Source organism: Hyalangium ruber (assembly GCF_034259325.1).
GTDB classification, from domain to species: Bacteria; Myxococcota; Myxococcia; order Myxococcales; family Myxococcaceae; genus Hyalangium_A; species Hyalangium_A rubrum.
Window position 1 is genome coordinate 56767 of record NZ_JAXIVS010000018.1, and the last position, 57671, is coordinate 114437.

45 protein-coding genes (2 of these 45 only partly in view) are annotated in these 57671 nt (G+C 68.7%); 25 read left to right on the forward strand and 20 right to left on the reverse strand.

Annotated features, from left to right (window positions below):
- The 3 genes from SYV04_RS37580 to SYV04_RS37590 all read right to left on the reverse strand — a co-directional run.
- On the reverse strand, positions 1–668 hold the 5' end (the start) of the coding sequence (locus tag SYV04_RS37580; RefSeq protein WP_321550873.1) for a cytochrome P450. 769 nt of this gene lie to the left of the window's left edge; only the first 668 of its 1437 coding nucleotides appear in the window; the start codon lies at positions 666–668; its stop codon lies beyond the left edge, outside the window.
- An 88-nt stretch (positions 669–756) separates the two neighbouring features.
- The gene (locus SYV04_RS37585) at positions 757–1659 is read right to left on the reverse strand and encodes an alpha/beta fold hydrolase (RefSeq protein ID WP_321550874.1); all 903 of its coding nucleotides are present in this window, start codon (positions 1657–1659) and stop codon (positions 757–759) included.
- 93 nt (positions 1660–1752) lie between these two features.
- Positions 1753–3102: a hypothetical protein gene (locus tag SYV04_RS37590; protein ID WP_321550875.1), complete on the reverse strand. Its 1350-nt coding sequence runs from the start codon at positions 3100–3102 to the stop codon at positions 1753–1755.
- 173 nt (positions 3103–3275) lie between these two features.
- Between SYV04_RS37590 and SYV04_RS37595 the strand changes: the two genes are divergently transcribed.
- From SYV04_RS37595 to SYV04_RS37610, 4 genes are all read left to right on the forward strand, one after another.
- Positions 3276–6680, forward strand: a complete 3405-nt coding sequence (locus SYV04_RS37595) for a hypothetical protein (protein WP_321550876.1) — start codon at positions 3276–3278, stop codon at positions 6678–6680.
- A 27-nt stretch (positions 6681–6707) separates the two neighbouring features.
- Positions 6708–7178, forward strand: coding sequence for a DcrB-related protein (locus tag SYV04_RS37600; RefSeq protein WP_321550877.1), 471 nt, complete (start codon positions 6708–6710; stop codon positions 7176–7178).
- Between the two features lie 81 nt (positions 7179–7259).
- Positions 7260–8513 carry a type 2 periplasmic-binding domain-containing protein gene (locus SYV04_RS37605; RefSeq protein ID WP_321550878.1) on the forward strand — a complete coding sequence of 418 codons (1254 nt, stop codon included), beginning with the start codon at positions 7260–7262 and terminating at the stop codon, positions 8511–8513.
- An 84-nt stretch (positions 8514–8597) separates the two neighbouring features.
- Positions 8598–9362: an esterase family protein gene (locus tag SYV04_RS37610; RefSeq protein ID WP_321550879.1), complete on the forward strand. Its 765-nt coding sequence runs from the start codon at positions 8598–8600 to the stop codon at positions 9360–9362.
- Here the strand turns inward: SYV04_RS37610 and SYV04_RS37615 are convergent.
- The 5 genes from SYV04_RS37615 to SYV04_RS37635 all read right to left on the reverse strand — a co-directional run bounded on the left by SYV04_RS37615 (position 9356) and on the right by SYV04_RS37635 (position 16165).
- Positions 9356–11731 (reverse strand): ATP-binding protein, encoded by a 2376-nt coding sequence (locus SYV04_RS37615; protein ID WP_321550880.1) that lies wholly within the window; start codon positions 11729–11731, stop codon positions 9356–9358. The two genes, SYV04_RS37610 and SYV04_RS37615, sit on opposite strands and share 7 nt — an antisense overlap.
- A 186-nt stretch (positions 11732–11917) precedes the next feature.
- Complete coding sequence (locus SYV04_RS37620; RefSeq protein ID WP_321550881.1) at positions 11918–13471, reverse strand: Ig-like domain-containing protein; 1554 nt, start codon at positions 13469–13471, stop codon at positions 11918–11920.
- A 277-nt stretch (positions 13472–13748) separates the two neighbouring features.
- Positions 13749–14567 carry a peptidoglycan-binding domain-containing protein gene (locus SYV04_RS37625; protein WP_321550882.1) on the reverse strand — a complete coding sequence of 273 codons (819 nt, stop codon included), beginning with the start codon at positions 14565–14567 and terminating at the stop codon, positions 13749–13751.
- Positions 14568–14817: 250 nt separating this feature from the next.
- Complete coding sequence (locus tag SYV04_RS37630; RefSeq protein ID WP_321550883.1) at positions 14818–15102, reverse strand: hypothetical protein; 285 nt, start codon at positions 15100–15102, stop codon at positions 14818–14820.
- A gap of 127 nt (positions 15103–15229) precedes the next feature.
- The gene (locus SYV04_RS37635) at positions 15230–16165 is read right to left on the reverse strand and encodes a LysR family transcriptional regulator (protein ID WP_321550884.1); all 936 of its coding nucleotides are present in this window, start codon (positions 16163–16165) and stop codon (positions 15230–15232) included.
- A 146-nt stretch (positions 16166–16311) separates the two neighbouring features.
- Between SYV04_RS37635 and SYV04_RS37640 the strand changes: the two genes are divergently transcribed.
- Positions 16312–17127, forward strand: coding sequence for a type 1 glutamine amidotransferase domain-containing protein (locus SYV04_RS37640; RefSeq protein WP_321550885.1), 816 nt, complete (start codon positions 16312–16314; stop codon positions 17125–17127).
- Between the two features lie 128 nt (positions 17128–17255).
- Here the strand turns inward: SYV04_RS37640 and SYV04_RS37645 are convergent, their stop codons facing one another.
- Positions 17256–18170, reverse strand: coding sequence for an NmrA family NAD(P)-binding protein (locus tag SYV04_RS37645; protein ID WP_321550886.1), 915 nt, complete (start codon positions 18168–18170; stop codon positions 17256–17258).
- An 85-nt stretch (positions 18171–18255) separates the two neighbouring features.
- Between SYV04_RS37645 and SYV04_RS37650 the strand changes: the two genes are divergently transcribed.
- The 3 genes from SYV04_RS37650 (at position 18256) to SYV04_RS37660 (ending at position 21921) form a co-directional block, all read left to right on the forward strand.
- Positions 18256–18864 (forward strand): TetR/AcrR family transcriptional regulator, encoded by a 609-nt coding sequence (locus SYV04_RS37650; RefSeq protein WP_321550887.1) that lies wholly within the window; start codon positions 18256–18258, stop codon positions 18862–18864.
- A gap of 144 nt (positions 18865–19008) precedes the next feature.
- Positions 19009–19953, forward strand: coding sequence for a fatty acid desaturase (locus tag SYV04_RS37655; protein ID WP_321550888.1), 945 nt, complete (start codon positions 19009–19011; stop codon positions 19951–19953).
- Between the two features lie 483 nt (positions 19954–20436).
- Positions 20437–21921: an FAD-dependent monooxygenase gene (locus SYV04_RS37660; RefSeq protein ID WP_321550889.1), complete on the forward strand. Its 1485-nt coding sequence runs from the start codon at positions 20437–20439 to the stop codon at positions 21919–21921.
- Between the two features lie 30 nt (positions 21922–21951).
- Here SYV04_RS37660 and xth read toward each other — a convergent pair whose 3' ends face one another.
- Positions 21952–22914, reverse strand: a complete 963-nt coding sequence (gene xth / locus SYV04_RS37665) for an exodeoxyribonuclease III (RefSeq protein ID WP_321550890.1) — start codon at positions 22912–22914, stop codon at positions 21952–21954.
- 122 nt (positions 22915–23036) lie between these two features.
- Here xth and SYV04_RS37670 point away from each other — a divergent pair, with 122 nt between their 5' ends.
- From SYV04_RS37670 to SYV04_RS37690, 5 genes are all read left to right on the forward strand, one after another.
- The gene (locus SYV04_RS37670; protein WP_321550891.1) at positions 23037–24023 is read left to right on the forward strand and encodes a hypothetical protein; all 987 of its coding nucleotides are present in this window, start codon (positions 23037–23039) and stop codon (positions 24021–24023) included.
- Between the two features lie 572 nt (positions 24024–24595).
- Positions 24596–26398, forward strand: a complete 1803-nt coding sequence (locus SYV04_RS37675) for a CotH kinase family protein (RefSeq protein ID WP_321550892.1) — start codon at positions 24596–24598, stop codon at positions 26396–26398.
- 303 nt (positions 26399–26701) lie between these two features.
- Entirely contained in the window at positions 26702–27373 is a 672-nt protein-coding gene (locus SYV04_RS37680) for a dihydrofolate reductase family protein (protein WP_321550893.1), read from the forward strand.
- A gap of 266 nt (positions 27374–27639) precedes the next feature.
- Positions 27640–28518 carry an alpha/beta fold hydrolase gene (locus tag SYV04_RS37685; protein ID WP_321550894.1) on the forward strand — a complete coding sequence of 293 codons (879 nt, stop codon included), beginning with the start codon at positions 27640–27642 and terminating at the stop codon, positions 28516–28518.
- 71 nt (positions 28519–28589) lie between these two features.
- Entirely contained in the window at positions 28590–29483 is an 894-nt protein-coding gene (locus SYV04_RS37690) for a putative adhesin (RefSeq protein WP_321550895.1), read from the forward strand.
- A gap of 32 nt (positions 29484–29515) precedes the next feature.
- Here the strand turns inward: SYV04_RS37690 and SYV04_RS37695 are convergent, their stop codons facing one another.
- Both SYV04_RS37695 and SYV04_RS37700 read right to left on the reverse strand, forming a co-directional pair.
- A complete protein-coding gene (locus SYV04_RS37695) occupies positions 29516–30826 on the reverse strand; it encodes a serine/threonine protein kinase (protein WP_321550896.1) in 1311 nt (436 codons plus the stop codon).
- Positions 30827–30894: 68 nt separating this feature from the next.
- The gene (locus tag SYV04_RS37700) at positions 30895–31386 is read right to left on the reverse strand and encodes a hypothetical protein (RefSeq protein WP_321550897.1); all 492 of its coding nucleotides are present in this window, start codon (positions 31384–31386) and stop codon (positions 30895–30897) included.
- A 101-nt stretch (positions 31387–31487) separates the two neighbouring features.
- Between SYV04_RS37700 and SYV04_RS37705 the strand changes: the two genes are divergently transcribed.
- The 8 genes from SYV04_RS37705 (at position 31488) to SYV04_RS37740 (ending at position 43502) form a co-directional block, all read left to right on the forward strand.
- Positions 31488–32495 carry an alpha/beta fold hydrolase gene (locus tag SYV04_RS37705; protein ID WP_321550898.1) on the forward strand — a complete coding sequence of 336 codons (1008 nt, stop codon included), beginning with the start codon at positions 31488–31490 and terminating at the stop codon, positions 32493–32495.
- Positions 32496–32652: 157 nt separating this feature from the next.
- Positions 32653–36318: a two-component regulator propeller domain-containing protein gene (locus SYV04_RS37710; protein WP_321550899.1), complete on the forward strand. Its 3666-nt coding sequence runs from the start codon at positions 32653–32655 to the stop codon at positions 36316–36318.
- Positions 36319–36348: 30 nt separating this feature from the next.
- Positions 36349–38433 (forward strand): HEAT repeat domain-containing protein, encoded by a 2085-nt coding sequence (locus SYV04_RS37715; RefSeq protein ID WP_321550900.1) that lies wholly within the window; start codon positions 36349–36351, stop codon positions 38431–38433.
- A gap of 70 nt (positions 38434–38503) precedes the next feature.
- Complete coding sequence (locus tag SYV04_RS37720; RefSeq protein ID WP_321550901.1) at positions 38504–39718, forward strand: metallophosphoesterase; 1215 nt, start codon at positions 38504–38506, stop codon at positions 39716–39718.
- A 17-nt stretch (positions 39719–39735) separates the two neighbouring features.
- Entirely contained in the window at positions 39736–40374 is a 639-nt protein-coding gene (locus tag SYV04_RS37725) for a TetR/AcrR family transcriptional regulator (protein WP_321550902.1), read from the forward strand.
- 14 nt (positions 40375–40388) lie between these two features.
- On the forward strand, positions 40389–42005 hold the full coding sequence (locus SYV04_RS37730; RefSeq protein WP_321550903.1) for a serine/threonine-protein kinase: 1617 nt from the start codon (positions 40389–40391) through the stop codon (positions 42003–42005).
- A 5-nt stretch (positions 42006–42010) separates the two neighbouring features.
- Positions 42011–42859, forward strand: a complete 849-nt coding sequence (locus SYV04_RS37735; RefSeq protein WP_321550904.1) for an ATP-grasp domain-containing protein — start codon at positions 42011–42013, stop codon at positions 42857–42859.
- An 88-nt stretch (positions 42860–42947) separates the two neighbouring features.
- Positions 42948–43502, forward strand: a complete 555-nt coding sequence (locus SYV04_RS37740; protein ID WP_321550905.1) for an FHA domain-containing protein — start codon at positions 42948–42950, stop codon at positions 43500–43502.
- Positions 43503–43529: 27 nt separating this feature from the next.
- Here SYV04_RS37740 and SYV04_RS37745 read toward each other — a convergent pair whose 3' ends face one another.
- The 5 genes from SYV04_RS37745 to SYV04_RS37765 all read right to left on the reverse strand — a co-directional run bounded on the left by SYV04_RS37745 (position 43530) and on the right by SYV04_RS37765 (position 50006).
- A complete protein-coding gene (locus SYV04_RS37745; RefSeq protein ID WP_321550906.1) occupies positions 43530–44261 on the reverse strand; it encodes a tetratricopeptide repeat protein in 732 nt (243 codons plus the stop codon).
- Positions 44233–45696, reverse strand: coding sequence for a serine/threonine-protein kinase (locus tag SYV04_RS37750; protein ID WP_321550907.1), 1464 nt, complete (start codon positions 45694–45696; stop codon positions 44233–44235). The genes SYV04_RS37745 and SYV04_RS37750 overlap by 29 nt, the downstream gene beginning before the upstream one ends.
- A 121-nt stretch (positions 45697–45817) precedes the next feature.
- Positions 45818–47536: a MopE-related protein gene (locus tag SYV04_RS37755; protein ID WP_321550908.1), complete on the reverse strand. Its 1719-nt coding sequence runs from the start codon at positions 47534–47536 to the stop codon at positions 45818–45820.
- 2 nt (positions 47537–47538) lie between these two features.
- Positions 47539–48789: a PEGA domain-containing protein gene (locus tag SYV04_RS37760; RefSeq protein ID WP_321550909.1), complete on the reverse strand. Its 1251-nt coding sequence runs from the start codon at positions 48787–48789 to the stop codon at positions 47539–47541.
- A gap of 41 nt (positions 48790–48830) precedes the next feature.
- Positions 48831–50006 (reverse strand): M20 family metallopeptidase, encoded by a 1176-nt coding sequence (locus SYV04_RS37765; protein WP_321550910.1) that lies wholly within the window; start codon positions 50004–50006, stop codon positions 48831–48833.
- Between the two features lie 178 nt (positions 50007–50184).
- Between SYV04_RS37765 and SYV04_RS37770 the strand changes: the two genes are divergently transcribed.
- The 3 genes from SYV04_RS37770 to SYV04_RS37780 all read left to right on the forward strand — a co-directional run bounded on the left by SYV04_RS37770 (position 50185) and on the right by SYV04_RS37780 (position 53236).
- On the forward strand, positions 50185–50619 hold the full coding sequence (locus tag SYV04_RS37770) for a host attachment protein (protein ID WP_321550911.1): 435 nt from the start codon (positions 50185–50187) through the stop codon (positions 50617–50619).
- A gap of 111 nt (positions 50620–50730) precedes the next feature.
- Complete coding sequence (locus SYV04_RS37775; protein ID WP_321550912.1) at positions 50731–52635, forward strand: methyl-accepting chemotaxis protein; 1905 nt, start codon at positions 50731–50733, stop codon at positions 52633–52635.
- 1 nt (position 52636) lies between these two features.
- Complete coding sequence (locus SYV04_RS37780; protein ID WP_321550913.1) at positions 52637–53236, forward strand: HAD family hydrolase; 600 nt, start codon at positions 52637–52639, stop codon at positions 53234–53236.
- Between the two features lie 10 nt (positions 53237–53246).
- On the opposite strand, the gene SYV04_RS37785 is transcribed toward SYV04_RS37780, so the two are convergent.
- From SYV04_RS37785 to SYV04_RS37795, 3 genes are all read right to left on the reverse strand, one after another.
- Entirely contained in the window at positions 53247–53894 is a 648-nt protein-coding gene (locus SYV04_RS37785) for a glutathione S-transferase family protein (RefSeq protein WP_321550914.1), read from the reverse strand.
- Positions 53895–53925: 31 nt separating this feature from the next.
- Positions 53926–54519: an adenylate/guanylate cyclase domain-containing protein gene (locus SYV04_RS37790; RefSeq protein WP_321550915.1), complete on the reverse strand. Its 594-nt coding sequence runs from the start codon at positions 54517–54519 to the stop codon at positions 53926–53928.
- 273 nt (positions 54520–54792) lie between these two features.
- Positions 54793–56853 carry a S46 family peptidase gene (locus tag SYV04_RS37795; protein WP_321550916.1) on the reverse strand — a complete coding sequence of 687 codons (2061 nt, stop codon included), beginning with the start codon at positions 56851–56853 and terminating at the stop codon, positions 54793–54795.
- A 129-nt stretch (positions 56854–56982) separates the two neighbouring features.
- Here SYV04_RS37795 and SYV04_RS37800 point away from each other — a divergent pair, with 129 nt between their 5' ends.
- Positions 56983–57671 carry the 5' portion of an esterase/lipase family protein gene (locus SYV04_RS37800; protein ID WP_321550917.1) on the forward strand. The gene runs 454 nt beyond the window's last position, so the window shows 689 of its 1143 coding nt (coding positions 1–689); it begins with the start codon at positions 56983–56985; its stop codon lies beyond the right edge, outside the window.

Sequence of the window (57671 nt, forward strand, 5' to 3'; positions counted from 1 at the left end):
AACTCCTGCTCCACAGCCTCCGCCCTGCGCAGGAGCGTCCGGTACGGCGAGCCAGGGAGGTCATGGGGCAGCAACATCGCCACGGGCGAGAACAGCCCCTGGACGATCTGCTTGATGCGCAGTCCCAGGCCCAGGTTCGCGTCGGTGGGTGACACGCCGTAGACCGTGTGACTCACCACCCACAGCGCCAGTTGCTGCATCTCCCGCTCGACGTCAATCACCTCGCCCAGGCGCCAGCGCTCGAACAGCTTGTCCGCCAGCGCCGCCATGTCCTCCCGGTAGGCCTCGACGCGGGGGCGGGTGAAGGCACTGCTGACCAGGCGCCGCGCCTTGCGGTGGTCATCGCCGTTCAGCCCGAGCAGGTGCGTGCGCAAGCGGTAGAGCGCCGAGGTCTTCGGTGCGTTCTCCGCGAGGGAGCGCACGCAGAAGCGGTCCGTGCTGGCGAGCACCTCGCGATTGAGTTCGGGGGAGAAGGCGAACACCATGCGCGCGTCCCCCTGCTGAATGGCCGAGAGCTTCCCGTAGCGCTCACGGATGCGCAGCAAGGAGCGCACGGGGTCACTGAAGAAGCCGGCCAGCCGCAGCGGCCGGCCCACGAGAGGAATTTTGAGCGGTCCGCTCAAGGGGCCAACCGGCTCGGCTGCCGGTGTCGTCTCTTCCGTACGCATCACGCCCTCCCTCGGTGAGTCGAGGTTCGCCGAGGAATGATGGGGCCCCTGCTCTTCCCGCGTCCAGGGAGGCGTACCCCTGGGAGCCTTAGGTGCCTTCCTGCAGGAACGGCAGGGCGACGGACACCATGAGCGGATCCGCGAAGATGTTGTAGTGCGTCAGCCCCGGCAGAATGGCGAGCCGAGACTTCGGCCGCCCCGAGCCGTCCCAGCCACCGTCCTTCTTGCCGCCGCCGAGCAGTCCGAAGAACTCCACGGCGTGCGAGGGGGGGAACAGGTCCGCATCCGCGGCCATGACCAGCGTGGGCGCCTGAAGCGACGAGATCTGCTTCGAGAAGTCGAAGTCCTGCTTCATGGCCTCCCCGATCTTCTTCAGGAGCCTGGGGAAGTCCTCGGGACGGGGCGCGATGGCGACGTAGCCCTGGTACATGGGCGTCTGCTTCATCATCTCGACGGCCCCCTCATTGACCTGCCCCTGCTGGGCGAGGATCTCCGGGTAGTAGGCGTTGCGGCGAAACACCGCGGAGACGATGACCAGCTTGTTCACGACGTCCGGATGACGAGCGCCCACCTGCAGCGCGACGCCACCGCCCAGGGAGTAGCCGAACACGTCGACACGCCCCAGCTTGAGGTGCTGGATGAGGGCCGCGATGTCATCCGCCATCAGCTCGACACTGAGCGGCCGGTCGATGTCGGCCGTCCGCCCGTGCCCCTGCAGGTCCACCGCGATGACCTTGCGGTGCTTCGCGAGTGTCTTGAGGTTGTCGCCGAACATGGACGTCGACCCGAGCCCTCCGTGGAGGAGGACCAGGGGCCGGCCCTTGCCGTGAGTCTCGTAGTAGAGCTCGAGTCCGTTGATTTTCGCGTAGTTACCGGGCGCCTTCTGCTTGGGCTGAGCGAAGGCCGGCGTCCCCAGGGCAACGAGCACGAGGACGAAGAACGAGAAATTCCAGCGCAGCAGGGTCATGGTGTCTCCGAACGAGAAGGTCATCGCGTCTATTGACCCCACGAGCCTCCAAAAATCATCGGTCCCCTGCGATTTCCGAATGAAATGGGACACACGCCCGCGGCGAGGTGGCTCGTCCTACCTGGCCTGGGAATCGATGGTGATCAGGCGCCGCAGCGTGTACGAGACGGCAACGGGGCTCTCCGCGCGGGTCTCCAGCGTGCCGCGGGCAGAGAAGAGGAGCTGGTCGGTCCTGTTCAGCCCGCTGAGCTCGACGCCGTGCTGCCCTGGCGACAGGGGGAACGTGGTCACCCGGTTGCCGTCAGCGCCCTCCGCGCAGTTGAACCGCAAATCGAGCCACCCGTCGATGAGGACCACCACCGAGCTCACGCCCGCCTCGGCGCAGGTGGGGTTCGGAGTCGAGGGGCCGTTCGAAAGGGTCCAGGAGACGTAGGCGAAGGAACTCTGGCCGCTGATCAAGGCGACCTTCACCAGCGTGTCCCCGTTCACCGTGAAGGCGCCCTTGCCCGAGTAGAGGACCGAGTTCGAGGCGTTCACGGCCTCGAGGGTGTACTCATAATGACCGGGGGCGAAGTCATGCACGGCGATGCCGTCCACGCCCTGGTTCGTACACGGGAAGGAGCCTCCATTGGGGAGGTTCTCGCCGGGGATGGTGATGCGCACCCCCACCACGTCTGGCACGTCCGCGCACCAGGTGCGGGGTGAGCCGGGGAACGACCAGAGGAAGGTCACGTCCCCAGGGACCGGGGGAGGCGGCGGAATCCGCTCGAGCGAGACGTTCACCTGCGTGTCTCCGTCCACCGTGAAGGAGCCGGTGCCGCGATAGAGGGCCTCGCCCGAGGCGCCGAGCGCCTCGACGGTGTAGCTGTACGCACCGGGAGCGAAGTCCAGCAAGGTCGTGCCGTCCAGTCCCGAGGTGCTGCACGGAAAGAGGCCGTCGTTGGGGAGCACGTGGTCGGGAATGCGGATGCGCACGCTCCTCACGTCCGGCATGCTCACGCACCGGAGCGGCGGCGAAACGAAGGACCAGCGGAACGACACATCCCCAGGGCTGGGCGGACGGCTGACCGGGGAGAGCTGTGAACTCACCACCGTGTTCCCATCCACCGTGAACGAGCCCGTGCCCGAGTAGAGGACCTCGTCCGAGGAGCCGAGCGCCTCGACGGTATAGGTGTAGAGGCCCGGCGCGATGTTGCGCAGAGTGAAGCCGTCCACACCCTCGGAGTTGCAGGCCTGTACGCCCCCGTTGGGAAGCGTCTGGCCGGGGATGGAGATGCGCACCTTCGTCACGTCCGGCACGTCCGCGCACCGGCCCGAGGCGGCGCCGGAGAACGCCCAGAGGAAGGCCACGTCTCCGGGCTTCGCGCTCGGAGCGTCGGGAACGTCGGGCTCGTGGGGGGTGCCGTCATTGCATCCCGCGAGCGTGGCGACGAGGCAGAGGAGTCCAGCGAGGAGTCGGAGGTTCATAGGTGGGCCGTGCCAGTAGATGCCAGGCCGGGCGGTCCCCGAGCGAGAAAGCTCACTGTGATGTGTAGGCATTTGTGATCCCTAGGGAATCTCGGTGGGGGGAGGGAACTCGGGGCGAACTCCGGCGATAATTTCTCGAAATCTGAATTGTCCTAATTCCGCTGGAGTCCCCCATGGCCCCCACCCCTGTAGGCTCAAACTCGTCCGACGCCGCCGCGGCACAACGCGCGGCGGAGATTGCCGCGGAGCGCGCACGCGCAGCCGCCGAGGCAGCCAAGGCCAAGGCCGCAGCGGAAGCCAAGGCCGCCGCGGAGGCCGCCGCCAAGGCCAAGGCCGACGCCGAGGCCAAGCGCCAGGAGGCCTCCTCCGCCCAGGTCAAGGCTCGCGAGGATGGGAAGACCGCGGACCAGGCCCAGGGCGCCAACAAGACCGCCCAGGAGAAGAAGACCACCGCCCAGCAGGAGCTGGACGCGGCCAAGAGCGCGTACGAGTCCAAGGGCCAGCAGGTCGACGAGCGGGGCCCTCGCCCGGGAGACGTGGAGCGCCTGGGTGAGCTCAAGCAGAAGGTGAACGACGCGCAGGCCAAGTTCGACCAGGCCAAGGCCGAGGCGGACAAGACCCAGAAGGCCGCCCAGGACGCTCGCACCACCGCCGACGCCTCGAAGAAGGACGCGGTCGCCAAGGGCAACGCCGCCATCGAGGCGCAGAAGGCGGCCAACACCGCCGCCAAGAAGGCCGGCGAGCCCGAGCCCTTCCGTGAGGCCAATGAGGTCCGGGATATCTACGACGCGGGCAGCCTGGATGCCGCGGCGCAGAAGAAGCTGCTGGGCGGAGAGACCTCCGTCGTCACCCCGCAGGAGGCCGCGCGCGCCGATGCCCAGCGCGTCTCCGAGGCCACCGCCCGCAGCCCGCGCGAGGGCGCCGCGGAGCTGGAGCGCCAGCTCAAGGCGAACACGGATCCGGCCTACCGCGAGGCGCTGCAGACCCAGACCGCCGAGTCGCGCCAGCAGATCGTCTCCTCGCTGGAGAAGTTGGACCTGAGCCCCACGGACGCCAACGCCATCGTGAAGAGCCTGGCGGGCAGCGCGGAGCTGGCGGGCCCCCAGGCGACCGAGGACCTGGCGCGTCAGCTCAACGACGTGGGCTCCGGCAGCCTCCTCGATGTGGGGGGCATGATGGCGCGCCAGCGCGTGCTGGACGGGCTCAAGACCAACGCGAGTGACCCCAAGTCGGTGGCGCTGGGCGCGGAGATGGCCAGCCAGCTGCGGGAGGCGAACCGCTACGAGTCCGCCGACGCCATCACCAACCTGAGCCCGGAGTTCAAGGAGAAGGCCGCTCAGAACGCGGGGGACGAGGCGCTGCGCGCCGAGGTGGACCTGCAGACGGTGGCCGAGGATCGCACCAACGTCGAGGACGTGACGAAGCAGGCCGACACCGACGCGCGCACGCAGGCCGACGAGGTGTTCAAGCTGGCCGGCACGAATCCCAAGGATTTGCCGCCCGGCGTCTCCATCGAGCCCGGCGCGACGGAGGACCAGGCCACCCTCGTGCTGAAGGACGAGCAGGGCAAGGTGCTCGAGCGCACCACCGCCCAGCGCGACGGCGACAAGATCACCCTGGACAGCACCCAGTACACGCCCGACGGCAACGCCCAGCGCAGCATCGTGTCCAGCGAGGGCGAAAGCGGCCCCACCACCGTCACCCAGGCGAAGTGGAAGGAGGCCGCCTCGGCCAGCCCCGGGACGCCGCCCTCCATCGACTCGCTGAAGAACAGCCGCGATCCGGATGTCTCCCTGTCGGAGACGACGGTGCGCAAGGACGGCGACAACCTGGTGCAGAGCTCCTACACCCAGGACGCTCAGAACGGCATCACCCAGACCGAGAAGACCTTCGGCCGCCAGGACGACAAGGACGGCATCACCGACCGGCTGGATGAGCGCTTCGAGGATGGCCCCATCGACACGGTGGACATCAAGACCACCAACATCCCGCCCGAGGGCGCCAAGGGCCCGGATGGCAAGCCGGCCAAGGCCACCGTCACCACGGGCACCTCGTACTCGCAGGGCGACGTGCGCCTGACGGGCACCACCAGCAAGGCGGTGGACTCGCCGGCCGATGGCAAGCCGCCGAGCGCCGAGGACCTGAGCGCCGCCGCCGACAAGGCCGAGGACGCCGACAGCTCGCCCAAGAGCTGGCAGCTCGAGGTGAGCAAGTCCAACGAGCTGGCCACGCAGACGTTCGTCGAGGGCCAGACGGACCTGTCCGTCGTCACCACCAAGAAGGTGGAGGGCAACACCGTCACCGAGACGACCGAGGGCAAGGTGCCCAACCCGGACGGCGAGGGCGACCCGGTGAGCATCAGCGGCACCTCCTCGCGCACCTACAATGACAAGGGGCAGATCACCGCCGCGAGCTCGGACCAGACGGATGCGACTGGCACGCGGCGCACCTCCGAGTACGCGCGCACCGAGCAGCGCAACGCGCAGGGCGAGCTGGAGGTGACCGAGAACACCACCTCCACCGAGCAGCCCAAGGACGGCGAGAAGCGCACCCTGGAGCAGCAGCAGGTGGCGGTGCAGACCGACCAGGGCCCGCAGCTGGTGCGCGCCTCGCAGACGATGACGGGCCCCGAGGGCACGGCCAAGGCGTCCATCACCCCCGAGGGCCAGGAGCTCACCGTCAACGGGCAGAAGATGGAGACGCTCGAGCAGCTCCAGGGGCTGCCGGCGGACCAGGCCTCGCTGGGCGCCACCACGATGGACGCGCTGTCGCAGCAGGTGCAGGACTTCAACCTGCTGGCGACGGACATCCACACCGCGTACCAGGCGCAGCAGGCGGCCAACGACAAGGGCGAGCGGAAGGCGGCCGCGAGCGCCAACAACTACGGCCTGTTCCGGCTGAAGCAGGCGCTGACGACCGCCAACTCCGTGGCCACAGGCGCGCCGGATCCGACCGGTGGCCCCGCGCGCAGCAACACGCCGGTCCCCGAGTGGAAGAAGGCGCCCAGCATCAGCCTGTCGCCCACGCAGCGGCTGGCCGGTGGCAGCACGGGCGGCATCCAGCTGCTGGCCGGCGCGGCGGGGCTCTACTCGTCGGGCCGCTCGCTCATCAACAACGTCAGCCAGGGCAACTACCTGGCCGCGGCGAAGGATGCGTTGGGGGTGGTGGGCAGCGGCGTCTCCATCTATGGCGGCGCCAACGCCCTCATCACCGCGGCGAAGGGCAGCGGCAGCGGTCTGACGCTGGGCGGCGCGGTCGGCACGGCGGGCGGCCGCATCAACCCGTCGGTGGCGGGCCAGGTGGCCGGCAAGTTCGCGGCGGGCCTGGGCGTGGTGGCCGGCGGCATCGAGGTGTTCCAGGGCATCCAGAACGGCAACGGCTGGCAGATCGCCAGCGGCGCGGTCACCGCGGGCGCGGCGATTGGCGGCTACCTGGCGGTGGGCGCGGCGGCGGGCGCCTGGGGTGGCCCGGCGGGCGCGGCGGTGGGTCTGGCCATCGGCCTGGCGGCGTTCGGCGTGACGAAGCTGTTCGACTGGTTCGACGACAGCGAGCACGACATCGCCGCGCAGCAGATCTGAGCCAGTCGAGGGTAGACTGCGCGGCCCATGGCAAACCCCACGACGATTCGACACGGCCCCCTGACGATTCCCCTGCCCGAGGGGTGGTTCGACGCCAGTCAGGTGGTGGCCATGGGCCCGGAGGAGGCTGGCTTCCGCTCCAGCCTCGTTGTCTCCGTGGAGCCCGCGCTGGCCGAGGAGACGTCGCAGCAGTTCGCCGCGCGGTTGTTGCCGGCGATACGCAAGGTGGCCCCCGGCTTCAACCTGGTGGAGGAGAAGGCGGCCAACTTCGGCGGCAAGGACGGCGTGCTGCGCGAATGCACCTTCAATGTGGAGGGTGCGCTCGTCTCGCAGCTGCAGTTCTACCTGGTTCGCAGCGGGGTGGGGTTGACCTTCACGTACACCCAGCTGGCCTCCCGGCTGAAGGACACTCGCGCGGTGGCCGAGAAGTTCTTCACCGGCTCGCAGGTGAGCGGGGGCGTGGAGACGCTGCTGCGCCCCGGCACCATCCGCGGCTGAGCGACCGGTCCATCTCTGGGAGCGCAAGAGCGTGACAGGGGCGCTACCCTGGGCGGTGTGAACCGTTCACGAGGTGGCGCGATGCGAAGGAACATCCGGTGGCTTGGCATTCTGGGCGCGGCCCTGCTGTGGGGCTGTGGACCGGGGGAAGAAACGCCCTCGGGAGGTGAGAAGGTCACCCTGCGCGTCCCGCTCTACCCGTGGATCCCCGACGCTGCGGGGGACAAGTTCCAGTCGTTGGTGGCTCGCATCGAGGCCGACTTCGAGGCCAGCCACCCGAACATCGACCTGGTCCCCAACCCGGCGTGCGTCACCGATGACTTCTACGAGCCGGAGCAGCTCGCCCGCTCCCTGAAGGGCGAGAACCCGTGCGGCTACGACGTCATCGAGACGGACACCGCCATCCTCGGCGATCTGGTGGCCCTGGGTGCTGTCCGCCCGTGGCCCCGGTTGCCCGAAGGCATCGCCTGGCACCCGGCGGCGCTCTCCGCGTCCACGCACCCCACGGAGCAGGTCCTCTATGGCGTGCCCCACTGGCTGTGCAACCACTTCATCATGTCCCGCGACGCGAGCGTGCGGCAGGCGCGCACCACCAGCGCGCTCGTTCAGGCCCTGGCGAACCTGGGCACGCCGGCCCCCGACACCGCCACCAACATGCTCGGCAGTTGGAACCTGCCCTCGCTGTACCTGGACGCCTGGGTGGACACCCGCGGCGAGAATGGCCTGCGCTCCGCCGTGACGGCCGACAGCTATGACGCGACGGTGCTCGACTCCCTGCGGCGCTACGCGCGCACCTGCGAGTCCAGCGGCCAGAACCCCTGCATCGATGGGACGTATGACCTGGAGGAGAACTTCGACCTGCCCGCGAAGCTCTTCGCCGAGGGGCGGGCCGACTCCACCATGGGCTACTCCGAGCGCCTGCACGCCATCCTCCGCGCCCTGCCAGCGGGTGTCAGCGCGTCCGCCATCCAGATCTCCTCGGCGCCGCTGGGAGAAGGCAGCAACCCCATCCTGTTCACCGACTCCTACTTCCTGGGCGCTGGCTGCACGGGCGGCTGCGAACAGGCGGCGCTCGAGTTCGTCACGTACATGAGCCAGCCGAGCACCTTCGAGTGGATCGTCATGAGCGAAGACGCGCCGGCGGCCACGCGTGTGCCCCGCTATCTGCTGCCCGCCACGCTCGATGCGTATGAGGCGCCGAAGCTCCGCGCCGACCCGTTCTATCCGGTGCTCGCCTCCGAGACGCGGACCGGCGTGCCCTTCCCGAACACGGGCCTGTTCAGCATCCGCAAGAAGATGCGAGACGACATCCTGAGCGCGCTCAGCGCCCCGTGAAGAGCGGGAGCTTCAGGAGATAGACAGGGCAAAGGCCCGGTGTGCTATCTGCGCCAGGTCCGCTTCACGCCAGGTACCCTACCCATGCCCCACGTCGATCCGAATCTGCGCCGCGAACTCTTCGGCTGGTACAGCCCCCACCTGGGCATGGACATGCCCATCGTCCGCTACGGCCACTGGGGCCCGGCGCTGCTGCTCTTCCCCACCGCGGGCGGAGACTTCCTGGAGGCCGAGCGCATGGGCCTCATCCAGGCGGTGGCCCACCACCTCTTCTCGGGCCGCGTGCAGATCTTCGGCATCAGCAGCATCAACAACCACGCCTGGCTCAACCGCGGCCTGCCCCTGCACGAGAAGGCGCGCCGCCAGGTGCTCTTCTCCGCGTACGTCGAGAACGAGGTCGTCCCGCACATTCGGGGCGTGCTGCAGAACGGCTCGGCGCGCATTGGCGCCACGGGGGCGAGCTTCGGCGCCTTCCACGCGGCCAACGCCTTCTTCCGCAGGCCGGACCTCTTCGAGGTGCTGCTGGCGATGGGCGGCATCTACGACCTGCAGCCGGACTTCCTGCACGGCTTCTGGAACGACGACGTCTACTTCAACAACCCGGCCTCCTACGTGCCCAACCTGTCGGAGGGGCACGCCATGGACCTGCTGCGCCACCACAGCCGCATCAACCTGGTGTCCAGCCGGGGCCAGTGGGAGCACCCGCACCTCACCGAGCACTTCAGCCACCAGCTGAACCAGCGCGGCATCCCCCACAACATCGACATCTGGGGGCACGACATGCCGCACGACTGGCACACCTGGCACAAGCAGCTCGACCACTACATCTCCGAGCGCCTGGGCTACTGACCGGAGCTCGCGACGGGCCTATCGCCAGCGGGAAGGCTCACGGTGAACCGAGTGTATCTGCCCAACTCGCTCTCCACCGTCAGGCTTCCCGCGTGTAGCTTGACGATGTCATAGCTCAGCGACAGGCCCAGTCCGGTATTGCCACCTCCCGGTGGTTTTGTGGTGAAGAACGGCTCGAAGATGCGGCCCTGGATGTCCTTCGGGATGCCGGGCCCGTTGTCCTCCACCTGGAGGCTGACGTGGCCTCCCTCTCGACGCGTGCGCAGGGTAATGGTGGGAACGTAGCCGCTGGTGGATTCGCGCTGCTTCAGCGACACGGCCTCGAGGGCATTGAGAATCAGGTTCTGAAGCACGCGGCCCAGCTCCTGAGGCATCCCCTGTACCTGCCCCACCGTGGGGTCGAACTCGCGTACGAACGCCACTGCGAACTCCGGATTGCGGACACGCACCCCGTGGTAGGTCAGCTTCAGGTACTGCTCCACGAGCGATTCCAAGTCCGTTGGCTCGAGTGCCCCGGAGCGGCTCCGGGCATGCTCCATCATGCTCCGGATGATGTGGTCCGCCCGCACACCGTGCTGGTGGACAACGGTCGCGTTCTGTTTGAAATCCGTGATGATGTCACGGACCTCGCGGAGGGAGACATCGGGCCGCTCCTGCAGCATTCGCTCCAGCTCCTGAGCAAGCTCGATATTGGCCTCGGACATGTTGTTGATGAAATTGAGCGGATTCTTGAGCTCGTGCGCGATGCCCGAGGTGAGCTGGGCCAGGGACGCCAGCTTCTCTGACTGGATGAGCTGATTTTGCGTGTGCTGAAGCTCCTTGATGAGGACCTGCTTGGCTGTGTTCTCCTGGTTGAGGGCTGCATTGACCGTTTCCAGCTCGCGGGTGCGGTGTTGGATGCGCTCCTCCAGCTTGATGTTGAGCTGCTCCAGGTCCGTGCGCGCCTGCTGCAAGGATGCGTTGCTCTGCCCCAAGGATTGCCCCATCTGGAACAGCCCCTCACCGGTGCGCTGCAACTCGATGATGGAATAGGCTGGCCGCGACTGTGCGTACTCGCCTTGGCTCATCCGCTGCATCATGCTCTCGAGGTCCAGCAGCGGTTCTGCCAGCAAGGTGCTCATCCGGCGCACCTTCCTGTAGAGCCATACGAAGAAGAGCGCGTAGAAGAGAATCAAACCGGCGATCATGCCCAGGCCGACACGGGCGACACGCCTGTTGAGTTCATAGGCCTCCGCGAAGATGTCCGCCTCGTCCACGACGACCAGGAGCTTCCAGTCCGTCCCCTTCACGGTGGACCAGGCCACCTGCTTGCTGCGCCCCGTCAGTGACACTGTCTGGAGCCCGTGGCGCGCGGATGCCATGTGCTGACCGAGCTCGTGACTGTCCTCGCGCTTGAACAGGTTGAAAGTGTCTGGCTTGAAGATGTCGTTCCGGATGGGCTCCTGGTAGGCGTACTGGGTGAGCTCTTTCAGTCCCCAGTCGCGCTCCCCCTGGGAGGGCAGCGCGAGGATGGTGCCGCTCCTCCCCACCAGCATCCCATAACCATTCCACGGCAAGTCCAGGTGGAGCACTTGCTTGGTGATGCTGTCGATGCTGATGTCCAGACCGACCACCCCCTCCATGCGAGCCCCGCTCCCTGGGTAGAGCGGGGCAGCGGCCGATGTCATCCACCCGTGGCCAGCTGTATCGACGTACACGTCGGTCCAGACAACCTTCCGCTCCGGGTTGTGCGTCGCGTCTGCCTCGTAATAGTAGCTGTAGGTGGAAGGGTCGTAGTCCGCACCTACCAGCCCAAGCACTTCCCCATACTCTTTATAGGGGTAGAACCGGTCCATGTGGTCCGCGGTGATGACATAGACCTGGGAGACCAGCGGGTGAGTGTCCACGAGGCTCTTGAGCAGTGGATCAAGCTGAGCGAACTGCAACGCCTTGGTGCGCTCGGGCTCGCCGATGCGCGTGAGCCTGGAATAAACAAGACCGGCCCGGCCGGGTAGATCACGCGTCGTATAGAGCGTGCCATCCTGGGAAAAGGCATAGCGTGAGCGCTCCTCGGCATCAGGGATGAACGGCGTCACGAAGGCCTGCTCGGCATGGCGGCGGAGCAACTCCGCATTATAGGTCACAGAGGCAAGCTGTGAGCCGATGTGTTCGGCTTGATGCTGAGCGATGTATTGGAGTTGCTCGGTCGCGAGACGTTGCAGGGTGGTGATGTTCTGATCGCGAATGACGCTGTTGGTGATGAGGTAGGCGGCAATGAGTGCCAGTTCGATCAAGAAGACGGGGACGAGCGCACTCGTGAGATAGGAGCGCCAGATGAGTCTCAGCAGTGACACGGGCTTGGCGGCGCTTTTGTCCAGCGGCGAGCTCATGGTGGTCCCCGGCTCTCGAGGAGCCCCCTCCGGTGAGGTGCTCGCTGAGGTCGGAGCGGCTGCCCAATCGCCCCGTCGGGGTTGGTCATCGCCCGCCGGATGCGCGCACGACGGGCGACACGCTACACGGTGCGCCCATCTTGCACCAAGTCCTCAAGCGGAGCGCTCAGGGACGCTCATGGGCGCTCACTTCCTGCACTGCGCCTCGCCGTCGTTGTTTGTGAAGACGTTCCCGATGGCCGGCGCGGTGAAGTCCGCGATGATCCCCGAGGAGACGTCCACGGCGACGCCACACCCGGCCGAGTCGCTGAGCGTGCTGTTGCTCACGAAGAAGCCCAGGTCGGCGAACACGTTGATGTTGCCCCCGCCCAGGGTGTCGAAGAGCGGCAGGCCGGCGTGGGTGACGGTGGCGTACTCCAGCGTGGACCCGTAGGGGCCATGGAAGAACAGGCCCGACCAGAAGCCCTTGGTGGGCGAGGCGGAGGCGGGGACGAAGCGGATGGGAGCCTGCGCCGTGCCCTGGGCCTTGAGCTTGCCGTGTACGAGGTTCCCACTCTCATCCCGGGTGCCAACGGAGATGTAGCTCTTGGCGGGCATCTGGAGTTCTGTCCCGGGACTCAGGGTGAGCGTGGGCGAGGACGTGGAGGCCACCAGGAGCCCGATGGACAGGCCAATGTCGAGGGTCGTGGTGAGCTGATAGGGAACACCGAGGTTCGGCCACGTCTGGGTGGTCTCGACAGCGCCCTCGAGGACCTGCACCGCGTTGGGGGTGTTGCCGCTGAGGGTGCTGTCCTCGGGGAGCGTGCCCACCTCGTTGGCGGACGCCCGCACGGCTACGCCCGCGGTGTCGCGCACGGTCAGGCGGGACGAGTCGCTCTTGAACCCCGCGCCCATCAGGAGCACGCCGTGGTTCTGGCTCTTCTGGATGATGACGTCCTCGACGGTGACGGGACGCAGGTTGTCTGGCGCATCACTGCCTCCCGTCACACGCAGGCCCGCCGCCAGGGACTTGAAGAGGTCCTCCAGCTCCCCTGAGTTCGCGGGGATACCGCCCGCGTATTCAATGGTGACGTTGGAGAGGACGGTGCCCTGGGCGGACTGCCCCGTCACGCTGATGCCCTGCCAGTACCCGGGCTGGGGATTGGCGGAGGCGGCCGTGAGGAGGATGGGAGCCGAAGGGGAACCCTCCGCGCGCAGCACACCTGGTCCGTCCGTGTCGTCACCGATGATCAACTGGGCGCCATCCTCGAAGCGGACCTCGGTGCCCTCCTCGAGGGTCAGCACGGGATTGGCCGAGCCCATCACGAACACCGCGCCCTTCACCAGGTGCGGGTTGTCCGAGGCGCGCCAGGTCTGGTTGCTGGAGATGATGCCCTGGTGGACGGTGGCTTGCGGCGCGCCGATGGTGAGGGAGAACGTGCCCTCCTGGGTCGAATCGCCCTCGGTGGCGCTCGCCTTGATGCTCACCGCGCCCTGCTTGAAGGCCGAGGCCAGTCCCTCTGCGTCCACCTTCGCGATCGTCTCGTCGCTGGAGCTCCACTGGTAGCGGGAGACCGTGAAGGGCTTGCCGTCCTGATCCTGGGCGCTGGCAGTGCAGTTCGCGGTGCGACCCGCGGAGACGGGAGCAGGACCGCAGGTCACCGTGACCTTGGCGAGGCGGGGAGCTTCATCGTCACCACACCCGATGAGCGACACCGTTGCGACAAGCAAGACACCCTTCCACGCGTTGTGGAGTCTCATGAACGACGTTCCTTGGTTGGAGTGTGCGAATTCTGGGGATCAGGCCCCTATCGTTGGGGCCTGCCGCGCTCCAGAGCACCTCCCATGCCAACGGCTCGTCCCCCTCTACCGGCCCTCCCCCCGGCAAGAAGTTGCCCGGGAGGACCTGCCCGCGAGTAAGAACTTGCCGGCGAGACTCAACCTCCCAATGACAAAGAAGGACACGGCGACAGGACCCGCGGGGTAGGCAGGTCGAGGCCGTGTCCTTCGTTCAGTTCTTCGACTCGATGTCGAAAACCTAGATGGGCATGAAGACCTTGAAGCCGCTGCGGCCGCTCGCGCCCAGGGTGTTGCTCTCCACGAAGTCGCTGTAGGAGCTGCGGCCATCGCCCGAGGTGATCGCGGTGTGGCCGTAGATGCTGCCAAGGCGGGTGGAGGTCTTCTCCCAGGTGAGCACGAGGCCGGGGATCTTCAGCGCCTCGGCGAGCGTCAGATTCACCTGCTTGAACTTGTCGCGCGGCAGGTTGTTGTCGATCTGGTTGCCGTTGCCCCACACCTTGATGCCGTAAGTGCGCTGAATGGCGCGGCTCACGCCCGTGGCGCAGAGGCCCTGGCTGTTGTAGCCCCCCATGCTCAACGCCACCGAGCGGGCGTTGTTGGCGAGCGCGGAGTTGCCGTGCGCGCCACCGGAGCCGGGGGTGGTGGTGGGCGTGCCGCCCACCGTGATGCCGAGCTGGTTCCAGGTCTTCGGGCCGACGATGCCATCGGCGACCAGGCCCTTCGAGCTCTGGAAGGCCTTCACCGCCGCGGTGGTCTTCGGACCGAACTGGCCATCCGCCGCGCCGGCATTGAAGCCGAGCTGATTGAGCCGGTTCTGAAGCGCGGTCACCGGAGCGCCACCGTGGCCCTGCTTGAGCGTGGGGCCGCTACCGCCCGTCGAGGGAGCGGCCGCGCTATTCAGCTTGGCCCAGGTCTTCGGCCCGACGATGCCGTCGGAGACCAGGCCCTTCGCGCTCTGGAAGGCCTTCACCGCCGCGGCCGTCTTCGGGCCGAACTGGCCGTCGACCGCGCCCGGCGAAAAGCCCGCCTTGGCCAGCGCCTGCTGAAGGGTCCTCACCGAAGCGCCGGACGCGCCGAGCTTCAGGGTGGGATTCGAACGTGAAGCGGCTGCGGAGAGGGTGGTGCGTGGGGCGGAGGCAGAGACCCGCATTTCGAGAACCTCGTGAAGTATGGACCGTGGAAAGGTTATCGAGCGCAGAGGGCTACAAGTTGCGGAGCCTCAGACGAAAAAGGGCTGTGGCTCGGGGTAGGTTCGGCGCGCGGCGTACGCGGCCGCTGAGGCCGCGACGCCCGAGCCAGCCGTGGGATCAAGGACAGCCGCAGTACCAGTACTCGGTGTAGGTGCTCGTCTGGCACCCACTCTGGGCCACGCGGCCGTCACAGAAGTAATACGCCAGGCCGCACTCCACACCGTTGGAGTAGAAGTACTGGGCGTAGTGGACCGACTTGTTGGTGCAGGCCAGGGCGGACACCTCGTCCTGGGACTCGGCCGGGGCGGCTTCGAGCGTGGCCTCTTCCGGGACGTCCTCCATCGCGCCCCCGCAGCCCGCGACCAGCCCTGCGAACATCAGCGCTCCGATCATTCCTCGCATGCATCCTCCTAGTGTGAAGCCTGGTGAGAGGCACATCGAGAATAGCCCGGATTCCATCTGAACCACGCGATAACCGCTGACGCATCACGTCATGGCCTGCTTCTCCGGGAGGGGGATGCCGTGGGCTTCAACCGCGCCGAGCGGACTCACGCTTCACAGTCGTGCTCAGCGCCTGCCGGACAGCGCGGAGCCGGGCGGACTCCTTCATGCCCTCGCGCCATGCCAGGAAGAGGGTATTTCCCGCGGCGCGCTGGCGCGCATGCTGCCCGGGGGCCGGTTCGAGCAGCAGCACCCGTCGCTCCGCGAGTGCAGCCGTGACGAGGTAGTCGGGCAGTACCACCAGCGCCACGCTTGCCTCCGCCAGCGCCAGCAGCTCCTCCAGGCTGGCCATTCGGCAGACGATGCGCTCGGGGAGCGCCGCCTTCGGGCCGAAGGAGGCGCGCCACCAGGGCAGGTGCATGGCCATGTCCTGGTCGAAGACGGCCCAGCGCTGCGCCTGGAAGTCCGTCAGCGTGCGCGGCTGGCCCCACCGCTTCACATACGCTGGCGCGCCCACGGCCACGAAAGTCTCACGAGCCAGGGGCACCGTCTTGATTCCAGGCAGCTGTGCGGGCCGGCCGAGGATGACCAGGTCCAGTGCGCCCTCGTGTAGCCGCCGCTCCAGCACACTGGGCACGTTGAACTCCACATCCACCTGGAGCCCGTCATGCGCGGCGAGCAAGGGGGGCAGGCGTGAGCGCAACCCATGGGCCCAGAAGGGGCGCGGTGCGCCCACGCACACCCGCCCACGCACCTGGGTGAAGTCCTCACGCAGGCTCGCCAGCGCATCGTCGATGCGGGCCAGCTCGGGCTTGAGCGTCTCCAGCAGGGTGGTGCCAGAGGGCAACAGGCGCACGCGCCGTCCCAACCGCTCGAAGAGGGGCTGGCCCAGCTGGGCTTCGAGCGCCCGCACTTTCTGGGAGATGGCCGAGACGCTGACGTGCTCACGACTGGCCGCGGCGGCGAAGGTGCCGGCTTCGGCCGCTGCCACGAAGGTGCGTAGCAGCTCATAGCGGATGCTCACGGGCTCCTCGCCTCCAGGGACGCTGTGAAGTAGCGCTTCACAAGCATTGAAGCGATGGGCTATTTCGTACGCAAGCCAGCGCGGGCATTTAGAGCGTGCGGTCCGGGCGAGCCCGCCGACCGGTCACTCACAGGAGCCTTGTTCGCATGTCTACCCCCTCGTGCCTTGCACTGCTCACGCTGTTGGTGAGCACCCCTGTTCTCGCGGCCAATGACGCCACCGCCGGTGGTGCCGAAAGGAAACACGCCATGAAGATGCTCATCGTCCTCACCAGCCACGACCAGCTGGGCAACACCGGCCGCAAGACCGGCTTCTACCTGTCGGAGCTCACCCACTCGCTCGACGTCTTCCAGCGCGCCGGCATCGAGGTGGACCTCGCCAGCCCCAAGGGAGGCCTGCCCCCGATGGATGGAGTGGACCGCGGCGATGCGATCAACAAGACGTTCCTGGAGGACAAGGGCTGGATGGCACGGCTGGAGAAGACAACGCGGTTGGAGGACGTGGACCCCTCGCGCTACGACGCGGTCTACGTGCCAGGCGGCCACGGCACCATGTACGATCTGCCGGACAACGCTCGCCTACAGGCGATCCTCGCGGCGGTGTACACGCGCGGTGGAGTGGTGGCGGCGGTGTGCCACGGTCCGGCGGCGTTGGTGAACGTGAAGCTCGAGGACGGCAGCTACCTGGTGGCGGGCAAGAGCGTGTCCTCCTTCACGGATGAGGAAGAGACCGCGATGAAGCTCACCCAGGCCATGCCTTTCCTGCTCGAGTCGAAGTTGCGTGAGCGCGGGGGCCGCTTCGGCAAGGCGCCCAACTTCAAGCCCCACGTGGCGACCGCCGAGCGGCTGGTGACCGGGCAGAACCCTGCCTCCGCCGCGGGCGTGGCCAGCGAGGTGGTGCGCTTGATGCGAGCGGTTCCCATCACCGCCCCGCGCGCGGCTGCCACGGTCGAGGCGCGCTGAGCGGTGACGAGTGCCTCGGCACGCTGGCCTGGGTCGCCATCCAAATTGTCCATGCGCTCCCAGGCTGCTCTGGAACGTGCCATCCACGCTCATGGAGAAGAGCATCTCGGGCAAGCGCTGACGCGCGGTCAGGCCATCCCGCGCTGCTGGCGGGCCCACGTCTCGAAGCTCATGGGAGAGAGTCCGTAGGAGCGGGCGATCTCGGGCCGGGCCAACACCGGGGCGACGTTCATGTACGTCATGCCCTGCGCCACGCCGGGATGCAGTCCGGCGGCGACGGCCTCCTCGACCGTGCCCGCCTGCACGACGTACTCCTTGCCGTCGAGGCGCGAGAGGATCTCGGCGATCTGAGGAACCGTGAGCAGGTCGCCTGCGAGCTGCAGCGTCACACCTTTGAACCTGGCGGGATCGTTGATCGCCGCCGCGGCTGCCTTGCCGATGTCCTCCGGGGCGATGAGCCCGAGGGGTTGATCGGTCTTGATCACCGTCACCAGCCGGCGCCCGTCAGCGAAGCCGGCGGGATCGAGCATGGGGTGGTCCATGAAGGTGGCGGGCAGGATGATGGTCCAGCGGTCGAAGCCGGCGTTGCGCACGAGCTCGCAGGTAGCGAGCTTGTTCTCCCAATAGGTCTCGTGGGACTTCCAGCGACCCTCGGCCCAGCCCTCGACGTTGCGGTGGTCGCCGACACCTGACGTCGCGGTATGCACGAACGTGCCGACGCCTTCGGCCACCGCGGCCTCGACGAGGTTTTTCCCCTGCTCGCGCTCCTTGCTGTAGTCAATGCCGGTCGCGGAGACGATGGGCGACTGCATCGAGAACACCGCCCGTGCCCCGGCGCAGGCGGCGCGCAGCGACTGCGGCTCGTCTAGATCCCCGACGACCACTTCGGCGCCAGCCGCCGCGAGGGCCTTCGCGTTCGGCGCGTCCGGGTTGCGCACCATCACCCGCACCGAGGTGCTGCCTTCGGCCAGCAGCGCCCGGGCGGTGGCGCCGCCCTGTCGCCCTGTGGCGGCGGTTACGAGAACGAGATTGCGGCTGCTCATCCGGGCCTCCTGTAAGTGGGGTGCCCCACCGTTTAGACTTCGGTGGCAAGATACGGAGGCCCACCCCGTTTGTCGAGGAGAGGTCGTGGATCGTGTGAAGACGTTGCGAGCGGACGGCCAACGCAACCGGGAGCGGATCGTCGCCGCCGCCACGGAGCTGGTCGCCAGGGATGGCGCGCAGGCGTCGCTCGAGGAGATCGCGCGGCGAGCGGGGGTGGGCTCCGCGACCCTGCACCGGCACTTCCCGTCGCGGCGGGCGCTGTTGGAGGTGGTATTCCGCGCTGGCGTCGAGCAGCTCTGTGCGTGGGCAGCCGCGCAGCCGGGCGAGGACCCAGGCGCTGAGCTGGCTGCCTGGCTCGAGGAGCTGACGGTTTACACCGCGACCCACCGCGGGCTTGCCGCTGCGCTGCTGGCCGGCCCGGATGGCCTCTCGCCAGAAGAGATCTGCTGCACCGACATGTTGCTCGACGTGGTGAAGGTTCTGGTGGCACGGGCCTCGTCCGTGGGCGCGCTTCACGCCGGCGCCACTCCGGAGGACTTGATGCTCTTGGCGAACGCGATCGCCGTCGCCACCGAAAACGAGCCGACCACCGCGAGCCGGCTGCTGCGCCTCGCGCTCACCGGCATCCGGTCTGAAAACCGGAACGGTACCCCTTCTCGGCCGGGTCGGGCTCGGTCGCCGACGAAGAAGTAGGTGCTCGCGCTCTTCGCTGTCGACACCGAACCGATAATAGGGAAGGACGCCCCTGTACCCGCAAGGGGGGTGGCGGTAGCGCACCCGAGCGCCCAGCGCGGTATGTGTGCCCATCCCCTTGGGTGCTGAGGTACCGTTGGCGCCATGTCCAACGGCTTCATCTGGTCCAGCGGGGACGAACCGCACGTCGCGCGGCGGCGCGAGATGCTTCGCACGCATCCCGAAATCAAGGAACTCTACGGCCCGTGCTCGCGCACGAAGTACGTCTGCACGCTGCTCGTCGGGCTGCAGCTCTCGCTCGCCTTCCTGCTGCGTGACGCGCCCTGGTGGCTGATCGTTCTGGTCGCCTATACGGTGGGCGGAGTGATCAACCAGGCGCTCCTCCTGGCCATTCACGAGCTCTCTCACAATCTCGCGTTCCGCAAGCCCTGGCACAATCGCGTGTTCGGCGTCTTCATCAATCTGCCCGTGGGTGTGCCGGTCGCGGAAACGTTTCGCTACTACCACCTGCGCCATCACGCCCATCAGGGTGACGAGCGGCTCGACACGGATCTCCCCACGGAGTTCGAGGCACGCTTGCTGCGCCATCGCGCGATCAAACTGCTCTGGCTCTCTTGCCAAGGCTTTGCCTACGCGCTCCGCCCGCTGTTCGTGGATCCAAAGAAGCCGGGGGCCTCCGAGATCGCGAACCTCCTCGTGCAGGTCGCGTTCAACGTGGCCGTGTTCTATTTTTGGGGCGGCAAAGCGCTTGCCTATCTGCCGATCAGTTCATTGATCGTCATGGGGCTTCATCCGATTGCCGGACACTACATCTCGGAGCACTACGTCTTCCGCGAAGGGCAAGAGACGTACTCGTACTACGGGCCGCTCAACGTGCTCGCATTCAATGTCGGCTACCACAACGAGCACCACGACTTCCCCTACATTCCTGGCTCGCGCCTGCCGAAGCTACGAGCGATGGCGCCGGAATTCTACGACGGTCTCATGTCGCACAAATCGTGGACGGCGACGCTTTGGAACTTCGTCATGCGCCCCAGCCTGGGCGGTTACAGCCGCGTCAAGCGGCGCGTGGAGCGGCGGCGAGGCTAGCGCCCAGACTCCTGCCGCGCACCTGGTGGGAGCACGAACTGGCACGCGTGGAGCCTCCTCGCCATGGCGCCCGCGCGCCGGGAGCCATCACTTTCGCTCGACGGTGTGCCGGGTTCGCATAAAGGTTCTCCGTCACGTCCATGTCCCTATGTGCCGGGCCTCAAGCGCGATGATTGGCCACTGGAAGATCCCAAGGGCAAGCACTTCGTAGATGCGCGCCCTGCCCCATGGCGACGCGGGGTCCACCAATCAGGCGTCCCGGGAGTCGCATTCCGAGCAGCCCAGCAATCTTGAAGGGTCTTGCTCAGCTGCGTGGCATTGCGCTTTGGAGGGGGCGTTTCGCTTCGGGGAGGCGCATGCGAGACGCGACATCTCCCCTTGCTACTTCCGGTTGTATGCCACGACCCGGGGATTGCCACAAGCCCCCCTCTGTGAGGCACAGACGCCGGCCGCACGCGAAAACCCGCGGGCGCGGAGGACCCCATGCACAACGAATCCGGACGCAGTGTGGCCACGAACAACCATGCAGTGCTGATCGCCGGCGGAGGCCCGACGGGCCTGATGCTGGCAGCAGAGTTGGCGTTGGCGGGGATCGACGTCGCCGTCGTCGAGCGTCGCGTGGACCAGGAGCTCCCCGGGTCACGCGCTGGCGGCCTGCACGCCCGCACGATCGAGGTGTTCGATCAGCGGGGCGTCGCCGAGCGCTTCCTCTCGCAGGGGCAGATCATGCAGGTCGCGGGCTTCTCGTTCATCCCGCTCGACATCAGCGACTTCCCGACGCGCCACAACTACGGGCTCGCGCTCAGGCAGGCTCGCATCGAGCGCATCATGGCCGAGTGGGTCGCCGAGCTGCCGGTGACATTCTATCGAGGGCGTGAGGTGACGGGGTTCGCGCAGGACGACACCGGCGTCGACGTCGAGCTGTCGGACGGTGCCTCGCTCCGGGCGAAGTACCTCGTCGGGTGCGACGGAGGTCGGAGCCTGATTCGCAAGAAGGCCGGGATCGACTTCCCCGGCTGGGACGCGTCGACCAGCTTCCTCATCGCCGAGGTCGAGATGACCGAGGAGCCCGCGTGGGGCATCCGCCGTGGAGAGAAGGGCGTCAACGCCATCGGCAAGATCGACGACGGGAAGCGCGCCGGCGTCGTGCTGGTCGAGCCGCAGGTCGGCGACAGAATCGAGCCGACCCTGGAGGACCTGCGCGCGGCGCTGATTGCGGTCTACGGGACCGACTTCGGTGTTCGCAATCCGACCTGGCTCTCCCGATTCTCCGACATGGCTCGGCAGGCGGCGGCTTACCGGGAGCGACGGGTGCTCCTCGCCGGCGACGCGGCGCACGTGCATGCCCCCACGGGCGGACAGGGACTCAACATCGGCGTGCATGACGCCGTGAATCTCGGCTGGAAGCTCGCGCAGGTGGTGAAGGGCCTCTCGCCGGAGACCCTCCTCGACACCTACCACGCCGAGCGGCACCCCATCGGTGCCCGCGTGCTCCGACTGACGATGGCCCAGATCGCCCTCGGCCGCGGCGACGATCGCACCGAGGCCCTGCGCGAGAACATGGCCGAGCTGCTGAAGATGGAGCAGCCTCGCAAGCAGTACGCCGCGATGATGTCGGGCCTCGACGTCCACTACGACCTCGGTGCGGGGCACCCGCTGCTCGGGCGGCGCATGCCCGACCTCGAGCTGAGCACGGAGAGCGGTCCGAAGCGCGTGTTCTCGCTGCTGCACGAGGCCCGACCGGTCTTCCTCAACCTCGGCGCGCCGGGCGCCTTCGACATCACTCCGTGGGCGGAGCAGGTTCGGCGGGTCGATGCCCGATACACGGGCGCGTGGGAGCTCCCGGTGCTCGGTGCGGTCACTGCGCCCTCGGCCGTTCTGATTCGGCCCGATGGCCATGTCGCGTGGGTGGGAGACGGCACGGATTCGGGGCTGCGTGACGCGCTCACCAAGTGGTGCCGAGCATAAAAACGCCGTCCGGTACCATCGCGTGGAGATTCAGCCCTTCAGCCGGATCCAGACCGGCGCGTGGTCGCTGGGCTTCTCGCGGCCACGGTACTCGGCATCCACTTCCGCCGCGACCAGGCGTGGCACCAACGAGGGCGTGAGCAGCAGGAAGTCCATGCGGAAGCCTGCATTGCGGCGGAACGCTTCGTGGTTCACCCAGAAGGAGTACACGCGCTCCTTCGGGTGCAGCTGTCGCGTGGCATCGACCCAGCCTTGCGAAAGCAGGCGCGCGTACTTCTCGCGCGTCTCGGGCTGCAGCACCGCGTCGAATCGCCACGTCCCCGCGTTGTAGATGTCGTTGTTGGTCGGCACCACGTTGAAGTCGCCCGCCAGGACCACCGGGAGGCCCGAGTTCATCAGCGTTTGAGCGTGTGCGATCAGACGCTCCATCCAGCGCTGCTTGTAATCGAAGTTGGGGCTTGGCACCGGGTTGCCATTCGGCAGGTACACCGACGCGATGCGCAGGCCGTGAAGGTCGGCCTCGAGGTAACGCGCCGCCACGTCTCCGGGGTCACCGGGCAAGCCACGCCGCACTTCGACGGGCGTTTCGCTGCGCGCGAGGATCGCCACGCCATGGTGCGAACGCTGCCCGTGCCAGATGGCGCGGTAGCCGGCATCCTCGATCGCCTTGGCAGGGAAGGTCGCATCCCCCGTCTTGATCTCCTGCAAGCAGGCAACGTCGGGCCGCGTCTCCGCCAGCCACTCCAACAGGCGCGGCAGCCGACCCTTGACTCCATTGACGTTGAAGGTGGCGATCTTCAGTCCCTTGAGACCACGGCGCGCGCGAGCTCCTTCATCGCGCCGCCGCGGGCCTCGAGCACCGGGCTGCCCAGCACGCCGAGTCCGCCCAGCCTGTGCCACGGGTCCATCGGAACCGGGGCGCCGCGGTCGATGCCCACCTCGCGGCGCGTCGAGCTCCTTACCCAGCTGGAAGTTCAGGCCTGGCAGGTCCATGGAGTCTCCTTGGCTGCCGTAAGGATGCCCACGCAGTTTCGGCAGTGCCACCGCGCTCCCGCGTACACAAGAAATTCGCGGAGGAGCGACTACACTCCCCGAGAACTGGTCCAGGGGGCCTCTTGAGCAACGACATCTTGGCTGCACCCGAGCCAGCGCCCACCGAGACGCCGTGGGCGCTCGCACAACGCTTGGTGGAGCAGGGCCTCCCGGCCCCCACCGTGCGCGAGCGACTGCTGCAGGCGGGCCTGCCGGACGAGGATGTGACGACGCTGCTGCGCGCGCTGCGCCTGAAGTCCGTGGCGGGCCCTGGGGAGCGGCGCGGACCGGCCCAGGAGCCCAGTGAGCTGGGCGTCCTCGTGGGGGTGGTGAAGGCGGGGCTGGCCGCCAACACCTTCCTCGCCACGGGAGAGACCGGCGCGGGGAAGCAGGCGCTGCGCGACCTCATGCAGGTGACCCACGGCTTCATGGGCGCAGAGCTGGTCGATGCACCCGTGGTGCTCGAACCGATGAAGGGAGCGCCCTCGGCGCAGACTGCCCCGGAGGCGGCTGCCTTCGAGGTGGCGGACGGCACGCCGCGCTGTCGGGTACACCCACAGTTGCCCTCGATAGGCACCTGCCCACGCTGTGGCGCCCTGGCGTGTTACACCTGCGCGCCGAAGAAGGGCTTCAGCACCACCGGGTTCTGCGCCGCCTGCGAGCGGCACCCCGCGGTGCATGAGGACCGGGTGCGAAAGGCCGCTCGGCTCCTGGGGATGGCGGTGGGCCTGGAGGCCGCGCTGCTCCTGGCGCTCATGCTCTTCGCTCCGCTGCTCGATACGTTCCAGCGCTCCTGGGAGCTGCCCATGGCCTTCGAGGTGGCGCTGAGCCTGCCCTTCGTCGCGCTGGGCCTGGCACAGGGGCTCGTGCGTCACCCGTGGCCCGGAGCCGCGGGCGTCATCCTCTCGGGCGGGTTGATGCTCGCCACCCTCTTCACCGCCCAAGGAGAGGTGCCTGCTGAACTCCTTCTGCTCCTGATCGCCCCCATGGCCGTCATGCTCTTCGCGCTCGAGCGGCTGACCACGCGACGCAAGGACTGGCGCGAGGTGTCGGGCATGAAGGCGACCTGAGGCGGCGCGCGCCCCATGCGCCCGGCAGGTGGCTTGTACACGGCCATGGGGTGCCCCCAAGCCGCTCGGCCAGGGCCTGCATCGAGAGCTGTCGAAGCCCCTCGCCGCGGGCGAGCTCGACGCCGGCCGCCACCACGAGCGAGCGGGAGCGTCGTGGACGAGGCGCGCGAACTCGGCGTGGCTTGCGCTCCTGGGAAGGCATGCGCTCGAGCCTGGTCGCGCAGGAGGGCTGAAAGGGGCCCGCGCCTCCGCCCGGACGCATGGGAGGAGGCGTCAGGAGGGTTCAGACCCGTTGTCCGTCTGGCGTGATCCACCGGCTCGGCCGTTCTTCCCCCTCTTCTCGTCTCAGACGAGGCACGACGAGCAATTACGAATAATCTTCCTCCTTTGACACCAGCCGTGTCCCGAATGGGAACGCGAGCGGTCTACCCTTTGTCCACCTCTGGAGAGTGTCAGTGCCCTGGAAGGCAGGTGAGATGCTCGCCAGGCTGGGCATGCCCTTTGAACCCTCCCCGCTGTCAGGCGGAGCACAGAGCTTTGTCTTGGCGCCTGCTCTTCGGGGAGAGGAATCCATGCGTTCAATTCTGGTCGCTATCCTGGGAGCGCTGCTGCTCGCCTCCTGTGAGTCCACGGGAAACCACGCTCGCGAACCCGAGGAGCTCCCCGAGGTGGAGCCCGGACCGCAAGCGCCTGAGTCGCCCGCGCAGCCCGCTCCCCTCGAGCCGCCTTCCCCTCCCGAGTCGCCCACACCACCCGAGCCGCCGGCGCCGGAGCTCCCTTCGACTCCTCCTCCGCCGACTTGGCCCGCGTTGCAGTCGCAGGTGGAGCACTTCGAGATTTTCTTCGATCAAGCCACCTGGAAGCTCATCACCCAGCCCAGCACCGCGAAGGCCTACGCTCCCGGCCGCTTCAAGGCGCGCGGGGTGGAGTACGAAGTCGGGGTGCGTCTGCGCGGGGATCAGGCCCGTGAACACCCCAAGCTGAGCTGGAAGGTGGAGCTGCCCGACGGGATCAAGCTCGATGGCGCCAGGCGGTTCAACTTCATGGCCGAGTGGCTGGATGCGGGCCTGCTCGGCGATGTCTTCTCCTATGAGCTGATGACGGGCGCGGGAGCCCTCGCTCCCCGGGCGCGCTACGCCACCCTCTCGGTGAATGGCAAGTTCGAGGGGATCTTCACCATGGTGGAGCAGGTGGACAAACCATTCCTGAAGGTCCACGGCCTGTCCTCCGACGGGAGCATCTACCGGTGTGGCGCTCGCGACTGCGAGATGAAGATCACCCCGAAGGCGCACTACCAATATCCCTGGGACAAGAAGACCAACGAGGACCAGCCCTGGGATGACCTGAATACCTTCCTCAATAAGGTGTCGCGCACCCCCGAGCACGAGTTCGAGGATTTCCTCCGAGAGAGCCTCGAGCTGGATGAGTACCTGCGCTACATGGCCGCCGGAGTGCTCATCAGCATCAGCGGCATTGACGACTCAGGCAGCTATCTGGTGCGCGATCCGGAGCGGGGGAAGTGGCACTACGTGCCCTGGGATCTCAACAACAGCATGCTGATGTACTACCGCATGGAGCAGGTCGGCGCCGTTCCGATCACGACGATGCCCATTCCTGCCTTCACCGCCTACGACACGCGGATGGAGCGGATCTACCAACACAAGGAGAGCAAGTTCGGTGGGGCGCACCTGCCCTTCAGCGCGCTGAGCCAGCGCATCTGGGATCGTCCCGCCCTCCGCCATCGGGTGCTCGACTACGTAGAGGAGTTGCTGAACACCGTCTTCACCGAGGAGGCGGTGGCCCAGCGCGTCGACGGCCAGCACGCAATCATCCGGGAGCTGTTGCCGAAGGACCCCTATGTCCTGCTCCCGCAGGCCCATTACGCCCCCGAGTACCTCAAGCGGTACGTCGCGGGCCGGCGGGCCTTCCTCCTGGCGCAGATCCCGCTGGAGCGGCGCCGCGGCGAGGGAGGCGTGGTCATCAACAGCTTTGGCATCCTGCCGGGCACGGCCGTCAACGCCGAGGGGTCCGCAGAGGGCTATATCGACCTCTACAACCGCGAGGACACGCCCGTGAACGTGGGAGGGATGACCGTCACTGATCAGCTGAGCCGCCAGTTCAAGCACCGGCTGCCCCAGGGGTTGGTCGTGCCAGCCCACGGGACGCTGCGGCTCATCGCGGACGGAAGACCCAGCGCTGGTCCAACCCATCTGCCTTTCAAGCTCCAGACCCGAGGCGGCGAACTGGGGCTCTTCGACGGCAACCGGATGACCGGGGTGGTGGACCTCACCTTCCATGCGCCGCTGACTCCAGGCCAGGCCTATGGGCGCCTGCCGGACGGGGCGGAGAGCTGGGGCTGGCGTCCGGCGCAGTGAAGGGGATGCCCTCTGGTGCCCCATCGAACCCACGGCAAGGCGGAAGCAAAACCCCATGTTGATGGACAGGCCGCGCCGCCCCAAGATCATTCGCTACTCCATGCCGGTTTATCCCGGCGCACTAAATGTTCGCCGGGCCCCGTCGTGACCGGCGAGACCACTCGCTCAGTGAGGCGCTGGAAGGGGCCCGCGCCTCTGTCCGGACGCATGGGAGGCGGCCTCAGGAGGGTCTCAGACCCCTTGTCCATCTGACTGGATGAAAGCGGCTCGTTCGTCCTAGGGTCAGGGCAAGGAGAGTGACCCATGCGGAAAATCATCGTCGGCGCCATGGTTTCGATGGATGGCGTGATGCAGGCGCCGGGCGGACCGACCGAGGATCCGACCCAGGGGTTCAAGTTCGGCGGCTGGGTGATGCCTTATTTCGAGCAAGAATTCGGCGAGGAAGTCGACCGCCTCTTCAGCGAGAAATTCGATCTCCTGCTCGGTCGCAAGACCTACGAGATTTTCGCTGCGTATTGGCCGTACTACGACGAAGACGCTCGCGATGGCGGCATCGCGAAGCACTTCAACGAGGTCAAGAAGTACGCGGTTTCGCGCTCGGGCGCGGTGGATACGAGTTGGCAGGGCTCCGTGCTCCTGCGCGACGTCGCCGACGTGAAGCGTCTGAAGCAGGAAGACGGGCCCAACCTCGTCACGCAGGGCAGCACAGAACTCGTCCATGCGCTCCTAGCCAACGACCTCGTCGACGAGATGACCCTCTTCACCGTCCCGGTCGTTCTCGGCGGCGGCAAGAAGCTGTTCGCCGACGGCTCCGCGCCACACAGCTACAAGCTGACCCGATCGCGCATCTCGAGCAACGGCCTCGTGATCGCCCACTACGAGCGCGGCGGCGAGATCAAGATCGGCGACACCGCGCTCGATAAGCCGAGCAAGGCCGAGGAAGCACGCCGGGAGCGAATGAAGCGCGAGGGCTAAAGGTTGCCGACGCCGTCGATCCGGTGAGCACCCGAAGCGCGTCACAGCCGTGATGGTGCGCACGAGAGCGGCGTCGTGTGCCTAGGGAGTGGCCCCTCGGCCGGGGCTAGCCTCGGCTTCTGTCAGGGCAGGCCCAGTTCCGGCCAGATTGCCCCATCGGCGAGGGTATTTCCGGAATCGGACGCGCTCGGGTCGGACCACCGATGAGTTTTTCGGGCTCGCGGCGTCCAAGGGCCAAACGCGACCTCACCCCCTGGAGATGAATCATGACCGAGCCGACCACCCACACCCTGAAGGTTCCCGGTGCCGTGCTGACCTACGATGTGCGCAGGAACACCTCGAGCAAGGAGCCCGTCCTCCTCATGATCGGGTCTCCGATGGGCGCCGCGGGGTTTCGCACCCTGGCAGGGCACTTCACCGAGCGCACGGTTGTCACCTATGACCCCCGCGGAGTGGAGCGGAGCACGAAATCCGATGACAAAGCCGAGTCGACTCCCGACCAGCATGCGGATGACCTGCACCGGCTGATCGACGCGCTCGGCGCTGGGCCCGTCGACATCTTCGCCAGCAGCGGGGGCGCCGTGAATGCGCTCGCGCTGGTGGCCCTCCATCCCCAGCAGGTCCGGATGCTCATCGCGCACGAGCCGCCGTCCGCGCAGGTTCTGCCCGATCGCGAGGCGGCACTCGCGACCTGCCGCGCCATCCACGACACCTACCACCGCCGTGGATGGGGCGCGGGAATGGCGCACTTCATCGCCGTCGTCAGTCACAAGGGCCCGTTCGCGCGAGATTTTGCTCAGCAGCCGCCGCCGGAGCCCGCGATGTTCGGGCTGCCCCCCGAGGACAACGGCTCCCGAAATGATCCGATGTTCGCGCACAACCTGCTCTCCTGCACGCACTACCAGCACGACTTCGGCGCCCTGAAGAAGGCGTCGACCCACATCGTCATCGGCGCTGGCGTGGAGTCCGAGGGCGAGCTGGCGAGCCGCGCGGCACATGCCGTGGCCGAGCGGCTGGGCTCGAGTCCCGTCATGTTCCCGAGCAACCACGGCGGCTTCCTGGGCGGCGAGTACGGCCAGAGCGGCGCCCCGGATGCCTTCGCCGCCAAGCTGCGGGAGGTTCTCGTCCAGGTTGCGTACACCTGAGCCAGAACAAGAGCGCCGAGGGCCGGGCAGGGAAATTGCCCACGGGTGGGCGGGCCTCAAGAATCCGCGGCATGCCCACTGTGAAGGTGCCCGTCGGCGAACACCTCTATGTCTGGACGAACCGCGCCCAGAACGAGCCTCCGGACTCGTGCCTCATCTCCTCGCACGGTCTGAAGTACATGGTGAACATCGCCCGCAGTGCCTCCTTCGAGGTACCGCGGGGCACGCGGATCATCTTCTATGCCGACGAGAACCGCTTCCTCAAAGACCCCGGCATCCAGAGCATGCTCGAGCGCCGCTACGCGGAAGCCGAGACATTCGAAGCGGGCGAGGACTGCCCCAACTACGAGCTGACGAAGTTCCAGGGCTACCACACGGGCATGGTGGGCACGATGCTGCCCATCTTGAAGAAGCTCCATCTGAAGCTGGGTGGCATCTCCGCGCAGGAGCAGACGGGCTGGGAGACCTATGCCGCCATCATCGCGTCGATGGACACCCTACGAAACGACTCCCGCGTGGAGCGCACCACCCAGCGCCAGACCCTGAATCAGGTGACAGGCAGGATCCGTCAGCTCGACAGTCAGGCCACACATTATACCAACCTGGAGACCACGCTCTCCCAGGCCCCGTATGAGGATCTGCTCGAGCAGGCCGCGCTCCGCTGGACCCGGATCGCGAAGCAGACCGCCATCGATGATGGGCGGATGCTGAAGGTCAGCCGCGATGCCCTGAAGAAGGAACTGCAGCGGCTCAACGAGATTCTCTACAACCCGCCCATGGACATGGTCACGGTCCGCTACCGGCCCTTCAAGTTTGCCATCAGCCTGAAGCAGGCGGTGACGGCGCTCCGAGGTGCGGGGTACAACTATCGGGAGATCCACTGCTCCTTCTGCCGTGGCAGCTTCGCCGACGGCGTCGCCGAGGCGTTCGGCCAGGACCGCTCGATGAACGCTCGGCTCAAGTAGCTCACCTACCGGCACTTCTCCTTTGAACCTGGTTACCGAGGCTCCGAGGTCGCGGGCGGCTTCGGCACGAGGACCGGGTAGTAACAGACGCCTCTCCACTCGTAAGCCACGTCGCTGCACGGTGGCTTCGAGTCTTCCGGCCTTACCCAGCACCCGCCGTTGATCTCCACCTCGCGCTTGCACGGGGGACGCGCCTGTCCTGGCAGCGGCTTCTTCGGCATCTCGAGGCTGAGCGCCTTCGGTGTGGGCTCTGGCCTCTCCACGGGCGCACGGAGCGTGAGCGAATCCTTCGCAAGACCCGCGGTGCCAGCATCCTCCCCTTCCCTCCCAGGATTCTCCGCCCATCGCCAGCTCGTGGCCCACCACCCACAGAAGGCCAGCACGGCAATGACAGCTACTGCGGCGACAAGTCCCCTCCGCCACATGCGCACGGGACGAGGGGACCCCGTTGTTTCCCGAGCGGAGCGCTGGAGCATGGGCAGATCCGCCCGACGTCCTGCCGTCTCCGCCGCCTTCTCGAGCGCCGTGGCGACCCGTGCCGCGCTGCCTCGTGCCGAGGGCTCCTCCGCGAGCATCTGGCGGATGAGCCCCGCCAACTCCGGGTACATGAAGCTCCCTACCTCGGGCTCCACCCCAGGCGCTGGATAGCTCCCCGTCACCAAGCGGTAGGCCGTCACGCCCAGCGCGTACACGTCATCCGTGGGGCTCGGCTCATAGTGAGCCCCTTGTTTGCGCCAGTGAAGCCACTGGAAGCGCAGTGCCTCGGGGCTTCGGTACGGAGCCGTTCCCGGAGGCAGCACCTCCCGCGTCAGCGGACGCGCCCCGAGGATGTCGCCCGCCCCGAAGTCCAGGAGCATGGCCCGCCCATCCTCGGGCCGCACCCGCACGTTGGCTCCCTTTACGTCCCGGTGCAGTCCGCCCACTCCGTGCGTGGCTTCCAACGCCCGCGCCACTTGAGCCAGCACCCGCAGCACCTGCCGCGAGGTGCGGTCGCGCCCTTCCGCCCATTCGTACAGCGGCACGCCATGCACCCACTCCATGACGAGGAACGGGAAAGGACCGGCCGGATGGGCCCACAGCCCTCGGTCCCTCAGGCGTGGCACATGAGGATGCTCGTGGATGCGCGAGAGCAGCTCCACCTCTCGCTCGAAGCGGGGGTCCATCGGGTGGAGGGCCAACTTCAGCGCACAAGGCTCGGCACCTCCTTCGCCCACACGCTCGACACGGTAGACGGCCCCATATGCGCCCTTCCCGTGCCACTCCAGCACGCGCCAATCTCCTACCTCCGTCCCGCTGGGGAGGCAGGCAGGTTCCAGCTCGCCCATGGTGCCGTGTGGTGCCATCCGGGTCCTTATGCTCTCCTTACCCTACCTTGAAGGTAGGCAGGTGAGTACCCACTTCAATTCCGAATTCAGGGCAGCGGCGAGGTGACGTAGTCCCTGCCCGAGTCATGGCAGCCGTGACAGGTGCCGTGGCCACGACCGTAGTAGTTGTTGGAGTAGTCCGGCCCAAACCCCTCGTAGAAGATCCACGTGTCCTTGCCCGCTCCCTCGGAGATCTTCACGTCCAGGGCGTGCCCCCGCAGCGTCTTCCCGTCGTTTTCGTACAGCTCCTTCACCAGGATGCTGCCCATCGGATGGGTGGCATTGCCCGCGCGTAACGAGCCCGTGACGGTGTCGTTGAAGAAGACTCGCACCTTGCTGCCGTGCGGGGCCCGCGTCTCGTGGATGGAAGGCTCGGCGAGCCATTGCTTGTACCGCCCTTCGCGCACGAAGGCGGTGATGCCTGCCTCGGAGGTGTCGAGTTCCTGGACGACGCCCAGGCCCTCGTCCACCGTCGACGAAGGCCCACAGGCGCTGGCGAGCATGAACAGGACGGACAGAGCAGCGGCACGAAGGGGCATCGGACATTCCTCTCGGGAGTTGTCCTCATTACGGCGGCAGCCCTCAGCCGGTTACCAATGAGGCGAGCCCGCAGCGCTCTGGGGCGTTACTTTCGGGCCCCATGCGATACCTCCTTCCGATAGCAGCCCTTCTCCTGCTCGCCACGGGCTGTGCGACCACTCCCGCCGCTGCCGCGCGCGGGTTCGACCCCGAGCTGACCGGCTACACCTATCCCTTCCCCGTCCATGAGTTCGCCTTCGACTCGCAGCGGCAGCAGTTGCGCATGGCCTACATGGACGAGCGCCCGGCCGAGTGGAAGGGCCGTACCGTGCTCCTGCTCCACGGCAAGAACTTCTCTGGCTCCTCCTGGGAGCCGACGATGAAGGCGCTCGTCGCGCGGGGCTACCGCGTCGTCGTGCCCGACCAGATCGGCTTTGGCAAGTCGACCAAGCCCGCCACCTATCAGTTCTCGTTCGCCCAGCTCGCCACCAACACCCGCGCGCTGCTCGACTCCCTTGGCATCGAGCGCGTGAGCGTGGTGGGCCACTCCATGGGCGGAATGCTCGCGGTGCGCTTCGCGCTCCAACACCCCGAGCGGCTCGACCAGCTCCTGCTCGTCAACCCCATCGGGCTGGAGGACTACGAGGACCTCGTGGCCTACCGCCCCATCGATGAATGGTACCGCCAGGAGCTCGCCGCCACCCCGGAGAGTCTGCGCGAATACCAGCGCCAGAGCTACTACGCTGGCGAGTGGAAGCCCGAGTACGAGCGCCTGCTGGAGCCACAGGCCGGGTGGACCCAGCACCCGGACTACGCCCGGGTCGCGTGGTGCTCGGCGCTCACCTACGACATGATCTTCACCCAGCCGGTGGTGCATGACCTTCCGCGCTTGAGGGTCCCCACCCTCCTCATCATCGGCCAGCGCGACCGCACCGCGCTCGGACGGCCCTGGGCCAAGCCCGAGGTGGCTCCGACGATGGGCGACTACCCGAAGCTGGGCCGCCGCACGGCCGAGGCCATCCCCAACGCGAAGCTCGTCGAGTTCCCCGGCGTCGGACACCTGCCGCAGATCGAGGCCTTCGACCGCTACATCGAGGCGCTCGGTCAGTTCCTCGACACGGGGACCTGAGGCGAGAGCGGCACATGGACGTCCTGGGAGCTGAGCGCCGGTGTGTGGAAAGCGCTCCTCCACCACACCACGGAGCTTCCCTAAACCCCTTGAGGTGGGCTTCTTTGCCCAACCCTTGGCACCCCGGCTAGCGTGCGGACCCGTCAGGTCCCCGCGCATGCGCTCCGCCCCCCGCAGCACCCGCAGCGAGCCTTCCTTCCGCCGCGCCTCCCACCGGCGCGGCGGAGGGCTCGTCGTGGCGGGAGTGCTCGCGCTGCTGCTCGCCAGCGCCCCGAGCGCCTGGGCCCTGGACCCCAGCAAGTCGCTGCTCCAGTTCCCCCGCCGCGTCTGGCAGACGCCGGACGGGCTGCCGCAGAACGCCATCCAGGCCCTGGCGCAGACGCCGGACGGCTACCTCTGGGGCGGCACCTGGGAGGGCCTGGTGCGCTTCGACGGGGTGCGCTTCACCACCTTCGACCGCATCAACACGCCCGAGCTCCAGGGTCGCTCCATCCAATGTCTGGCCACCGCCCCGGATGGGACGCTGTGGATCGGCACCGAGGTGGGCCTCACCGGCATGCGCGAGGGGCGCTTCTTCCCCGTCGTCGCTCCACCCGACATTCCCCTGCGCAACATCCACACGCTGCGGGCCACCCGGGATGGCAGCCTGTGGATCGCCACCACCGGCCAGGGGCTCCTGCGCTTCTTCCAGGGCCGCTTCCAGGTGTGGAACAGCGACAACGGGCTGTCCAGCGACCGCGTCCAGGCCTTCGTCGAGGATGCTCGGGGCACCCTCTGGGTGGGCACCACCGCGGGCCTGCACCGCTGGGATGGCACCGCGCTGCACCCGGCGCCCCTCTTCGATGGGCCCCAGCCCCCCGTGCATTCGCTCGTGGTGGACAAGGACGACACGCTCTGGGCTGGCACCGAGCAGGGCATCGTGTACCGGCTCGAGGCGGGACGCATGCGGCCGGTGCCCGAGGCGAGCCTGCCCGGCGCTCCCATCGAGGCCATGCTCGCGGACCGGCCCGGCACCCTCTGGGTGGGCAGCACGGGCCGCGGGCTCTTGCGCCTGGCCTATGGTCAGCGCTCCACGCTGGATGCCTCGCAGGGGTTGTTGAGCAACACCGTCGCCTCCCTGTTGGAGGACTCCGAGGGCAACATCTGGATCGGCGCCGCGGAGGGGGGGCTGCACCGCCTCAAGGATGCGCTCTTCACCTCCCTGGGTCCGCCCGAGGGGCTGCCTCAGCGGGTGGTGTCCTCCATCCACGAGGCCCCGGACGGCAGCCTCTGGTTCGCCAGCCTCGGCAACGGTGTCACCCGCTGGTTCGGCGGGAAGATGACCACCTATACGACGCGCGAGGGGCTCATCCACGATCGGGTCCGCTCCATGGCTCCGGCGCGCGAAGGGGGCGTGTGGTTCAGCGCGCAGACGGGCGTCAGCCTCTGGCGCGCGGGTGCCTTCACCCTCTCGATCGGCACGGAGCAGGGCATGCCTCCGGGGCCGATCCGCGCGGTCTACGAGGACGCCGAGGGCATCCTGTGGGCCGGCACTCCGGAGGGGCTCGCCCGGTGGAATGGGGAGCGCCTCGAAGTCCTCACGCGGAAGGACGGGCTGCCCGGCGACAACATCACCCTGCTGCACCCGCGCCCCGCCGGGGGCTTCTGGGTGGGCACCGCGGGCGGCGGGCTGGCCTACTTCGTCCACGGGCGCCCCACCACCGTGGCGTTCGAGGGCCAGCCGATGTTCAGCGAGCTCCAGGCGCTGCACGAGGAGTCCAACGGCACGCTCTGGCTCGGCACCGACGAGGGGCTCTATCGCTGGAAGGCCGGGCACTTCTCGCGCTTCTCCCGCGCCGAGGGCCTGTTCGATGACCGCATCTTCCAGATCCTCCCGGATGGGCGCGGCTACCTGTGGATGAGCTGCAACAAGGGCATCTTCCGCGTGGCCCACGGAGAGCTCGAGGCGGTGGCCGAGGGCACGCTCGCGCGCGTCACCTCGCACACCTACGGGCAGGATGACGGGATGCGGGCCGAGGAGTGCAACGGGGTGGGTGCCCCGGCGGGCATCCGCGCCCGGGATGGGCGGCTGTGGTTCCCCACCATCCGGGGCGCCGTCGTCCATGACCCTCGCCAGCCCGAGGCCGCCGTGCCCTCGCCTCCGCCGGTGCTCATCGAGGAGCTCCGGGTGGACGGGCAGCCGGTGGCCTCCACCGAGTGGGGACGGATTCCACCGGGCGAGGGCCACGTGGAGATTCACTACACCTCGCCCAGCCTGCGCGCTCCGCAGCGGCTGGACTTCCGCTACCAGTTGGAGGGCATCGACAAGGAGTGGCTGCAGGCTGGCACGCGGCGCGTGGCGTACTACACGCGCCTGCCACCGGGGGACTATCGGTTCCGGGTGCTGGTGGCCTCCACGGACGGCAGCACGTCAGCGCCCGAGACGATGGTGGCCTTCCGCCTGGAGCCGCGCCTCTACCAGACGCTGGGCTTCCGCGTGGTGGCCGCGCTGGCGCTCGTGCTGGGGTTGGTGGGCGCGGTGTGGCTGCGCGTCCAGCGGCTGCGGGTGCGTGAGCGCAGGTTGCAGAAGCGCGTCGCTCAGCGCACCGCGGAGCTGGCCACCGTGAACGCGGACCTGCAGGCCCGGCTCCAGGAGCTCCAGGCCACGCGCGAGCGGCTCGTCCACGCCGAGAAGATGGCGGCGGTGGGCACGCTGGCGGCGGGCGTGGGGCATGAAATCAACAACCCGCTGGCCTTCATCATCTCCAACCTCCACTACGCGACGACGGAGGTGCGGAAGGAGGGGGAGCGCGGCGGTGTACGAACGCCCTGGCAGGACGTGGCGAAGGCGCTGGAGGAGGCGCTGGAGGGCGCCGACCGGGTGCGCCGCATCGTCCAGGACCTCAAGACGTTCTCCCGGGTTCAGCCCGAACAGCCCCAGCGGGTGGAGCTGCACACGGTGCTGGACCTGGCGCTGGCCATCTCGGAGGCGGAGACGCGCCACCGGGCCCGGGTGGTGCGCGACTACGGCGCGCCACCGGCCGTGTTCGGAGACGAGACACGGCTGGGGCAGGTGTTCCTCAACCTGCTGGTCAACGCAGCGCAGGCCATTCCCGAGGGCCACGCCGACACGAATGAGATTCGCGTCACCACGCGCGCGGATGCGCGGGGCCAGGCGGTGGTGGTGGTGAGCGACACTGGCTCGGGCATCTCCCCCGAGGTGCTGCCGCGCATCTTCGAGCCCTTCTTCACCACCAAGCCGGTGGGCGTGGGCACCGGGCTGGGCCTGTCCATCTGCCACTCGTATGTGGAGGCGATGGGTGGCGCCGTCCACGTGCGCAGCGAGCTGGGCCGCGGCACCACGTTCGAGGTGGTGCTGCCGGCCGCCGTGGAGGAGGCGGTGGCACCTCCCGTTCCCAGCGGCGTGCCGGTGAGCGCGGCCGTGCCCCGAGGCCGGCTGCTGATCATCGATGATGAGCCGCTGCTGACGGCGGCCCTGGCGCGCACCCTGGCGCCCGAGCACGAGGTGGAGACCTTCACCCGCGCGGGCCTGGCGCTCGAGCGGCTGCGCGGGGGGGAGCGGTACGCGCTCATCCTGTGTGACTTGATGATGCCGGAGATGACGGGCATGGAGCTCCACGAGACGCTGGCGCGCGAGCTGCCCTCCCAGGCCGAGCGCATGGTGTTCCTCACCGGCGGGGCCTTCACCGAGACGGCGCGCACGTTCCTGGAGCGCTCGCGCATGCCGTGTCTGGAGAAGCCCTTCGAGCCGGATCACCTGCGCGCACGGGTGCGCGAGCTGCTGTCGGGGCGTCCCCCGAGCGCCTCGGTGCCCGCGGCGTAGGTCCTCAGCCCTCCGTGGAGGTTCCTCTCCTTGCTGCCCCCCGATAAAGCGGTGCGCAGGTTGATCCACCACTTCGAAGAGGTGGGCCCCGCATATGAGGAGATGGAGACCATCCCCGTGCGGGAGGTGGCCACGGTGCGTGCGCTGGTGGAGGGGCTCTCCTCTCCGGAGTTCCGCGCGCGGCTGGCGTGTGCCCACGCGCTGGGCCGGGCCACGGTGGAGGAGGACGTGGCGGCCGAGGCCGTCGCACCGCTGCTCGTGGACGAGGAGGAGCTCGTCCAGGCCGCCGCGGGCAAGGCGCTGGGGCAGCTTGCCTCCCGCACCGAGGCGGCCGTGGCTCCACTGCAGCGGGCGCTCGCGTCCGCTGAACGGGATGTCGTGCGGGACACGCTCCAGGGGCTTCAGGCGGGAGGCGGCAGTGCCTCCCCGGAGGTCACCGCGCAGGTGCGGGCCCTGGCGCGGGGCGAGGGTCCCCTGCGGCCCCACGACGAGCGCTGGGGCCCCGAGCTCGAACGAGACGTGGCCCGGGAGGCCTGCCGGGTGCTCTCCCTCTTCCCGGGGGAAGCCACGCGCGAGGCCCTGGAGCGCGCGCTCGACCGCAACGAGGACCTGGACTGGCAGGTGCGCGAGGCCGCGCTGGACTCGCTGCTGAAGCTGGACCCGAGCGTCCGTCAGTCCCTGGGCGCCATCTTGAACATGGTGCGCCGGCGCAGCCGTGCCGCGGATGCGCACTCGGCGGCGCACGAGGTGAGCGCCCTGGTGCAGCGGCTGGACCCAACGCGGGTGGACGCGAGCGCGGTGGTGAAGGCGCTCGCGCGCTGGCCCCTGCCCTCCCATGCGTGGAACGACCCGGCGCCGCTGCTGAGAGACTTCATGCGCCAGCCGACGTTGTCCGCGGAGGCGCTGGCGGAGGTGGGCGCTGGGCTCGAGGACAAGAGCGCCTCCGTGCGAGCCACGTGCGTGGCGCTGCTGGGCTGGGCTGGGGCGAAGGCGCGGCCATGGCGCAACGACTTGCTGACCCGGCTGGATGCCGGTGAGCCCCGACTGCGCGCGGCGGCGGCCGAGGCGCTGGGGAGGTTGGGGGACGCCTCTCCTTCCGTGCTCTCCGCCCTGAAGAAGCACGCGCAGGCACACGCACAGGCAGAGGAGGGCCGTGCGGCACGCGAGGCCCTCGAGCGGCTCGACACGCCAGCCCCCCTGCCCGAGGGAGGAACGGACACGGAGGCGGTGATCCGTGCCTACCTGCCCCATGCCCTCTCGGTGGAGGTGCGCGGCCTGACGGTGCTGCGGGAGGACACGTGGTACTTCGCGTGGAAGCAGGTCCACCAGCCCACGCCCGAGGACGCATGGAGCACGGATGGGGAGCAGGTCGGCCTGGGCGCGCTCCACCTGCCGACCCAGCACCTGGAGACCTCCGCCCTGCCCTGCCCGCTGCCCGCGCGGCCCACGGGAGCCGCGGGCGCCAAGCGGCGCTTCTCCCTGGAAGCCATGGTGGGCGAAGAGCTGGTGTGCCTGCTCGAGCGTCCCTTCATGGACAGCGAGGGCTGGGGCACGCGCAACTTCCTGTTCAGCTTCAAGCCTGACTCGGGCGCGTGGTTCCAGTTCCGCCCCTCCCGCCGTGGAGGGCGGCCAGCGCCCTTGCGTCCTCCCGTGGATGAGCAGGCGGAGGCGCCCGAGCGGACGATCAGCGGAGGGGAGCTGCTCGTCTGGACGGAGGACGGCCGGGAGCTGGCCCTGCACAGCGACTACACGCCCTACCACCTGGACGACTACGAGGTGGCGCCTCAGGTGCAGGACGCCCAGGCACGACGGCGGTGCGCGCAGGAGTCCCAGGAGGCGGGCCACACGCTGCAGGTGGATGTCTCGGCCAGCGAGCCCTGGCTCCTGCAGAGCCCTGGGGCAGAGGGAGTCGCCCCCGTGAAGCTCTATGGGCTGAAGCGCGCGGTACTCGCCCGGGACACGCGCGTGCAGCGCGACGAGCTCCTGGCCCTGCATTGCAGGCGAGCCATCCATGCTCGGGCCGAAGGCCGGCGCTACGTGGTGCTGGCCCTGGAGCTCTCCCGCCGGAAGAAGCCCTCCCTGCCCGCCCTGGTGGTGTTGGAGCTACCACCGTAAGTCCGCTTCACGCTTCTTCACACGCAGATCGGGTTGCGTCAGGCGCACATCCGGTAAGTATTGGAGCGCCATGTCCGTGTCCGTCGCCGTCCGCTTCCTGCTCTTCTTCTCCATCACGGGCCTCATCAGCGTCCTGGGCCATGTCTACCTGTACCGCCGCATGTTCCGGGACACCTCGGGACACCCCGGCTGGCGCAAGGCGGGCATCGCCGCCATGGCCTCCCTGTGCCTGCTCATGCTCGGCTCGCGGCTGCTCTCGCGCGTGCTGCCCTCGGACACGGTGCTCGCCCTCGCCACCGTCGGGTGGACCTGGATGGGCGTGACCACCTACCTGCTCCTGGCCTTCTTCACCCTCGGGGGCCTGCGCGCCCTCTCCCACCTCGTCCACCGCTGGCGCGCCCGCCCGTCCACCGCCTCCGCTGCCCCCGCGCCCGCTCCGCCTCCCGTCTCCGAGGAGCGCCGCCAGTTCCTCGCCCGCGCCACCGCCGGCGGCGCCCTGCTCGCCACCAGCGGCTTCGTCGGTTACGGCTCCTGGCGCGCCTTCCACCCTCCCACCGTCACCGAGGTGGCCGTGCGCCTGCCCGGCCTGCCCAAGGCCCTGGACGGCTTCACCCTCGTGCAGCTCAGCGACATCCACGTGGGCCCCGTCATCCAGCGCCGCTTCATGAATGCCATGGTCGACCAATGCAACGCGCTCAAGCCGGACCTCGTCTGCATCACCGGCGACCTGGTGGACGGCAGCGTGGACGAGCTGGGCTACTCCGTCGCCGCCCTCGCCAACCTGCGCAGCCGGCACGGCACCTTCTTCGTCACCGGCAACCACGAGTACTACTCGGGCGATGAGGAATGGACCGAGGCCCTGAAGGGCATGAGCGTCGACGTGCTGCGCAACCGCCACGTGCGCATCGGCGAGCCGGGCGCCTCCTTTGATCTCGTGGGCGTGGATGACTGGGCCGCCGCGCGCACCGGCTCTCCGCACCGGTACGACTTGTCCAAGGCCCTGTCGGGACGGGACCCAGAGCGAGCAGCCGTGCTCCTGGCGCACCAGCCCTCCAACTGGCGCGAGGCCGCCAAGGCGGGCATCGGCCTGCAGCTCTCGGGGCACACCCACGGCGGCCAGTTCTTCCCCTTCACCCTGGCCATCTCCGCCATCTGGGAGCACGACGCGGGGCTCTTCCAGGAGAACGGACGCCACATCTATGTCAGCCGGGGCACTGGCTTCTGGGGCCCTCCGGTCCGCGTGGCCGCGCCTCCGGAGATTGTGAAGGTAACCCTGCTTTCCTGAGGTAGGATACCGGAACGATGAGGAAGGAACCGGCGAAGCGGGAGATCAAACAGGAGCGCGCGGCACGCACCCGGGTGGAGATCCTCGAAGCGGCCATCACACTGTTCGCCCGACGAGGCTTCCTGGCCACCACCATGGCGGAGCTGGCCAAGGCCATCCGCATGACGCCCGGCGCGCTCTACTGGCACTTCCCCACCAAGGAAGACTTGCTGCTGGCGGCCATCGAGGATCTGCACCAGCGCTTCATCAACGAGTTCGCGGACCTGCTGGCCGAGCACCGCAAGCTGACGGCCCGCGAGCAGCTCATCTCGTTCATGAACCGCACCCAGCAGTTCCTGCGCTACCACCGCGAGTACGGCATCTTCTTCGGCATGGTCGCCGCCGAGTCCGCCGAGTCCAATGATCGCGTGGCGGAGACCATCCGCGAGAAGCTGGAGATCTACGTGCTGGCGGCGGCGAACATCATCCGCTACGGCCAGAAGAAGCAGGAGTTCCGCACCGACATCGACCCGCTGCACACCGCGCATGGGATGATGTCCGCGTACGTAGGCTTGCTGCTGCACCAGAACCTCTTCCGCGCCACGGTGGCCTATGATCCCGTGGTGGCCGCGCTCGACAAGCTCGTCATCAGCGGCATCACCCCCGGGAAGGGGTAGACTCGGGCCTCTTCATGGCCACGCCCACGCGCACCTCCGCTGTCTCCAAGTTCCTCTCCAATCACCTGCGTCGGGATGCCCAGGCCCGAGAGACTTCCGTCGCCGGCTACATGGCGGGGCTGGCCGCCGCGTGTCTGGTGGCCGTGGGCGCGCTGGGGCCGTACATCGGCTGGGGGCTGACGCGCTCGCTGCTCGGGCTGGTGGCGGTGCTGTGCCTCTACTACACGGTGCTCTGGCGGGCCCTGCGCGCCGGCTGGTTCCACCCCGCCATCCACTGGCTCAACGTGGCCATCGAGGTGAGCATCCCCTCGGTGGTGCTGGCCTTCGACTTGCGCTTCCAGGGGCCCACCTACGCGCTCACCGCGCCCACGCTCGTCATCTGGGGCACGCTGGTGGTGCTGGCGGCGCTGCGCACCAACCCGAAGCTGGCGCTCATGGCGGGAGCGCTGGCCGGCGGTGAGTACCTGGCGCTCTACTTCCTCTTCGTCCGGCCGCTGCTGCCCGAGCAGCCGCTGCTCACCCTCACCCCGCCCTTCATCATCATGCGCTCGGTGTTCCTGCTGAGCTCCGGGGTGGCCACCGCCATCCTCGCCCGGCACTTCATGCGCAAGACGGCCCAGGCGCTGGCGGCGTTGCGTGAGCAGGAAGTCATGGGCAAGTACATGCTGCACGAGCGCATCGGCGTGGGCGGCATGGCCGAGGTGTTCCGCGCCACCTACAGCCCCGAGGGCGGCTTCGAGAAGCAGGTGGCCCTCAAGCGCGTGCTGCCCGGCTTCGCCGATGACATCGAATTCGTCACCCTGTTCCGCCGCGAGGCGGAGCTGTGCTCCATGCTGCACCACCCCAACATCATCCAGGTGTTCGACCTGGGGCGGCACGGCAACACGTACTTCCTGGCCATGGAGTACGTGGACGGACTGCCGCTGAGCTCACTGCTGCGCGGGCTGGGCTGGCAGGGGCTGCCGCTGAGCGCCGCCACCTTCCTGGGGGCGGAGCTGGCCTCGGCGCTGGACTACCTGCACCGGCGCACCACCGCCACCGGCGAGCCGCTGCACCTGGTCCACCGGGACATGAACCCGCCCAACGTGCTGGTGTCCCGCATTGGCGAGGTGAAGCTGTCGGACTTCGGCATCGCCCGCAGCGCCTCGCGCGCGCAGCTCACCATGGCCGGCAACGTGCGCGGCAAGCTGGGGTACATGGCCCCCGAGCAGGCCATGGCCCAGTCGATTGATGGGCGCACGGACCTGTTCGCCCTGGGACTCACCCTGCACGAGGCCCTCACCGGCCGGCGCGTGCTGACGGGCGAGAACGAGGCGCAGCTGCTGATGGCCGCCGTGGAGCAGCCGATACCGCCGCCCTCGCACCTGCGCCCGGAGATACCGCCCGAGTTGGACGCGGTGGTGATGCGGCTGCTGGAGCGCGATGTGAACAAGCGCACCCCCACCGGCGCCGAGGCGCGCGCGCAGCTGCTGGCCCTCACCGGAGCGGTGGCGCCCTTTCCCCAGGGGCAGCTGGAGCTGACCCGCGCCGCGCAGCAGGCCCTGACCCGCGTGCGCCCGAGCTCGGAGCGGGTGTCCGGTGCGCACCCCCTCACGGACGACCCCACGCAGCTCGAAGCCCGCTCGGGGTGAGCCCCATGGATGTCGCCGTCGTCACCTACGCGGGCCTGCCCCAGCTCGATGCCTATGATGCGCCGCTGCTGCCCGCCCTGGCGGCGCAGGGACTGGAGGCGCGCATCTGCCTCTGGGACGACCCGGCCATCGACTGGAGCGTGCCCAAGGTGGTGTTGATCCGCACCACCTGGGACAGCCACCTGCGGCGCGAGGCCTTCGTGGCCTGGGCCTCGAAGGTTGGCCGCCTCACCCGGCTCTACAACCCGCCCGAGGTGCTGCGCTGGAACACGCACAAGTCGTACCTGCGCGAGCTGGAGGCCAAGGGCGTCCCCTGCACCCCCACCGTCTGGGTCCCCCGGGGCGGCACGGTGTCGCTGGAAACGGTGGCCCGCGAGCGCGGCTGGGAGGCGCTGGTGCTCAAGCCGGTGGTGTCCGCCGGTGCGCTGAAGACGTACCGCTTCGCCCGCGCCGAGTTGCCCCAGGCCCAGGCCCGGCTGGAGGCCCTGGCCGCCGAGAGCGAGGTGATGGTGCAGCCCTACCTCACCGCCTTCGAGACGGAGGGCGAGCGCGCCTACCTCTTCTTCGACGGGGCCTTCAGCCACTCGGTGCGCCGGCCCCCGGGCCTGGCGGACTCCCCGCGCGCCTTCGCCAAACCCCACCTCCTCGAGCCCCTCCCCGAGGAGCTCCAACTGTGCGAGCAGGTACTCTCCTCCGTGGGCCAGCCCCTGCTCTATGCCCGGGTGGACGTCGCCACGGACAACGAGGGCCGCACCCGCCTGCAAGAGCTGGAGGCGACCGAGCCCAGCCTCTTCCTCAGCCTCGACCCGGCGGCCGCGACGCGGCTGGCCGAGGCCATCCGGCGCAAGCTGTAGGACGCTTGGCGCCACACTTCGCCCAGTCGTGGACACCTGTGCTCCCTGAGCACTCCTGATCGGGTGAACAGGTGCTTAAATTTTCCGCATGGCGCGTTCTCTTCTGCTTTCTCTTCTCGTCCGTCAGTCCATGGCCCTCAAGGAGCGGTTCCGGGCCCGCTACCCGCACCCGTGGCTGGTGTGGGAAGCCGGCGCATGGAACGTGCCGGAAACGGAGCAGCGCCAGAACGTCGCCGCCACGCAGTTCCCCGCGCCGGATCTGCGCGACTGCCTGCCCGCGGGAGACGCGCTCTGCTTCGAGCTGGTGACGCTGGGGCCGGTGTCCAGCAGCCTGTCGCTGGGCCGCTCCTCGAGCAACGCCCTCGTCATCAACGACGCGACCGTCTCGCGCGAGCACCTCGCGCTGCACGGCGCTCCGAACGGCCAGTGGTCCGTGGAGGCGCAGCCCAAGGCGAGCCCGGTGAAGCTGGACGGGGTGCTGCTGCAGCCGGGCCAGCCCGTGGTGCTCGTGCCGGGCGCGCGGCTGGAGCTGGGAGACGTGCGGCTCACCTTCCATGATCCGGAGGGCTTCTTCCTCCGCCTCGGCCAGCTCGCCGAGCAGCTCACCGCGCAGATGAACGCCGCCCCCGCACGGGCGGGCTGAGACGGAGGCCCGCGGTACCGGGGCGGCTCAGCGCCCCGGCAGGGTCCCCAGCGTGGTGGGGCGCGGATCCGGCGCGGTGACCGCGTAGACGATGCCTCCCGCCAGCACCGCCACCGCGCCCGCGCCTGCCCACACCCACCACTTTCGAGTCAGCGGCTCCTTCACCTCGGGAACGGGCGCTCCGGGCACCGCCTCCGGGGGCAGGGCCAGGGGCTCTCCCGCCGACATGGAGCGCGAGGTGCGGATGTCCAGCGCCCGGCGCCCGGCATCCTTCAGCGAGGCGCGCTCCTGGGTCGGCGCGCCGCGCGCGTCCTTGCCCTTCGCGGGCTCCACCTTGGGGCGCGTCTTGTCCCCCGCCTTCGCGAGGGCCACGGCCTTCGCCCGGGTGTCCATCTCCGCGATCAGCTCCTTCACCATCGGCGCGTTGGGCGGCTCCTTCTCGGACAGCGCCAGGTAGCGCCGGTAGAAGAAGGCCGCCCGCTCGAAGGCGCCGAGCTGGCGGTGGCACTGGGCCACGTTGAAGAGGAAGCCAGGCAGCGGCGCCAGCTTGTAGGCCCCGTCGAAGTGCTTCAGCGCCTGGCGGAACTCTCCCTTGTCATAGGCCTCGGTGCCCTCGGTGAACTTCACCCGCGCCTGGGCCTTGGCCTCGTCGGAGATCTGCGCCGCCCAGGAGGCTCCCAATGGCGAGAGCCCCAGCAGCACCCCGAGCGCGACGGCCAGCCGCCAGCGCTCACTGCGCGAACGGATCAATGATTGCATCGCGCTTCACCTCCTTGCGCGCCGGAGCCTTCGCCGGCGCGGGGGCCTTGGGAGCCACGGGCGACGGCGCCGACTGCGCCTTGACCAGGGGCATTTCGAGCATGGCGTTGGAGTCCATCCGCACCTGCCGCTCGAGCGGGGCATAGCCCGCCAGCTCCACCCGCACCCCGAACGCGGCATCCGAGCGCGCCATCTCCTTGACGAGCGGCGTGACACCGAGCGCCTCGCCCGTGTCCGCGCGAATCACCCGGGCGCCCTCCGGCATGGTGCGCACCGTGAGGGTGACGGGAGCCGGCGCCACCACGGCGGCCACCGGTGCCACGGGAGCCTCCGCCGGCTGGAGCAGCCGCTGCAGCCCACTCCAGGTGACGGCCCCCGCCAGCATCGCCAGCGCCATGCTCCCCACCACCAGGGGCAGGCGCGGGTGGCGCAGCAGCGAGTCGGGCTTCACCCGCTGGTTGCGGGTGGGCACATCCTCCTCGGGGTCCATGGGCGGCACCGGCTGCGCCACCGCCGTCAGCGACAGGAGCGCCGTCATCACCTCCGAGAGCTGCTGGGGCCGGCCTTCCGGCTCCTTGGCGAGGCAGCGCAACACCAGCTGCGCCAGCGCCTTCGGCATGGGCTCGCCCGAGGCCAGCGTGGCCGGCAGCGGCGGCGGCGCCTGGGTGATGATCTGCACCACCAGCTGCCCGAAGGCCGGCGCCTGGAAGGGCGGGTGCCCCGCTAGCATCTCATAGAGCAGGTTGCCCACCGCGTAGATGTCGGCGCGGTGGTCCACCGGCAGCCCCGCGGCCTGCTCCGGGGCCATGTACGTGGGCGTGCCGATGATGGTGCCATCCAGCGTGCCGTTGGTCCCCTCGGAGGTGAGAATCTTCGCCACCCCGAAGTCGAGCACCTTCACGAAGTCGGGCTGGCCACCCCGGTGGGTGATGAAGAGGTTGTCGGGCTTCACGTCCCGATGCACCACGCCCACCTTGTGGGCCGCCCCGAGCGCCGCGCACACCTGCACGCCGATGCGCTGGATGCGCTCCAGCGAGAGCTTCTCCTCCTTCAGCAGCGCGGCGAGGCTCTGGCCGCGCAACAGCTCCATCACGCAGTAGACGCGCCCCTGCTCCATCTCCTCGGCGAAATCGAAGATCTCCACGATGTGCTCGTGGTTGATCTGATTGACCGAGCGCGCCTCCTGGAAGAAGCGGCGCACGAAGCTGCTGTCGTGGGCGTGCTGGGGGCGCAGCACCTTGAGCGCCACCTGCCGGCCCAGCCGGATGTGGCGTGCCTGGAAGACCCGGCCCATGGAGCCTTCGCCCAGGAGCCGCTCGAGCTGGTAGTTGCCCAGGACCTGCCCTTCCTGAGCCTCCTGATCGCTCCGCATCGCGTCACCTGGGGAGGCCACGCTGGAAAGCACGGTCTGTGCAATGAGGTCGTCGCCACCCATGGGCGACAAAGATTTTCATGAGGTGGCTCCCCGGCAACCCAGTCTGCCTCTCGTTTTCTAAACGAGAGGCGCTGGATCATCCCCGCCGTTCGCCGGAGGACACCTACACGTCACCCGGGTCTCAAATGCACTGCCGGTTGCCGTTGCACGTGCCGGCGCTTCCGTCCGTCTTCTGACAGACCGTGCTCTGCGGGCAGTCGACCTGGTCCGAGCAGTCGGCCCCTTCCAGACCGTCGTTGTCGATGCGGTCGTTGCAGATGGTCTCCTTCTTGGTGGTGCCGTTGCACACACAGCCGCCCAGGAAGTTGCACGACTTGGTGTTGCAGTCGGTGTCGGCGCAGTCGCGCTGGCCGTCACCGTCGTTGTCCACGTTGTCGTCGCACAGCGTCTCGACCTTGACGTTGCACGCGCTGCCCACGGTGTTGTTGTTCTGGCAGCCCACGCCGCAGATGCCGGTGAGGCAGTTGGGCTCGGCGCCCGGACCGTTGTTGCGGCAGTCGATGAGGGTGTCGCCGTCGTTGTCCCGGTTGTCGGTGCAGTTGAGTTCCTGCGGGCCATTGGCCACCGTACACACCAGCGCGTTGTTGCTGACGTTGGAGTACGTCACGCCCTCGCAGTCCGGGTCCTGGCAGTCGGACTTGCCGTCCCCGTCATTGTCGAGCGTGTCGTTGCAGATGACCTCGGTGCAGGAGCGGCGCCTGCACACCGCGCCGCTGCCGCCGGTGGTGCAGATCTGCGTGTCGCACTGAGGGTCCTGACAGTCGATGAGGCCGTCGCCGTCGTTGTCCAGCCCGTCCGAGCACGCCACCTCCACCTTCGCCAGGCTCTGGCACAGACAGCCCACGCCGCAGGACTCGTTGGCGCAGTCGGTGTCGGCGCAGTCCGTCCTCGTGTCGGTGTCGTTGTCCGCGTTGTCGTCGCACGCCTCTTCCGTCTTGGCGTTGTTCAGGCAGCGGCACCCCACCCCGCACGCCTTGTTGGCGCAGTCGCTGTCGGCGCAGTTGGCGGCGCTGTCTCCGTCATCGTCGATGCCCACGTTGGGCGCGCTCTCGTTGCCGCAGTCGCCCTCGCCCTTGGTGCCGCCGATGCAGATGCAGCCCGTGCCGCACGACTTGCCGTCGCAGTCCGAGTCCGCGCAGTCCGTCAGGGGCGTCGTCCCATCAGAGGCGAAGTCCCCATCGTCATTCAGGGTGTTGCTGCACTCGGCCTCGCCCTTCCTGCCGCTGATGCACTGGGCGCCCGGTCCCGCGGGCAGGCCGTTGCAGTCCGAGTCCGCGCAGTCCGTCAAGGTGTCCGAGTCATCATCCAGGTTGTTGTCGCACGTCGTCTCCCGGCGGCGCACGCACTGGCCGGCCACGCAGTCCTGGATGTTCGAGCACACCTGGTCGCAGCGGCCACAGTTGTTGGGGCCCGACTGGAAGTCGAAGTCCTCGTCCACCGAGCCGTCGCAGTCGTCGTCCTTGCCGTTGCAGACCTCCTGCGTGGGCAGCACCTGGCCGACGCAGACGATGTTGCCCTGGCCGCAGGCGGGCCTGCCCGTGCGGCAGGTGCCCACGTTGCGCGTCGCCTCCGCGCCGTCGTAGCAGGGCTCGGTGTCCAGCTCGTCGATGGACCCATCACAGTCATCATCGAGCTGGTTGCACAGCTCGCCCACCTGCGGCAGGCAGCAGTATTTGCGCGTGTCCGGCAGCGCCGAGCAGATGTAGCCCTTGCCCCCGCAGTCGGAGTCCTGCTCGCAGGCGTAGGGCAGCTCGTCCGGGAAGTTGACGGAACAGCCCGCCGCGGCGCCGACGACGACGCAACACAGCACCAGGCTCAAGGAGAGATAGAGCGCCTTCATGTTCAGAAGTTCCCGCCGAGGAAGAGTTGAAGCGAGCTGCGAGTACCGGTTCCGCTACCGCCAGCGGGAGCCACCGCGGGGGCCTCCGCCGGAGGAGGCGCGCTGCGCGTGGGCACCAGCGCCAGCCACAGCACGCTGCCGCCCGCCACCGCCGCGCCTCCGGCCACCAGGGCCGTGGAGAGATTGGCCTGGTTCTGCGCGTCGAGGCGCTCCTGGCGGGTGATGTTCGCGATGCCGTTGCCGTCCGTGTCCGGCGCGCGCGAGGCGATCTTCTTGGCCCCCTGCCCCACCACCATGCCCGCGCCCACCGCGAGGATTCCCACCACCGCCGTGTAGAGCGCCGGCCGGCCGAAGATTGTCGGCCCCGAGGACTTGCGCGCCGCCTCCGCCACCATCTCCGAGGGGCCGTCGGACACCTGGTTGGCGGCCTGGAGGTATACCTCCACCGTCGTCGTCTGCCCGGGCGGCAGCGACACCGTCTTCGCGAACGGGGTGAACTCGTCCGCCTCGACGATGAGGTTGCCCTGGCCAGGCGCCACCTTCGTCTCGAGGCTGCCCACGCCGAGGGTCCGCTCGCCCAGGCGCACCACCGCCTGAGGAATGTTGACGTTCACCTTGAGCACCGCCCGCGGCCGGGCCAGCCCCCGCACCCGCTGCGCCAGCAGGTCCGCGCTCGCCTTGATGAACTTCGCGTCACGCGGGTTGCGGCCCGTCACCGAGTCCGTCTCCACCTTGTTGCGGTCCCGGTCGAACGTCCACAGCCGGAACGTCCACCCGTCGTCCTCCAACGCCAGGCGCGAGGTGACGAGCAGGTCCGCGTCCAGCGTCTCGGCGGGCCCGGACAGGCACGAGGCCTCCGCGCAGCGCAGCGCCGTCGCGTAGTCCTCCGTCAGCCGCTCCCGCGCATCCTTGATGGAGGCGCCGGGCAGCGCCTGGGCCACCGTGGTCCTCAGGGCGCCATACAGCGCTTTGATCCAACGGCCGGACTGCGCCGCGCCCGCCCGCTCGGGCGTGTCCAGGCCCAGGAGCACCACGCGCGGCAGCAGCTCCGTCTTGGCGACATCGCCACTGATGTCCAGGCCGATGCCCGCCTGCTCCGCGGACTCCTGCGTGTCGGTGGACTCGGACTGGGAGTCGGAGCCGGACAGGTCCAACCCCATTCCTCCTTGGTCCTGCTGGGCCTGGGCGGTGGAAGCCGCCAGCAGCAACGTGAGCGCGAGCAGGCCGGGAGAGAGAACGGCACGGGTGTTCATACCCCGACGTTCTACCTCGCCGCGCCGCCCCACGGAATTACTCACAGGGACGGCTCCGCGGCACGAGAGGCCAGGAAGCGCGCCAGGGCCTGGGCCTTGGGGATCAACGTGTCCACCTCGATGTACTCCTCCACGGTGTGGAACCCCTTGCCGCGAGGCCCCAGCCCGTCGATGGAGGGGATGCCCATGGAGGACGAGGTGCTCGCGTCCGAGCCTCCCCCCACCATGGGCGACTCGCCTTGCCCCAGCCCGGAGGCGTGGGCACAGGCGCCATAGGCGGCCATGAGCGCCGCGGAGGCCTCGGTGCGCTCCAGGGGCTCGCGGCCTACACCTCCCGACAGCTCCAGCCGGGTACCCGGCACGCTGGCACCGGCTCGCGCGGCGACCTCGTGGAAGCGCTGGAGCAGCTCCTCGCCTTCCGCGCGCGTGGCGAAGCGCAGGTCCACGTCCGCCTCGACGCGGTCCGGCACGGTGTTCTTCCCCTGCCCGCCCAGCACCCGGCCCACGTTCACGGTGAGCCCTCGGGGGTAGTCGGTGAGCTGCTGCACGCCGTCGATGAAGCGCGCCAGGGCCCAGATGGCGTTGGCGCCCTCCTGGTGCGCGTTGCCCGCATGGGCCGCCTTGCCATGGGCCACCGCCTTCACCGCGCCGGTGCCCTTGCGCCGGGTGATGATGGCGTCCTGGGCGCGGCCCGACTCGAAGACGAGGCAGGAGTCCGCCCCGCCGATGGCGCCGCGGATGACGCGCTGGCCCTCGGGGGAGCCCACCTCCTCATCCGACACCACCACCAGCCGAATCGGAGGCAGCGCCTCCAGCCCGCCCGTGGCCGCCAGCGCCTTGAGGGCCCAGGCGATGACGACCAGACCGCCCTTCATGTCCAGCACCCCGGGCCCTCGCCGCAGCGCCCCGTCCTGGCGGTAGCCCTCGAACTTGCCTGGGGGAAACACGGTGTCCAGGTGCCCCACCAGCGCCACCGGCTGCAGGCTCGGCCGGCCCAGGGAGCGGAACACGAGGTGATCGGCGAAGCGGCTGCTGAGCACCACCTCGGCCATCAGCCCCGGCATCACCAACACCTGCCGGAGAATGGCCCCCACCTCGCGCCCACCCGAGGCGTTCTCCGTGAAGGAGTTGACCGACACCAGCGCGGCGAGCGCCTCCTCCATCTCCGCCAGCCTGCCCACCAACCAGCCAGCCGCCGCTTCACCCATCTCTCGCATGAGCCCTCTCCGGCCGGGGCCTCCCCCCGGCACTTTCGGGCATACGCCAGGCAGGCGGGCCAGGAGAAGACCCCGCTGCGTGTGCTCGCCTCCCCGGCACTCAGCGCAGGTGCCGCCGCCTTCCGCAAGCTTGCCGGGCCCGGTGGCACTCCGCACCCTCCTTCAAAGGAGGATGACGATGGCGGACAAGCTCTGGATTCTGGTGGGTAACGCGAGCCGCGTGCGGCTCTTCTCCGCGGACGAGAAGGGGGAGGACTGGAACCTCTTGGAGGAGTTCCGCCACGACGAGAGCCGGGCGCACAACCTGGACTTGCAGGAGCAGCGGGACAACCCCAACGCGGGCACCCTCCATGGCCCTCCTCCGGAGACGGAGCCGGATGGCCGCCGAGAGCTGGAGCACGACCGCTTCGCCCGGGAACTTTCGCAGCGCCTGGACCGCGGCGTGGACCACCACACCTTCGAACGCCTCATCATCGCCGCCCCTCCGGAATTCCTGGGTAGGCTGCGAAAGGCGCTCAGCAAGCGGGTCCTCCAACGGCTGGTGTTGGACCTGGACGCGGACTTCTCCAACGTGCCCGCCCGGGAGCTTCCCAACCGGGTCCCTGTTTTATAGGTAGGGAGCTAGCGGAGAGGCTCCTAGGGTCTGATACGCTCGGGAGAGGGTAGGCGGCACCCAGGTCGAACTGGGGGTTGTTCTGCCGCCAGTTCACCCCTCCTGGGCGAAATGAAACTTCCTCTCCTCGGCACTCTCAAACTGCGTGGGCGCCTGACGCTCTACACCACCCTGGTCTCCGTGGTGCCGCTGTTCGCGCTGGCCTGGGTCCAGTCCATCGGGGCCCGGCACCGCATCCAACAGCAGGTCCAGGACACGTTGGAGATAGAAGCCGCCGGACTCCGCGACATGGTGGAGGCCACGCTCATCGAGCGGGAAGCCAACGTACGGAGTTGGGCGGGCGACCATGCCCTGCGCGCGTCGCTCCAGGCGGGCAATTACACTGAGAGTGATTTGGAGCTGGCGGCCTTCCTGCGCCGCTCCCCCACCTTCCGAGGCCTGGCCTTCTTCACCCTGGAGGGGCAGTTGCTCTCCGCCAGCTCTCCCGAGCTGCGCCAGGCCTACGCGGGGCGTGAGGCCGAGGTGCTCGCCAGCCCCTGGTTCCAGTCGGCGCGCGAGGAGCGGGTAACGGACGCGGGGCTCACGACCGGGGAGGACCCGGCCTTCGGCGCGCGGGTGCTGCCGCTGGCGGCCCCCGTGTTCAGCCCCACCGAGGCCAAGCCGCTGGGCGTGCTGATGGCGGCCTATGACTGGGGGCAGCTGGGCAAGGTGGTGGAGCCGGCGCTCGCGCGCGCCAGCCGGCGCTCCCAGAGCAGCTTCGTCATCGAGGTGGTGCGCTCCGACAACACCGTCATCTTCGACTCGCGCGGCGAGGGCGCCCACTCGAACGTCGCCATGCTGCCGGCCACCGTGGAGAACACCCCCACCCTGCCGGATGTGGGCGATGGCTGGCGCTTCGTGGCGCAGGTGGACCCGGCGGAGGCGTACCAGTCGGTGACGCGCCTGGATCTGCTCAGCTTCGGGCTGTCGTTCCTCTTCGCCCTGGGGGCGGCGGCGGGCGCGTTCCTGCTGGCGCGCACGATTACCCGGCCCATGACGGCCCTGAGCGACATGGTGAGCCGCGTCACCCAGGAGCGGGACCTGACGCAGCAGCTGCCGGTGCGCGAGACGGCCGACGAGGTGGGCGAGCTGGCCAGCGGGTTCGCCCGGATGCTGGAGCACCTGCGCGAGACGAACGCGGGCCTGCAGCACGGCATGCGCGTGCTCAACGACACCGTGGCCGAGCTGAAGGAGGCCAACCGTCAGCAGGAGAAGAACATCGCCCGCCAGGCCGCCGCCATCCAGCAGACGCAGGTGACGGCGCAGGAAATCAAGCAGACGAGCCTGCTGGCGGCCGAGAAGGCCGAGGCGGTGCTGAGCGTGGCCTCCCGCGCCGAGGAGGTGGGGCGCTCGGGCGAGGCGGCGATCTCCGGCAGCCTCGGGGGCTTCGAGGACCTGCGGGCGCAGGTGGCGCAGATGGCGCACCGCATCGCCCAGCTCAACGAGCGCACCCAGCAGATTGGCGGCATTACCCAAACGGTGAAGGACCTGGCGGACCAGTCGAACATGCTGGCGCTCAATGCCGCCATCGAGTCGGTGCGCAGCGGCGAGCACGGCAAGGGCTTCGGCGTGGTGGCCCGCGAGATTCGCTCCCTGGCGGACCAGTCCATCCAGGCGACCGAGCGGGTGCGCGACATCCTCGGCGACATCAGCCAGGCCATTCTCTCCACGGCGAAGATGACGGAGCTGGGCTACACGCGCATGGAGGAGGGCCTGGAGCAGGTGCGCTCCAGCGGTGAGAACCTCAAGGAGCTGTCCACCATCGTCCAGGACAACTCGGCGGCCGTGCGGCAGATCGCCGCCGCCGTGAGCCAGCAGAACGCGGGCATTGCGCAGATTTTCGGGGCGGTGACAGACCTGTCGACCATGATGAACGAGACGGTCAACAGCCTTCAGGCCACCACCAACGCCACGCGCGCCCTCCAGGAGGTGGCCGAGCAGATGCAGCACGTGGCGCGCAGCTACCGAGTCTCCTGACATGACCCCACCGCGCGTCCTCATCTTCGACCTGGGCAATGTGCTCGTCTTCCACGACAACGCGAAGCTCTTCGCGGGGCTGGGCGCGCGGGCGGGCCTGTCGGGGACGGAGGTGGGGCAGCGGCTGGCGGGCGCGGGGTGGACGGCGGCCAACCGGGGCCAGCTGGACGCGGAGGGCATCCGCCGCGACGTGTGCAAAACGCTGGGGGTGGAGCTCCCGATGGAGGAGTTCGCCCCGCTGTGGAGCTGCCACTTCACGCTGCACGAGGCGGTGCTGCCGAAGGTGGCGGCGCTGGAGGGCCGGGTGAAGCGGGTGCTGCTGTCCAACACCAACGCCCTGCACGTGGCCTATGTGCGGCCCAAGCTGCCGCTGCTCGAGCGCTTCGACGCGGTGCTGATGAGCTGCGAGGTGGGGCACGTGAAGCCGGAGCCGGCCTTCTTCCAGCTCGCCCTGGAGCGAGCCGGCTGCGCGCCGCACGAGGCCGCCTTCTTCGATGACTTGCCCGAGTTCGTCGAGGCGGCCAACGCGCTGGGCATCCGTGGCCAGCTCTTCACGGATGCACCCCACTTCGACGCGCAGCTCAAGGCGCTCGGCCTGTAGAGGCGGAGGGCTACAGGTAGCGCTTCACGGGCGGCTCGGACCGGGCGGCCTCGGTCCACTTCTGTAGCGCCGGCAGGGCGAGCACCGCGTCCCGGTAGGCCTTTCCCACTGCGTCCAGCTCCACGTCATAGGTGACGAAGCGGGTGACGACGGGGGCGTAGAAGGCATCGGCGATGGAGAAGTGCCCGAAGAGGAAGGGCCCGCCCTGGCCGAAGCGCGAGCGGCAGTCGTTCCACAGCGCCTGGATGCGGGCGATGTCCTCGGCCACGCCCGGGGCGCGCCCCTTGCCCGGCTTCCGGGCGTGGAGGTCCATGCTCATGTTCTGCCGCAGCGCGGAGAAGCCCGAGTGCATCTCGGCCGTCACCGCGCGAGCCATGGCGCGAGCGGCCTTGTCCTCGGGCCACAGCCGCGCCTGGGGGAACGTCTCCGCCAGGTACTCGCAGATGGCCAGCGAGTCCCAGATGTGGATGGCGCCGTGCTGGAGCGCTGGCAGCCGGCCACTGGGCGAGTAGCGGGCGATCTCCGCGGCGGTGTTGGGCTCATCCAGCGCCACCACCACCTCGCGGAAGGGCTGACCCGTGTGGGCCAGCGCGAGGTACGGCCGCAGCGACCAGGAGGAGTAGTTCTTCGAAGCGACGATGAGGGTGATGTCGGACATGGGCGGCACCTTAGCGCCCATGTGCCGGCGCTCAACTGCTGGCGCGCCGCTGGGTGAAGAAGAGCGAACGGAAGCGCGCGAAGAGCGCCGGGCGGACGACGTTGCGCCGGGGCTCGATGCGGAACACCGCCACCGGCAGGCGGATGCGCTTGAGCTCCGAGCGCCCCAGTCGGTGGGCTGGCGGCAGGGGGTGGCCCTCCACCTCGCGCGCCACCGCCTCGCTGACATAGAGGGTGCCGGGCTGGGCGAGCGCCTCGAGGCGCGCCGCCAGGTTCACGCCCTCGCCAAAGACTTCCCCATTCTGATGGACGACCGGCCCCAGGTGGACGCCGACGCGCAGCTCCATCCGCTGATCCGGAGCGGCCAGCCGGTTGCGCCCGGCGACCCGCTCCTGGAGCGCGACACCAAAGCGCACCGCCGACAGCCCTCGCTCGAACTCGAGCAGGAAGCCGTCCTCCATCATCTTCACTTCACGGCCACCATGCCGCGGAAGCAGCTCCCGCACGAGGCGTGCATGCTCCTCGAGGAGCGGGAACTCCAGTGACTGTAGCTGCGAGCCAGGACCCACCATGGCGGTAGACATGATGGCGGTGACTTGGCGTTTCTCGGGTTCAGGCGCTTCCATCAGAGAAGCCTCCATTCCCCCCCAGTGCTGGCAGGGATGTTAACCCAAGAACAGATTCACGGTGCCAGGGGCGCGCAGTGAAACTGTCCCTGCTGGGTAGGATGAGAGCTGCTCATTCCTGACGCGACGCACAACCCTGTGTGTTCCAAGCTTCACACTGGGCCAGGCAACCCACGGGGGCAGGCGGTTCTGGCGAGTCCGGTGTCGGACAAGGCCTCCATCGAGCGCGACGGGAGGCCTCAGGCTCTGAGGAAGCGCGGGGTGGGCGAACCCCTACCGGGGCTGAGCCGCGCGCAGCTCCTCCACGAGGCGCTGGGCGGCGTAGACATGCTCGAGCGCGGCGAGCAACCCCGCCCCATGCACGGCCACCGCGCGGTGGGTTTGAGGCACGTAGGCGTACCGGGCCCCGAGCGAGTGCAGGTTGCTGTCGAAGATGAGCCCCACCACGTGCCCGTCCCTGTTCACCACGGGCGAGCCGGAGTTGCCGCCGATGATGTCGTTGGTGGTGGCCATGTCCAGCGGCGTCTCCTGAGGCACCTTGCCCTGAGCCGCCAGCCACGAGTCCGGCAGCCGGAAGGGCTCCTTGCCGGTGTGGCGGGCCCACGCACCGGCGAAGGTGGTGAGGGGCGCCACCGCGCGGCCATTCTCCTCCCAGCCCTTCACCGCGCCGTAGCTCAGGCGCAGGGTGAAGGTGGCATCCGGGTAACCCGTGGTGCCGTACACCGCGAGGTGCGCCTGGGCGATTCGCTCATTGCTGCGCTTGAGCACCGCCTCCACCGTGTCCTCGTAGCGCTTGCGCGCCGCGCGTGCCGCCGCGTCCACCTTGCGCGCCAGCACCACCATCGGATCCTCCGAGGCCTCCACCGCCGCCTTGCCGCCTTCCAGCAGCGCCTGCCGCACCTTCACGTCCCGGAGCTTCGAGCCCGTCACCAGCGCGCGCGCCAGCTCCGCCGGAGCCTCGCGGCCCAGCACCGCCTGGACGAAGGGCTCGTCGGCGCCCAGCGTCTCGCGCAGCCGGTTGAGGCTGAACGCCAGCGTGGCCACCTCCAGCTCCTCGGGAATGGGCGCCTCGCGCAGCAACTGCTGGCGAAGCGTGGGGAGCTGAGCATCCGTGTACTCCCGCAACCGCTCCGCGTTGGGCTTGGGCAGCTCCTCTGCGGCGCGCACCAGATGCCTCGCCAGGGTGAAGAGCTCGGACTGGAAGCCGTCTCCCGCCTCCTTCATGCGGTACTCGGGCAGCATGGGGCGGTACACCTGCAGCGCCTTGGCCACCTCCTCCCAGGCCCCCGCAGTGGAGGCCTTCAGCTTGGGGTTGGCGGTCACCCGGGCCCGCAGCGCCGCCTCCTCCTTTCGCTTCAGGGAGAGCAGCGATGGGTCCGCCAGCGCCTGGTGCCGACCGCGCAGCGCCTTGAGCCCGTTCTCCACCGAGCGCAGCCGCGCGCGGGTGGTGCGCAGGCGCTCCGGCGAGCCGCTGGAGAACTCGCGCAGCATGCCGCGCAGCTCCGAGAGGTGCAGCAGGGTGTAGGGCAGCGCCACGTCCCGCTGGAACTCCAGCTCCGCCACGCTGCTCTTGCGCTCGGTACCCCCTGGGTGGCCGGAGACGAAGACGAGCTCCCCCTCCTTCACGCTCTGCTTCGCCCAGGGCAGGTAGTGCGGGCTCTGGGCCGGCTGGCCATTCTCCCACACGCGCAGGAAGGCCACGTCATAGCCATAGCGGGGGAAGTTGAAGTTGTCCGGGTCTCCCCCAAAGCTGGCCATGGGGAACTCGGGGGCGAAGGCCAGGCGCACATCCTGGAAGCGGCGGTACTTATAAAGGTGGTACTTGCCTCCGTTGAAGAGCGTCACCACGTCACAGCGCACCTCTGGCCCGGTGGCGCACGCCGCCTCCACTTTGGCCATCTCCGCCTTGAGGCCTGTGTTGAAGGCCGCGCCGCTGAGCCCCTGAGTGGCGGCATTCATACGCGCGGTGATGTCCGTCATCTCCACGAGCTGATTGGCCTCCACCTTGGGGCAGCGCAGCTCATCCTTCGGCTCGGGCGCGACGAAGCCCGTGGCCAGCAGGTCCTTGCGCGGCGAGGACAGGTCCTCCACACAGCCGCGAATGCAGTGGTGGTTGGTCATCACCAACCCCTGGGGGGAGACGAAGCTGGCCGAGCACCCACCCGCCAGCCGCACGGAGCCCAGGCGGACCTGGTTCAGCCAGGCCTGCGTCGGAGCAAAGCCGTAGGCTCGCTTCACGGCTTCGGAAGGGAAGGCGTCATAGGTCCACATCCCCTCCTCCGCGCGGGCGGAGAGGGACAGCAGCAGGCCAAGGGCGAGCAGAAGGCGGTACACGGGCGGGCGTCCTTGCGGGAATCGACGGGGGCGCCTGTTCTTTCCTGGGAGGATGCCCGCGTCAACTCCATGCGCCTGGCCACGCATGGGACTTGAGTCGCGAGCCAAGAGGCCGGAAGGTGTACCCGAATGCCCGCGAAGCACTACATCTACCTGGTCCCCGGCTTCTTCGGCTTCACCAACCTGGGGGAGCTGGTCTACTTCGGCCACGTCCGAGACTTCCTCCAGGCGGAGTTTGCCCGGCGGGGGGTGGAGGCGGAGGTGGTGAACATCCTCTCGCACCCTACGGCCTCCATCCGGCAGCGGGCCGCGGACCTGCTCACGGGAGTGCAGACCACCGCCAGTGCGGACGAGGGGCCCATCCACCTCGTTGGCCACTCCACCGGAGGGCTGGACTCGCGGCTGTTCGTCAGCCCGGGGGCCTCGCTGCGCGAGGGGCTGGAGTTGGAATCCTATGCACGGCGGGTACGCACGGTGGTGACGGTGTCCACGCCGCACGCGGGCACGCCCCTGGCGTCCTTCTTCCTGGGGCTGTTTGGCCAGCAGCTCTTGAAGCTGCTGACGCTCTTCACGGTGTACGTGCTGCGCTTCGGGCGGCTGCCGCTGAAGGTGGCCTTCCGGCTGGGGCACCTGCTGGCGCGGGCGGATAATCAGCTCGGCTGGAAGCAGACGATCCTGGACCAGCTCTTCGACCAACTGCTGGGAGACTTCTCGGCGGACCGGCGCGAGGCGCTCTCGCGCTTCCTAGGGGACGTGGGCAAGGACACCTCGCTCATTCCCCAGCTCACGCCCGAGGGAATCGACCTGTTCAACGCGGG

What these genes read in the sequence shown, in the direction of transcription:
- SYV04_RS37585 (WP_321550874.1), bottom strand. Translation starts at nt 1,659, where the DNA reads ATGACCTTCTCGTTCGGAGACACCATGACCCTGCTGCGCTGGAATTTC.
- SYV04_RS37590 (WP_321550875.1), bottom strand. Translation starts at nt 3,102, where the DNA reads ATGAACCTCCGACTCCTCGCTGGACTCCTCTGCCTCGTCGCCACGCTC.
- SYV04_RS37595 (WP_321550876.1), top strand. Translation starts at nt 3,276, where the DNA reads ATGGCCCCCACCCCTGTAGGCTCAAACTCGTCCGACGCCGCCGCGGCA.
- SYV04_RS37600 (WP_321550877.1), top strand. Translation starts at nt 6,708, where the DNA reads ATGGCAAACCCCACGACGATTCGACACGGCCCCCTGACGATTCCCCTG.
- SYV04_RS37605 (WP_321550878.1), top strand. Translation starts at nt 7,260, where the DNA reads ATGCGAAGGAACATCCGGTGGCTTGGCATTCTGGGCGCGGCCCTGCTG.
- SYV04_RS37610 (WP_321550879.1), top strand. Translation starts at nt 8,598, where the DNA reads ATGCCCCACGTCGATCCGAATCTGCGCCGCGAACTCTTCGGCTGGTAC.
- SYV04_RS37615 (WP_321550880.1), bottom strand. Translation starts at nt 11,731, where the DNA reads ATGAGCTCGCCGCTGGACAAAAGCGCCGCCAAGCCCGTGTCACTGCTG.
- SYV04_RS37620 (WP_321550881.1), bottom strand. Translation starts at nt 13,471, where the DNA reads ATGAGACTCCACAACGCGTGGAAGGGTGTCTTGCTTGTCGCAACGGTG.
- SYV04_RS37630 (WP_321550883.1), bottom strand. Translation starts at nt 15,102, where the DNA reads ATGCGAGGAATGATCGGAGCGCTGATGTTCGCAGGGCTGGTCGCGGGC.
- SYV04_RS37640 (WP_321550885.1), top strand. Translation starts at nt 16,312, where the DNA reads ATGTCTACCCCCTCGTGCCTTGCACTGCTCACGCTGTTGGTGAGCACC.
- SYV04_RS37645 (WP_321550886.1), bottom strand. Translation starts at nt 18,170, where the DNA reads ATGAGCAGCCGCAATCTCGTTCTCGTAACCGCCGCCACAGGGCGACAG.
- SYV04_RS37655 (WP_321550888.1), top strand. Translation starts at nt 19,009, where the DNA reads ATGTCCAACGGCTTCATCTGGTCCAGCGGGGACGAACCGCACGTCGCG.
- SYV04_RS37660 (WP_321550889.1), top strand. Translation starts at nt 20,437, where the DNA reads ATGCACAACGAATCCGGACGCAGTGTGGCCACGAACAACCATGCAGTG.
- xth (WP_321550890.1), bottom strand. Translation starts at nt 22,914, where the DNA reads ATGGACCTGCCAGGCCTGAACTTCCAGCTGGGTAAGGAGCTCGACGCG.
- SYV04_RS37675 (WP_321550892.1), top strand. Translation starts at nt 24,596, where the DNA reads ATGCGTTCAATTCTGGTCGCTATCCTGGGAGCGCTGCTGCTCGCCTCC.
- SYV04_RS37680 (WP_321550893.1), top strand. Translation starts at nt 26,702, where the DNA reads ATGCGGAAAATCATCGTCGGCGCCATGGTTTCGATGGATGGCGTGATG.
- SYV04_RS37685 (WP_321550894.1), top strand. Translation starts at nt 27,640, where the DNA reads ATGACCGAGCCGACCACCCACACCCTGAAGGTTCCCGGTGCCGTGCTG.
- SYV04_RS37690 (WP_321550895.1), top strand. Translation starts at nt 28,590, where the DNA reads ATGCCCACTGTGAAGGTGCCCGTCGGCGAACACCTCTATGTCTGGACG.
- SYV04_RS37695 (WP_321550896.1), bottom strand. Translation starts at nt 30,826, where the DNA reads ATGGCACCACACGGCACCATGGGCGAGCTGGAACCTGCCTGCCTCCCC.
- SYV04_RS37700 (WP_321550897.1), bottom strand. Translation starts at nt 31,386, where the DNA reads ATGCCCCTTCGTGCCGCTGCTCTGTCCGTCCTGTTCATGCTCGCCAGC.
- SYV04_RS37705 (WP_321550898.1), top strand. Translation starts at nt 31,488, where the DNA reads ATGCGATACCTCCTTCCGATAGCAGCCCTTCTCCTGCTCGCCACGGGC.
- SYV04_RS37710 (WP_321550899.1), top strand. Translation starts at nt 32,653, where the DNA reads ATGCGCTCCGCCCCCCGCAGCACCCGCAGCGAGCCTTCCTTCCGCCGC.
- SYV04_RS37720 (WP_321550901.1), top strand. Translation starts at nt 38,504, where the DNA reads ATGTCCGTGTCCGTCGCCGTCCGCTTCCTGCTCTTCTTCTCCATCACG.
- SYV04_RS37725 (WP_321550902.1), top strand. Translation starts at nt 39,736, where the DNA reads ATGAGGAAGGAACCGGCGAAGCGGGAGATCAAACAGGAGCGCGCGGCA.
- SYV04_RS37730 (WP_321550903.1), top strand. Translation starts at nt 40,389, where the DNA reads ATGGCCACGCCCACGCGCACCTCCGCTGTCTCCAAGTTCCTCTCCAAT.
- SYV04_RS37735 (WP_321550904.1), top strand. Translation starts at nt 42,011, where the DNA reads ATGGATGTCGCCGTCGTCACCTACGCGGGCCTGCCCCAGCTCGATGCC.
- SYV04_RS37740 (WP_321550905.1), top strand. Translation starts at nt 42,948, where the DNA reads ATGGCGCGTTCTCTTCTGCTTTCTCTTCTCGTCCGTCAGTCCATGGCC.
- SYV04_RS37745 (WP_321550906.1), bottom strand. Translation starts at nt 44,261, where the DNA reads ATGCAATCATTGATCCGTTCGCGCAGTGAGCGCTGGCGGCTGGCCGTC.
- SYV04_RS37750 (WP_321550907.1), bottom strand. Translation starts at nt 45,696, where the DNA reads ATGGGTGGCGACGACCTCATTGCACAGACCGTGCTTTCCAGCGTGGCC.
- SYV04_RS37755 (WP_321550908.1), bottom strand. Translation starts at nt 47,536, where the DNA reads ATGAAGGCGCTCTATCTCTCCTTGAGCCTGGTGCTGTGTTGCGTCGTC.
- SYV04_RS37760 (WP_321550909.1), bottom strand. Translation starts at nt 48,789, where the DNA reads ATGAACACCCGTGCCGTTCTCTCTCCCGGCCTGCTCGCGCTCACGTTG.
- SYV04_RS37765 (WP_321550910.1), bottom strand. Translation starts at nt 50,006, where the DNA reads ATGCGAGAGATGGGTGAAGCGGCGGCTGGCTGGTTGGTGGGCAGGCTG.
- SYV04_RS37770 (WP_321550911.1), top strand. Translation starts at nt 50,185, where the DNA reads ATGGCGGACAAGCTCTGGATTCTGGTGGGTAACGCGAGCCGCGTGCGG.
- SYV04_RS37775 (WP_321550912.1), top strand. Translation starts at nt 50,731, where the DNA reads ATGAAACTTCCTCTCCTCGGCACTCTCAAACTGCGTGGGCGCCTGACG.
- SYV04_RS37780 (WP_321550913.1), top strand. Translation starts at nt 52,637, where the DNA reads ATGACCCCACCGCGCGTCCTCATCTTCGACCTGGGCAATGTGCTCGTC.
- SYV04_RS37785 (WP_321550914.1), bottom strand. Translation starts at nt 53,894, where the DNA reads ATGTCCGACATCACCCTCATCGTCGCTTCGAAGAACTACTCCTCCTGG.
- SYV04_RS37790 (WP_321550915.1), bottom strand. Translation starts at nt 54,519, where the DNA reads ATGGAAGCGCCTGAACCCGAGAAACGCCAAGTCACCGCCATCATGTCT.